Annotated in this window: 55 protein-coding genes and 1 pseudogene (2 of these 56 running past the window's edge); 29 read left to right on the forward strand and 27 right to left on the reverse strand. The window is 57.1% G+C overall.

What is annotated here, in order from left to right; translation table 11 throughout:
- The 8 genes from ureA to IEX40_RS08980 form a co-directional block, all read left to right on the forward strand.
- On the forward strand, positions 1–153 hold the 3' portion of the coding sequence (gene ureA / locus IEX40_RS08945) for an urease subunit gamma (protein ID WP_188747399.1). 150 nt of this gene lie to the left of the window's left edge; the window shows 153 of its 303 coding nt (coding positions 151–303); its start codon lies off the left edge, out of view; its stop codon occupies positions 151–153.
- Positions 154–162: 9 nt separating this feature from the next.
- Positions 163–468: an urease subunit beta gene (locus IEX40_RS08950; protein ID WP_188747400.1), complete on the forward strand. Its 306-nt coding sequence runs from the start codon at positions 163–165 to the stop codon at positions 466–468.
- A 24-nt stretch (positions 469–492) separates the two neighbouring features.
- The gene (gene ureC, locus IEX40_RS08955; protein WP_188747402.1) at positions 493–2,196 is read left to right on the forward strand and encodes an urease subunit alpha; all 1,704 of its coding nucleotides are present in this window, start codon (positions 493–495) and stop codon (positions 2,194–2,196) included.
- Between the two features lie 40 nt (positions 2,197–2,236).
- Positions 2,237–2,707 (forward strand): urease accessory protein UreE, encoded by a 471-nt coding sequence (ureE, locus tag IEX40_RS08960; RefSeq protein ID WP_188747404.1) that lies wholly within the window; start codon positions 2,237–2,239, stop codon positions 2,705–2,707.
- Positions 2,708–2,746: 39 nt separating this feature from the next.
- On the forward strand, positions 2,747–2,989 hold the full coding sequence (locus IEX40_RS08965) for a HupE/UreJ family protein (protein WP_188747406.1): 243 nt from the start codon (positions 2,747–2,749) through the stop codon (positions 2,987–2,989).
- Positions 2,990–2,993: 4 nt separating this feature from the next.
- Positions 2,994–3,659, forward strand: a complete 666-nt coding sequence (locus IEX40_RS08970) for an urease accessory protein UreF (RefSeq protein ID WP_188747408.1) — start codon at positions 2,994–2,996, stop codon at positions 3,657–3,659.
- Between the two features lie 44 nt (positions 3,660–3,703).
- Entirely contained in the window at positions 3,704–4,324 is a 621-nt protein-coding gene (ureG, locus tag IEX40_RS08975) for an urease accessory protein UreG (protein WP_188747410.1), read from the forward strand.
- Positions 4,325–4,621: 297 nt separating this feature from the next.
- Positions 4,622–6,991 (forward strand): putative bifunctional diguanylate cyclase/phosphodiesterase, encoded by a 2,370-nt coding sequence (locus tag IEX40_RS08980; protein ID WP_188747412.1) that lies wholly within the window; start codon positions 4,622–4,624, stop codon positions 6,989–6,991.
- 177 nt (positions 6,992–7,168) lie between these two features.
- Here IEX40_RS08980 and IEX40_RS08985 read toward each other — a convergent pair whose 3' ends face one another.
- The 8 genes from IEX40_RS08985 to IEX40_RS09020 form a co-directional block, all read right to left on the reverse strand.
- Positions 7,169–7,495, reverse strand: coding sequence for a hypothetical protein (locus tag IEX40_RS08985; protein WP_188747414.1), 327 nt, complete (start codon positions 7,493–7,495; stop codon positions 7,169–7,171).
- A gap of 107 nt (positions 7,496–7,602) precedes the next feature.
- Positions 7,603–8,241 carry a LuxR C-terminal-related transcriptional regulator gene (locus IEX40_RS08990; RefSeq protein WP_188747415.1) on the reverse strand — a complete coding sequence of 213 codons (639 nt, stop codon included), beginning with the start codon at positions 8,239–8,241 and terminating at the stop codon, positions 7,603–7,605.
- Positions 8,234–10,339, reverse strand: a complete 2,106-nt coding sequence (gene amt, locus IEX40_RS08995) for an ammonium transporter (RefSeq protein WP_188747417.1) — start codon at positions 10,337–10,339, stop codon at positions 8,234–8,236. Before amt ends, IEX40_RS08990 begins: the two co-directional genes overlap by 8 nt.
- 278 nt (positions 10,340–10,617) lie before the next feature.
- Entirely contained in the window at positions 10,618–11,712 is a 1,095-nt protein-coding gene (locus IEX40_RS09000) for a BMP family ABC transporter substrate-binding protein (protein WP_188747419.1), read from the reverse strand.
- Positions 11,713–11,779: 67 nt separating this feature from the next.
- Positions 11,780–12,277 (reverse strand): xanthine phosphoribosyltransferase, encoded by a 498-nt coding sequence (gene gpt, locus IEX40_RS09005; protein ID WP_188747421.1) that lies wholly within the window; start codon positions 12,275–12,277, stop codon positions 11,780–11,782.
- Between the two features lie 205 nt (positions 12,278–12,482).
- On the reverse strand, positions 12,483–13,409 hold the full coding sequence (locus IEX40_RS09010) for an ABC transporter permease (RefSeq protein ID WP_188747423.1): 927 nt from the start codon (positions 13,407–13,409) through the stop codon (positions 12,483–12,485).
- Positions 13,409–14,515, reverse strand: coding sequence for an ABC transporter permease (locus IEX40_RS09015; protein ID WP_229680682.1), 1,107 nt, complete (start codon positions 14,513–14,515; stop codon positions 13,409–13,411). Before IEX40_RS09015 ends, IEX40_RS09010 begins: the two co-directional genes overlap by 1 nt.
- A 22-nt stretch (positions 14,516–14,537) precedes the next feature.
- Positions 14,538–16,091, reverse strand: coding sequence for an ABC transporter ATP-binding protein (locus tag IEX40_RS09020; RefSeq protein WP_188747427.1), 1,554 nt, complete (start codon positions 16,089–16,091; stop codon positions 14,538–14,540).
- Positions 16,092–16,446: 355 nt separating this feature from the next.
- Here IEX40_RS09020 and xdhA point away from each other — a divergent pair, with 355 nt between their 5' ends.
- The 6 genes from xdhA to IEX40_RS09050 are packed head-to-tail and all read left to right on the forward strand — an operon-like array spanning position 16,447 to position 24,151.
- Positions 16,447–17,892, forward strand: coding sequence for a xanthine dehydrogenase small subunit (gene xdhA, locus IEX40_RS09025; RefSeq protein ID WP_188747429.1), 1,446 nt, complete (start codon positions 16,447–16,449; stop codon positions 17,890–17,892).
- Entirely contained in the window at positions 17,885–20,254 is a 2,370-nt protein-coding gene (xdhB, locus tag IEX40_RS09030) for a xanthine dehydrogenase molybdopterin binding subunit (protein WP_188747431.1), read from the forward strand. The genes xdhA and xdhB overlap by 8 nt, the downstream gene beginning before the upstream one ends.
- The gene (gene xdhC / locus IEX40_RS09035) at positions 20,251–21,150 is read left to right on the forward strand and encodes a xanthine dehydrogenase accessory protein XdhC (protein WP_188747433.1); all 900 of its coding nucleotides are present in this window, start codon (positions 20,251–20,253) and stop codon (positions 21,148–21,150) included. The genes xdhB and xdhC overlap by 4 nt, the downstream gene beginning before the upstream one ends.
- The gene (gene uraD, locus IEX40_RS09040; protein WP_188747435.1) at positions 21,140–21,649 is read left to right on the forward strand and encodes a 2-oxo-4-hydroxy-4-carboxy-5-ureidoimidazoline decarboxylase; all 510 of its coding nucleotides are present in this window, start codon (positions 21,140–21,142) and stop codon (positions 21,647–21,649) included. The genes xdhC and uraD overlap by 11 nt, the downstream gene beginning before the upstream one ends.
- Positions 21,639–22,943, forward strand: coding sequence for a guanine deaminase (guaD, locus tag IEX40_RS09045; protein ID WP_188747437.1), 1,305 nt, complete (start codon positions 21,639–21,641; stop codon positions 22,941–22,943). Before uraD ends, guaD begins: the two co-directional genes overlap by 11 nt.
- Positions 22,943–24,151, forward strand: a complete 1,209-nt coding sequence (locus IEX40_RS09050; protein ID WP_229680665.1) for a urate hydroxylase PuuD — start codon at positions 22,943–22,945, stop codon at positions 24,149–24,151. Before guaD ends, IEX40_RS09050 begins: the two co-directional genes overlap by 1 nt.
- A gap of 3 nt (positions 24,152–24,154) precedes the next feature.
- Here IEX40_RS09050 and IEX40_RS09055 read toward each other — a convergent pair whose 3' ends face one another.
- From IEX40_RS09055 to IEX40_RS09065, 3 genes are all read right to left on the reverse strand, one after another.
- On the reverse strand, positions 24,155–24,691 hold the full coding sequence (locus tag IEX40_RS09055) for a nucleoside 2-deoxyribosyltransferase (RefSeq protein ID WP_188747439.1): 537 nt from the start codon (positions 24,689–24,691) through the stop codon (positions 24,155–24,157).
- The gene (locus IEX40_RS09060) at positions 24,688–25,338 is read right to left on the reverse strand and encodes a TetR/AcrR family transcriptional regulator (RefSeq protein ID WP_188747441.1); all 651 of its coding nucleotides are present in this window, start codon (positions 25,336–25,338) and stop codon (positions 24,688–24,690) included. Before IEX40_RS09060 ends, IEX40_RS09055 begins: the two co-directional genes overlap by 4 nt.
- 128 nt (positions 25,339–25,466) lie before the next feature.
- Complete coding sequence (locus tag IEX40_RS09065) at positions 25,467–26,855, reverse strand: uracil-xanthine permease family protein (RefSeq protein ID WP_188747443.1); 1,389 nt, start codon at positions 26,853–26,855, stop codon at positions 25,467–25,469.
- A gap of 446 nt (positions 26,856–27,301) precedes the next feature.
- Here IEX40_RS09065 and IEX40_RS09070 point away from each other — a divergent pair, with 446 nt between their 5' ends.
- The 5 genes from IEX40_RS09070 (at position 27,302) to IEX40_RS09090 (ending at position 31,016) form a co-directional block, all read left to right on the forward strand.
- On the forward strand, positions 27,302–27,661 hold the full coding sequence (locus IEX40_RS09070) for a NifB/NifX family molybdenum-iron cluster-binding protein (RefSeq protein WP_188747445.1): 360 nt from the start codon (positions 27,302–27,304) through the stop codon (positions 27,659–27,661).
- Positions 27,655–28,275 (forward strand): glutathione S-transferase family protein, encoded by a 621-nt coding sequence (locus IEX40_RS09075; RefSeq protein ID WP_188747446.1) that lies wholly within the window; start codon positions 27,655–27,657, stop codon positions 28,273–28,275. The genes IEX40_RS09070 and IEX40_RS09075 overlap by 7 nt, the downstream gene beginning before the upstream one ends.
- A 200-nt stretch (positions 28,276–28,475) precedes the next feature.
- Complete coding sequence (locus IEX40_RS09080; RefSeq protein WP_188747448.1) at positions 28,476–28,772, forward strand: DUF6156 family protein; 297 nt, start codon at positions 28,476–28,478, stop codon at positions 28,770–28,772.
- Between the two features lie 88 nt (positions 28,773–28,860).
- Positions 28,861–30,456: a DNA recombination protein RmuC gene (locus IEX40_RS09085; protein WP_188747450.1), complete on the forward strand. Its 1,596-nt coding sequence runs from the start codon at positions 28,861–28,863 to the stop codon at positions 30,454–30,456.
- A 53-nt stretch (positions 30,457–30,509) separates the two neighbouring features.
- Entirely contained in the window at positions 30,510–31,016 is a 507-nt protein-coding gene (locus tag IEX40_RS09090) for a hypothetical protein (protein WP_188747452.1), read from the forward strand.
- An 8-nt stretch (positions 31,017–31,024) separates the two neighbouring features.
- Here IEX40_RS09090 and IEX40_RS09095 read toward each other — a convergent pair whose 3' ends face one another.
- Complete coding sequence (locus IEX40_RS09095; protein WP_188747454.1) at positions 31,025–32,221, reverse strand: GAK system CofD-like protein; 1,197 nt, start codon at positions 32,219–32,221, stop codon at positions 31,025–31,027.
- Between the two features lie 341 nt (positions 32,222–32,562).
- Between IEX40_RS09095 and IEX40_RS09100 the strand changes: the two genes are divergently transcribed.
- Both IEX40_RS09100 and IEX40_RS09105 read left to right on the forward strand, forming a co-directional pair.
- Positions 32,563–33,000: a hypothetical protein gene (locus tag IEX40_RS09100; protein WP_188747456.1), complete on the forward strand. Its 438-nt coding sequence runs from the start codon at positions 32,563–32,565 to the stop codon at positions 32,998–33,000.
- Positions 33,000–34,301, forward strand: coding sequence for a type II toxin-antitoxin system HipA family toxin (locus IEX40_RS09105; RefSeq protein ID WP_188747458.1), 1,302 nt, complete (start codon positions 33,000–33,002; stop codon positions 34,299–34,301). Before IEX40_RS09100 ends, IEX40_RS09105 begins: the two co-directional genes overlap by 1 nt.
- 45 nt (positions 34,302–34,346) lie before the next feature.
- Here the strand turns inward: IEX40_RS09105 and IEX40_RS09110 are convergent, their stop codons facing one another.
- The gene (locus IEX40_RS09110) at positions 34,347–34,580 is read right to left on the reverse strand and encodes a hypothetical protein (RefSeq protein WP_188747460.1); all 234 of its coding nucleotides are present in this window, start codon (positions 34,578–34,580) and stop codon (positions 34,347–34,349) included.
- 378 nt (positions 34,581–34,958) lie between these two features.
- On the opposite strand from IEX40_RS09110, the pseudogene IEX40_RS22275 reads away from it, so the two are divergent.
- Positions 34,959–35,611, forward strand: a pseudogene (locus IEX40_RS22275) (DUF6933 domain-containing protein).
- Positions 35,612–35,835: 224 nt separating this feature from the next.
- Here IEX40_RS22275 and IEX40_RS09120 read toward each other — a convergent pair.
- Together IEX40_RS09120 and IEX40_RS09125 are read right to left on the reverse strand one after the other, a co-directional pair.
- Complete coding sequence (locus tag IEX40_RS09120) at positions 35,836–37,116, reverse strand: tyrosine-type recombinase/integrase (protein ID WP_188747464.1); 1,281 nt, start codon at positions 37,114–37,116, stop codon at positions 35,836–35,838.
- Positions 37,117–37,227: 111 nt separating this feature from the next.
- Positions 37,228–38,754 (reverse strand): thymidine phosphorylase family protein, encoded by a 1,527-nt coding sequence (locus IEX40_RS09125; protein ID WP_188747466.1) that lies wholly within the window; start codon positions 38,752–38,754, stop codon positions 37,228–37,230.
- A 182-nt stretch (positions 38,755–38,936) separates the two neighbouring features.
- On the opposite strand from IEX40_RS09125, the gene IEX40_RS09130 reads away from it, so the two are divergent.
- From IEX40_RS09130 to IEX40_RS09145, 4 genes are read left to right on the forward strand one after another with little or no spacing between them, the layout of a single operon-like run.
- A complete protein-coding gene (locus IEX40_RS09130; protein WP_188747468.1) occupies positions 38,937–39,896 on the forward strand; it encodes an HlyD family secretion protein in 960 nt (319 codons plus the stop codon).
- Positions 39,897–41,636, forward strand: coding sequence for an ATP-binding cassette domain-containing protein (locus IEX40_RS09135; RefSeq protein WP_188747471.1), 1,740 nt, complete (start codon positions 39,897–39,899; stop codon positions 41,634–41,636).
- Positions 41,633–42,730, forward strand: coding sequence for an ABC transporter permease (locus IEX40_RS09140; protein WP_188747473.1), 1,098 nt, complete (start codon positions 41,633–41,635; stop codon positions 42,728–42,730). Before IEX40_RS09135 ends, IEX40_RS09140 begins: the two co-directional genes overlap by 4 nt.
- The gene (locus IEX40_RS09145) at positions 42,730–43,821 is read left to right on the forward strand and encodes an ABC transporter permease (RefSeq protein ID WP_188747475.1); all 1,092 of its coding nucleotides are present in this window, start codon (positions 42,730–42,732) and stop codon (positions 43,819–43,821) included. The genes IEX40_RS09140 and IEX40_RS09145 overlap by 1 nt, the downstream gene beginning before the upstream one ends.
- Positions 43,822–43,897: 76 nt before the next feature.
- Here IEX40_RS09145 and IEX40_RS09150 read toward each other — a convergent pair whose 3' ends face one another.
- From IEX40_RS09150 to IEX40_RS09175, 6 genes are all read right to left on the reverse strand, one after another.
- Positions 43,898–44,206, reverse strand: a complete 309-nt coding sequence (locus tag IEX40_RS09150) for a hypothetical protein (RefSeq protein WP_188747477.1) — start codon at positions 44,204–44,206, stop codon at positions 43,898–43,900.
- Complete coding sequence (locus IEX40_RS09155; protein WP_229680666.1) at positions 44,203–44,691, reverse strand: hypothetical protein; 489 nt, start codon at positions 44,689–44,691, stop codon at positions 44,203–44,205. Before IEX40_RS09155 ends, IEX40_RS09150 begins: the two co-directional genes overlap by 4 nt.
- A 79-nt stretch (positions 44,692–44,770) precedes the next feature.
- Complete coding sequence (locus IEX40_RS09160; protein ID WP_188747479.1) at positions 44,771–45,148, reverse strand: NfeD family protein; 378 nt, start codon at positions 45,146–45,148, stop codon at positions 44,771–44,773.
- An 80-nt stretch (positions 45,149–45,228) separates the two neighbouring features.
- The gene (locus IEX40_RS09165) at positions 45,229–45,582 is read right to left on the reverse strand and encodes a cation transporter (protein WP_188747481.1); all 354 of its coding nucleotides are present in this window, start codon (positions 45,580–45,582) and stop codon (positions 45,229–45,231) included.
- Between the two features lie 26 nt (positions 45,583–45,608).
- Positions 45,609–45,965, reverse strand: coding sequence for a cupredoxin domain-containing protein (locus IEX40_RS09170; RefSeq protein WP_229680667.1), 357 nt, complete (start codon positions 45,963–45,965; stop codon positions 45,609–45,611).
- A 16-nt stretch (positions 45,966–45,981) separates the two neighbouring features.
- Positions 45,982–48,282, reverse strand: a complete 2,301-nt coding sequence (locus tag IEX40_RS09175; RefSeq protein ID WP_188747483.1) for a heavy metal translocating P-type ATPase — start codon at positions 48,280–48,282, stop codon at positions 45,982–45,984.
- Between the two features lie 173 nt (positions 48,283–48,455).
- Between IEX40_RS09175 and IEX40_RS09180 the strand changes: the two genes are divergently transcribed.
- Positions 48,456–48,662 carry a heavy-metal-associated domain-containing protein gene (locus IEX40_RS09180; RefSeq protein WP_188747485.1) on the forward strand — a complete coding sequence of 69 codons (207 nt, stop codon included), beginning with the start codon at positions 48,456–48,458 and terminating at the stop codon, positions 48,660–48,662.
- 142 nt (positions 48,663–48,804) lie between these two features.
- Here IEX40_RS09180 and cueR read toward each other — a convergent pair whose 3' ends face one another.
- The 6 genes from cueR to IEX40_RS09210 all read right to left on the reverse strand — a co-directional run bounded on the left by cueR (position 48,805) and on the right by IEX40_RS09210 (position 54,218).
- On the reverse strand, positions 48,805–49,281 hold the full coding sequence (gene cueR / locus IEX40_RS09185) for a Cu(I)-responsive transcriptional regulator (protein ID WP_188747488.1): 477 nt from the start codon (positions 49,279–49,281) through the stop codon (positions 48,805–48,807).
- 103 nt (positions 49,282–49,384) lie between these two features.
- A complete protein-coding gene (locus IEX40_RS09190; RefSeq protein ID WP_188747490.1) occupies positions 49,385–51,871 on the reverse strand; it encodes a heavy metal translocating P-type ATPase in 2,487 nt (828 codons plus the stop codon).
- A 135-nt stretch (positions 51,872–52,006) separates the two neighbouring features.
- Entirely contained in the window at positions 52,007–52,423 is a 417-nt protein-coding gene (locus IEX40_RS09195) for a c-type cytochrome (protein ID WP_188747492.1), read from the reverse strand.
- A gap of 98 nt (positions 52,424–52,521) precedes the next feature.
- The gene (locus IEX40_RS09200) at positions 52,522–53,130 is read right to left on the reverse strand and encodes a hypothetical protein (protein ID WP_188747494.1); all 609 of its coding nucleotides are present in this window, start codon (positions 53,128–53,130) and stop codon (positions 52,522–52,524) included.
- A gap of 142 nt (positions 53,131–53,272) precedes the next feature.
- Positions 53,273–53,926: a methyltransferase family protein gene (locus tag IEX40_RS09205; protein WP_188747496.1), complete on the reverse strand. Its 654-nt coding sequence runs from the start codon at positions 53,924–53,926 to the stop codon at positions 53,273–53,275.
- Between the two features lie 61 nt (positions 53,927–53,987).
- A complete protein-coding gene (locus IEX40_RS09210) occupies positions 53,988–54,218 on the reverse strand; it encodes a DUF2933 domain-containing protein (protein ID WP_373286479.1) in 231 nt (76 codons plus the stop codon).
- Between the two features lie 182 nt (positions 54,219–54,400).
- Between IEX40_RS09210 and IEX40_RS09215 the strand changes: the two genes are divergently transcribed.
- Positions 54,401–55,084, forward strand: coding sequence for a heavy metal response regulator transcription factor (locus IEX40_RS09215; RefSeq protein ID WP_188747498.1), 684 nt, complete (start codon positions 54,401–54,403; stop codon positions 55,082–55,084).
- Positions 55,081–56,203 carry the 5' portion of a heavy metal sensor histidine kinase gene (locus IEX40_RS09220; RefSeq protein WP_188747499.1) on the forward strand. 254 nt of this gene lie beyond the right edge of the window, so 1,123 of the gene's 1,377 nt are visible here — the first part of the coding sequence; it begins with the start codon at positions 55,081–55,083; its stop codon lies beyond the right edge, outside the window. Before IEX40_RS09215 ends, IEX40_RS09220 begins: the two co-directional genes overlap by 4 nt.

Consider the following 56,203-nt stretch of genomic DNA (forward strand, 5'->3'; position numbering starts at 1 on the left):
CGTAGCGTGGCCGAATTGATGGACTACGGACGCACGCTGCTCAGTAGCGAGGAGGTGATGGACGGCGTTGCCGAGATGGTGACTGAAGTACAGGTCGAGGCCACATTTCCTGACGGAACCAAGCTGGTGACTGTGCATGAGCCGATTGTCTGAGGAGGCACGATGAAACCCGGAGAGATTTTAACCGAGCCTGGCGAGATCGAACTGAATGCCGGCCGTGAAACCCTGACGATAGAAGTTGCCAATACCGGGGACCGTCCGGTGCAGATCGGCTCTCATTACCATTTTTTCGAAGTGAACGACGCGCTGCAGTTTGATCGCGATAAAACACGCGGATTCCGGCTTAACATCGCCGCCGGTACGGCCGTGCGCTTTGAGCCCGGTCAGAGTCGTACCGTCGAGTTGGTCGCTTACGCTGGCGCTCGAGAGGTATACGGTTTTCAGGGTCGAGTCATGGGCGCACTCTAAGCTCGCCGATTAAAGGAGTTCAATATGGCTACTATTTCCAGACGCGCCTATGCTGAGATGTTCGGCCCAACCACTGGAGACAGGGTACGGTTGGCGGATACCGAACTGCTGCTTGAGGTGGAGAAGGATTTCACCACGTATGGCGAGGAGGTGAAGTTCGGCGGCGGCAAGGTGATCCGCGACGGTATGGGGCAGGGACAAAGGCCCAGCTCCCGCACCATGGACCTGGTCATAACCAATGCCCTGATCATCGACCATTGGGGGATCGTCAAAGCCGACATCGGCATCAAGAGCGGGCGGATCGCCGCGATCGGCAAGGCTGGTAATCCCGATATACAGCCCAACGTGGATATTGCCATTGGGGCCGGCACGGAAGTGATTGCAGGAGAGGGGCAGATCCTTACCGCCGGCGGTATCGATTCGCATATCCACTTCATCTGCCCGCAGCAGATCGACGAAGCGCTTTGCTCCGGTATCACCACGATGCTGGGGGGCGGTACCGGACCGGCAACCGGCACCAATGCCACGACCTGTACTCCGGGTCCATGGAATATACATCGCATGCTGGAGGCGGCCGATTCACTGCCGATGAACCTTGGCTTTCTCGGCAAGGGTAACGCCAGCAAGCCGGAGGCGCTGCGCGAACAGATAGAGGCGGGTGCCATCGGCCTGAAGCTGCATGAGGACTGGGGTACGACACCCGCGGCTATCGACTGCTGTCTGACGGTCGCTGACGAGATGGATGTGCAGGTTGCGATCCATACCGACACGCTCAACGAATCGGGTTTCGTCGAAACCACGCTAGCGGCGATCGACGGCCGAGTGATCCACACCTACCACACCGAAGGCGCTGGTGGTGGGCATGCACCCGATATCATCAAGGCCTGTGGTGAGTCCAATATTCTGCCGTCATCGACCAATCCGACCCGGCCCTACACGGTCAACACCGTCGATGAGCATCTGGACATGCTGATGGTTTGCCACCACCTGGACCCCTCCATTGCCGAAGATGTGGCCTTTGCCGAGTCCCGTATACGCCGGGAAACGATCGCCGCGGAGGATATTCTGCACGACCTGGGCGCGTTTTCTATGATCTCATCCGACTCCCAGGCGATGGGGCGGGTGGGTGAGGTGATTACCCGAACCTGGCAGACCGCGCACAAAATGAAGGTGCAGCGTGGTGCGCTCACAGGCGACTCCGAGCGCAACGACAACAACCGGATCAAGCGCTATATCGCCAAGTACACCATCAACCCGGCGTTGACCCACGGTATCGCCCACGAGGTGGGTTCAGTGGAGGTGGGCAAGTTGGCGGACCTCGTGCTCTGGCGTCCCGCGTTCTTCGGTACCAAGCCGAGTATGGTGATCAAGGGCGGCATGATAGCGGTGGCGCCGATGGGGGATCCCAACGCCTCGATCCCGACTCCCCAGCCGGTGCACTATCGGCCGATGTTCGGCAGCCTTGGGCGGGCGGTTCAGAGCACGTCGATGCTGTTCATGTCCCAGGCTGCACTGGCTGCCGGCATTCCGAGTCAGCTGGGGCTGGAAAGCCTTATTGGCGAGGTGCGCGACTGCCGCTCCGTGACCAAGGGCAAGATGGTACTGAACAGTTACCAGCCTAAGATCGAGGTCGACTCGCAGACCTATGAGGTGCGCGCCGATGGTGAACTGTTGGTGTGCGAGCCAGCGACAGAGTTGCCGATGACTCAGCGTTACTACCTATTCTGAGCGTCACACTTACGTCGATAGAAAAGGACTGTAAATCAATATGATAAGAATTATATCAAAAGTGGAGTCTGATCGTGAGGCTACCGCCAGCCTGTGCCTTCCGATCGATTCGCGCATCCGCAGCCGACTGCGCGTCGAACTGGAGGATGGACGTGAGGCGGGACTGTTCCTGCCCCGCGGCCTGATCCTGCGCGGCGGCGACCGGTTGCTCAGCGAGTGCGGTGAAGTGGTCGAAGTGGTCGCGGCCCCCGAGTCGGTCTCGACCATCCGCAGTGCAGACACCTTACTGTTGATGCGCTGCGCCTATCACCTGGGTAACCGTCATGTCCCGTTGCAGGTTGAAGCCGGCCTGCTGCGCTATCAGCACGACCATGTTCTGGACGATATGGTACGGGGGCTAGGTGCCGAGGTAGTCTGCGAGCGGGCACCATTCGAACCTGAGGCGGGCGCGTATTCCAGTGAGGGCCATGGTCACCACCATCACGATCATCATGCTTCGCATTCCCATTGAGTTAAGCTGCCGGAAATTGAACACAAGGAATAAACTTTTATGCGCATGTTTAAAGAGCTATCTGTTGCCACAGCAGTACTGATGCCCTCGCTGAGCTTTGCTCATGAGGGGGAACACCCCGGATCTTTTCTTGCTGGTTTCGGGCATGTGTTAACCGAACCGGATCATCTGGTAACAGTCACGGTGCTGTCTGCCGTGATCGGGGGCGCCGTCACCTTGCGTCGTACTGTTTCCAGAAAGAAAAAGGCGATCGGCAAGCAAGCTACGCGTATTCAGGAGTGAGGCGGTGCTAGCGGAACTGCGGCTGTATCAACTGATCAGCCCCGCATTGCCTGTTGGCGCATTTACCTATTCCCAAGGGCTGGAGTGGGCCATCGAATGTGGATGGGTGTCCGATAAAAAGAGCCTCAATGAATGGTTGTCTTCGGTACTCGAGCACAGTGTGGCGAGCCTTGAGGCCCCGGTACTGTTCAGGCTGTCCGATGCGCTGGAAAACGGTGATAACCAGCGCTTCAACGATTGGTGTCGCTACCTCATCGCCAGCCGCGAGAGCAGTGAACTCAGAGCCGAGGAGCGTCAACGCGCTCAGGCGCTGATGCGGTTGCTGCCGGCACTGGAGGTGCCGTTGCCGGAAACGATTCGACCAGGTACCGAAACTACCCAGCTGGCCGGAATGGCGCAGGCTGCCAGGCACTGGGGTATCGACAGTCGCAGCCTGTGTCGAGGTTATCTGTGGAGCTGGCTGGAAAATGCCGTTATGGCCGGCGTGAAGCTTGTGCCCCTGGGGCAGACTGATGGGCAACAGTTACTGATGCGGCTCTCGGAAACCCTGCCGGCGCTACTGGATCAGGCGGCAAAGATTGAAGATCGCGATGTGGGCAGCTCCACGCCGGCACTGGCGATAGCGAGCAGTCTGCACGAAACCCAATACTCCAGGTTGTTTCGTTCTTGAAACGGCAACCCAAAACGAATCGACAGACAGAGTAGAGTGAACCTATGAGTGACTATAAAGCGCCTTTACGTATTGGTGTCGGTGGCCCAGTGGGCTCGGGAAAAACCGCATTGCTGGAAGTGTTGTGCAAAGCGATGAGGGACAGTTACAGCATCGCCGTGGTGACGAATGACATCTATACCCAGGAGGATGCGAAGATCCTGACTCGGGCCCAGGCACTCCCGGAAGATAGGATCGTGGGCGTCGAGACGGGTGGTTGCCCACATACCGCGATTCGTGAGGACGCCTCGATGAACCTGGCGGCGGTAGAGGATCTTGCGCGTCGTCATGGAGACCTGGACGTGGTGTTCGTCGAGAGCGGCGGTGACAATCTCAGTGCCACGTTCAGTCCGGAGCTGGCCGATCTGTGCATCTATGTCATCGATGTGGCAGAAGGGGAAAAAATTCCACGCAAAGGCGGACCGGGCATCACCAAGTCCGACCTGCTGGTCATCAACAAAATCGACCTTGCACCCTACGTTGGTGCCGACCTGGCGGTGATGGAAACAGACACCCGCAGAATGCGTGGCGAGCGCCCCTACGTATTCACAAATCTCAAGGAAGGCAAGGGGTTGCAGGAGATAATCAGCTTCATCGTGCGTCAGGGAATGCTCGATGCGGCCTAGGCCGCGAGTCTAATATGACTTCGACAAAGGAACAGTTGTAATTATTTTACAGGGAAAGCATTATGGTCCTCCTGCCAGTGTATGGGACAACTCGGCGATGAATTTCGCGGGTGGCTGGCGGGGTGACCACGGATTACAAAAATATAAAAACAGGATCCGATTTTATGCTGCTCAAAGCTCCGCTTTCAGCTGGAGTTCTGCCGTCGATACAGGACCGTTGCGGTTATTACCACCGCCACTTTGCGACATCAGAGAGTGTTGCGAGCCGGAGCCTGCCAGTTACTGGAGGGGCCGGCAATGGCAGTTAATCCCCCTCGTTTACATCGCTATCTCTCAGCTCATAGCAAGCTCTCGTTATTGCTGATCGGCTGCATCATCCTCGCCCTGGGCGCGAGCTTTTTGTACACCAATTACACAGCGCGTGATGCGTTTCGTTACGAGCTCGACGATAGATTTAGCTCGCTCCAAACCTATGCAGACGTATTGTTCGATCCGGTCGTTCGGGAAGACGGACGCCAAGTGCTTGGCTTGCTTGAACTGATCAGGAACGATCCCGATGTTCTGAGAGTGGAGGTTCTCGATGCCGAAGTACACTCCGTCGCCAGTAGTGAATCTGAAGAGTATGGCCGGGTGCAGGTCGAAAGCCGCATCGTGGTACCTATCAAAACGCAAGATTTTGATACGGAAGCCGGCTGGTTGGTGGTGGAAGTCGGCGCGGAGAGCTTCTACCAGCAGCAGCATGAGCGAATCAGAGATAGCCTGCTAACCCTGTTCCTGATAATCGCAACAATTGTCCTGTCGTTGCTCATATTTCAGATGCGGGTAGTCAACCGTCCTCTGCAGAACCTGTTGAACTCCATACGCCGATCCCGCGAGAGCGGCGAGTTCGTGCGGGTGAGTGATCGGCTGCCCAACGATGAGTTCGGTATCATTATCAAGGCTTACAATGAACTTCTCGAAGAGGTCGATAGAAAACATCGGTCTTTGAAAGAGAGCGAGTCCCGCTATCGCCATCTCTATAACCAGACTCCGGCCCTGCTGTTCAGCCTTTCGCCTACCGGGGTGATCGACAGTGCCAGCGAGCACTTTCTCAGCCATTTGGGCTACGCGAGCGACAATATTGTCGGCCAGCCATTGAGAGCCCTGGTGTGTGAGGCCAGCGAAAGACCGCGTATCGATCATCTGTTGGTGGAGATATCCACGCGACAGACCGCCCAGGCATACCTGAAAATCCTCAATGCGGATGGTGAAATTCACTCCATGCGTATCGATGCGACACCGCGCCCGGATGGTCTGGGCGCCCTTGGGGTGATGACCGATATCACCAGTCTGGATGAAGCACTGAGTACCATAGAGCGCCAGGCTAACTTCGATGCGTTGACCGGGCTGCCCAACCGCCATTTCTTCAAACTGTTGCTGGATGAACAGCTGTCAGTCGAGGAGATTCGTGAGGAGGGGCTGGCACTACTGTTCGTCGATCTGGACAGGTTCAAGTACGTTAACGACACCCACGGACATCATACCGGGGACAAACTGCTCACCGCCGCCGGCAAACGCATTCAAGCCTCACTGCCAGGTGGCGATTTCGTAGCCAGGCTCGGTGGCGATGAGTTTGCGGTCCTGGTTCATGGAAACACCGATGAAGAGTCGCTGATTCAACTGGCACTACAGCTGATCAAGGAGCTGGAGGGCTCGTTCCTGATCGATCAGTGCACCATGCATATATCGGCATCGGTTGGTATCGCGATCAATCGCGGAGAGTGCAGCACGCCCGATACCTTGCTCAAGAGCGCCGATCTCGCTATGTACCGCGCCAAGTCGGAAGGTCGGGGACGGGCGTGTATTTTCGTTCCTGAAGATGAGCAACGCACCCTGCACCGGGTAAATATCGAATCGATGATACGTGAGTCGTTACTCGAGGGGCATTTTGAACTGCACTATCAGCCCGTAGTGTCGATGGGGCATCAAATGATTGTAGGAGCCGAGGCGTTGGTGCGGTTACGGCATCCAGAACGCGGACTTATGGCCCCGGGTGAGTTTATCGATATCGCCGAGGAAACCGGACTGATTGTACAGCTCGGTGAGTGGGTGCTCGAGGAGGGACTTCGTCAGCTCAGTATCTGGCACCGGGAGCATGCCAGCGCGATCTATCTGTCGATCAATGTGTCTGGCAAGCAGTTACAGGATTACCGTTTTGTCCGTACTCTGGAAAACCTGCTCAGCCGTTACCGGATCAGGCCGGGATACCTGATACTCGAGATAACCGAATCGATGCTGATGCATCACACTGATCATACCCTGGAGGTGATGAACAGGCTGAAACGTCTCGGTTGCTTGCTGTCTATCGATGATTTCGGCACGGGATACTCCTCTCTCAGTTACTTGCAGAAGTTCCCGTTGGATATCCTGAAGATCGACCGGTCATTCGTAACCGATATTGAAAGTAACAAGACGCACCGTGCTCTGGTCACAGCGATCATCACCATGAGCCGGTCACTGAACCTGAGGGTCATTTGCGAGGGAATCGAGACCGCGCAACAGATGGAGATACTGAAAGGTATGCGCTGTCAGATGGGGCAGGGCTACCATTTTTCGAAACCCCTGCCTGCCCACCAGTTCACAACACAGTATCTGCCCGGTTCATATCAGGCGACCTCGGCTAGCTAAAAAAAAAGCCTACCCAAATTGGGCAGGCAGTAATGCCGTGTTTACCGGAGAAACAGGATATTGAGACACCTGTGTTTCCGGTGAAGCCTGTCAAAGCACGATCATGGTAATGCGAATCACTATCATTAGCAATAGTTCATTTTAGTTAAATCATAGCCATACTGTTGCGCTAATATCTTATTCGATACGGTTGCGTCCGTCAGAGTAGGTACGTATATCGGCACTCATCTTACTAGCCTCCGTTTCTGCCCGAACACGCCGCAACTCGCCTGACCGATCTCCATTCAGCGCTAGCCTGCTTTCCGTATTGAGTTCAGTCGGAATATCGACTGTCATACGGTTTCCCCGGCGTGTCTGTTCCGTCGAAATAGCGTCATCCGTCAGTGTCTCATCACCAAAGCGGTTCTCGGTGGGAAGAAGGATAGCTACACAAAGAACAGCAGCAGCCGCTGCCAGGATTCCCTCAATCGCGTACCAACGGCCATGCAGGATCATAGTACTCATGATTGTGCCCCTCAGTGTATTTATTGTGTCTGCATCGGGTTTAAGCGTAGAAGTCGGATCCGGGGGCAACCATCCCTAAAATAGGGGGTAGGGGATTAGGGGGACCGTCAGTCGGAAAGCCCGTGATCTATCGCGATACGTGTGGCTTCGACCCGTGAAGTTACCTTGAGCTTGCGGTAGATCGATTTGATGTGGTCGTTGGTGGTGTTTATCGAGATGTCGAGCGCGCGCGCGATCGCCTTGCGCGATGCGCCTTTAGCAATAAGTGTCAGAACCTCCTTCTCCCGCTCCGTCAGATGCGCTTCAAGTGGCTTTTTGCGACTACCGTTGGTGTTGAAGTAGTTGATTACACGGCTGGCCATCCGAGGCGATAGCGGTAACTGGCCCTCAAGTAGACCTTGTAGATGGCCAGCCAGCTCTACCGGAGACTCCGTTTTCAGCAGGTATCCCTTAGCGCCGTTGCGCAGTGAATCCAGCAGACTTTCGTCGTCATCTGCAATCGTGGCAATGATGCAGATTGTCGAGTCATGCTCCCGGGTAATGAGCTCCAGTATCTCGATGCCGCAACCATCGGGCAGATTGAGGTCCAGTATTGCCAGCCCGTAGGTCGACTGTTTAAGTAGCTGCCGCGCTTCGCCCAAAGACGCGGCACAGTCTACTGTTACCGAGCCGAACGCCCGTTGCAGAGCTATCTGCAGCAGCACGCGGGACTCTTCGTAATCTTCGAGTAGGAGTATTCTATCCATTCTCCGCCTCGGGCAGGTCCTGCTGTGCTTGTGATGGTGGTGCACACTTCAGCCGCAAGGTAAAACAGCAGCCTACCTCCGGTTCTGAATGTACGTCTATCTCGCCCCCTCCGGCTCGAATCAACTTGCGCACATGGTAGAGACCCAGACCATATCCTGAGCGTCTGGTATTGGCCGAATGCAGTCGCGAGTGCTTTTCGAACAGTTTAGTCAGTTGCTCTTTGGGGATACCGATGCCCCTATCCTCCACCTCTACCAGGTCGTAATCGCCCTCCTGCCGACTTCGGATCGTGACCTGCGGCTGCTCATCTTCCGGTGTGTATTTGATCGCATTGCTGACCAGGTTGACCAAGACCTGCTGAAGAGCAAAGCTGTTGAACCACAGCGTTCGCTTGCTGCACTGGATATCAAACTGAGGTTTGCGCTCTGCAATCAACGCATCTAACTGAATTTTGGTGTTGTAGATCAACTCTTGCAGATCGATCGATTCCGCCTGGTCTATTTCGTTACTGGCTCTGGCGAAATTCAGCAGCTCGCGAATAATCTGTAACGCATCTTCAGATGATCGCCGTATCCGCGCTACGTACTGCTGCCGCGCCTGGTGGTTTTCACCATCCGCCTCGATCATTGCGGCATAGGAGTGGATCACAGAAAGCGGGTTCTTCAGGTCGTGTGCGACCAGGTGATCGTAGGCGCGCAGCTCCTCATTGGCAGCCTCGAGCAAAGTATTGGACTCCCGCAGCCGTTCCTCCTTGATCCTAAGCGTGTCCATGACATGGTTGTAGGCCATGCCGATAATGCCCGTTTCGGTGAACTGGTCGGTGGGCGCATCGCTCGACATATTGCCGGTATCGGACTGGTACTTCATAAACGCGATTAGCTCGTACAGCTCGGAACTCGCGCCATGCTCACTGATATTGAGACCGACACTCTCATCTTCACGCGGCACACGGAAGGGGAATACACGGTTTATCGCGCTGATGAACAGGTAGGATGTTCCGAACGCCCAAACGGCAATAAACAGGATGCCCATCAGTTGAGCCTGAATCTGCTCCAGCCGGGACAGGTCGCTGGCTATGATCTCCAGATCGCCAAACAGCCCCACAGCCAACGTACCCCAGATCCCGGCAGCGAGGTGAACCGGCACTGCTCCGACCACATCGTCGATTTTAAAACGCAGCAGCAGCCGCGAGGCCAGTAGGGCGCTTAATGCAGAACCCGCTCCGATCAGCACAGCTTCGAGGGACGACACGCAGTTTGCCGAAGCAGTGATTCCCACCAAACCACCGAGGGCGCCATTGAACAGATCCTCTGCTGAAGGCGATCCACTGCGCTGGCTTATGATCAACAGGGTGATAACCAGCGAGGCGGAACCGGCGATCAGGGTATTGCTGAGAATAATTCCGATATCCGAACTGAAGTTATAGGCACTGCCACCGTTGAAGCCCATCCAGCCGAACCAGAGAATCAACACGCCTAGAGATGAAAGCGTCAGATTGCTGCCCTGGATCTGGCGCACCTGACCATCCCGGCCGAAGCGCCCGATTCGGGGGCCAACGATGATCACCAATGCCAGTGCTACCCAGCCGCCGGTGGAATGCACGATCGAAGAGCCTGCAAAATCATAGAACCCCAGGTCCACGAGAAAGCCTTCACCGTTGTGAATCAACAATCCGCCCCAGCCGGCGTTGACGGCGACGGGGTAGATCAGACCGGCGATTATCGTCACCAATACCGGGTACATGATAAATCGCAGGCGTTCGGCAGCCGCACCCGACACAATGGTGCAGCAGGTGCTACAGAACACGGCCTGAAACACGAAGAACGCGTTGAGATGGTTGTCCGTCGATTGAAACAGGTAGAAGTTACCCGAGACTGCGAAAGGGGCGGTAAAAGGGGCTCCAAAGGCGATAGAGAAACCGACCAGCCAAAACAAAAAGATGGAGGTGGCGTTATCGCAGATATTCTTCAGTGCAACGTTAATGTTGTTCTTTGATCGCGTCAGACCGGTTTCCAGGCAGAGGAAGCCAGCTTGCATGATCCAGACGAGACAGGCACAAAGCAGTACCCAGAATACATCGATGTCGTCGATCGCCATCTTGAATCGTTCCCTGAACACCCCTGTTGTGGTCATCCCCCTAGAATGCAGGTGGCTGTACCCAGAGCATCAGTGTAGACCCTTTTTAACCCTGTAATGTGAGTGGTTAAGATTAAGATGAGCTGTAGTACTCAAACACTGTTGCATTATGCATTTCTGTCGATAGGTGGCGACGTACTGGCGATCTGGCACTGGGGATGCGGCGGCAAGGAACGAAAGAGGGCTGCGGATTGCAGCCCTCTTTTTCGGTGGTTCAGGCAGTGCGGTGGTCGCCGGTATTATTTCGGCAGTTCACCGTTAACGCCTTCAACGTACCAGTTCATCTTTTCCAGCTCTTCCCAGCTCAGTACCTCACCCTCGGCCACCTTGAGCTCGCCGGCCTGGTTATTGATCGGTCCTGCGAAGGGATGAACGCTGCCATCCTTGATACCGGCAATCAGCTCCTCTGCCTTGGCCACGACGTCGGCCGGGATCGCTTCGTTGAATGAGGGGATCACGATCGCGCCTTCCGCCATCCCTTCCACCATCGGAGCGCTCTCCCAGCTTCCGTCCATCACCTTCTGGGTTTCAGCGATATAGTGAGGGGCCCAGTCATCGATAACCGACAGCAGGTGCGCATTAGGACCAAAGCCCGACATATCGGATGCCTGGCCAACAGCGAACTTGCCGCGCCGTTCCGCGGCCTGCATTGCGGCCGGGCTGTCGGTATGCTGCAGGATGACATCCACGCCCTGGTCCATCATCGCGTTGGCGGCATCGGCCTCTTTGCCCGGATCGAACCAGCTGTTGACCCAGATAATCTTCAGTTCGGCCTCCGGGTTGTATTTGTTCAGCGCCAGCTGTACGGCGTTGATATCGCGGATAACCTCCGGAATCGGGAAGGAGGCGATATAGCCGATCTTGTTGCTCTTGGTCATCTGAGAGGCTACGTAGCCGGCCACGTAGCGCCCTTCGTAGGTTTTACCGATGTAGGTCGCCAGATTCTTGCTTAACTTGTAGCCGGTGGCGTGCTCAAACTTCACTTTGGGATACTGCTTGGCCACTTTCACCGTCGGGTTCATGAAGCCGAAAGAGGTGGTGAAGATCAGCTCATGTCCGCTCTGGGCCAGGTTGCGAATCACCCGTTCGGCATCGGCGCCTTCGGGAACGTTCTCGACGTACGTGGTTTTCACCTTATCGCCGAAATGCTCCTCTACCGCCAGACGCCCCTGGTCGTGCTGATAGGACCAGCCGTGATCACCGATCGGGCCGACATAGACAAAGCCGATCTTGAGCGGCTCTTCTGCCGCTACCTGTCCGCTGAGCAGTGCTGTACCCAGTCCTATGCCTGCGGCGATGCCGGTCAGCAGTTTATTGAATTGACGACGTTTCATGCAGCGATCTCCTTTGCGTTGAGCTATCTACCGCCGAGCGGCTTTGGGATATGTTAAGAAACAGTGTCTATTTTTCGCGATCAGCCAGTGGAGTGACGAAGGTATACGCCATGTCCCAAGGGAAGCGGATCCAGGTGTCCTGACTCACCTCGGTGATAAAAGTGTCCACCAGCGGTTTGCCGGCGGGCTTGGCGTAGAGTGTGGCGAAGTGCGCTTTGGGCAACATCTCACGAACGTACTTGGCGGTTTTACCCGTATCCACCAGATCATCGACCAGCAGCATACCCTCACCGTCGCCCTCAACCGACTTGAGAACATTCAGCTCGCCCTGGCTGGCTTCAGTGCCGGCGTCGTCGCTTTTGCCGTAGCTGGTTACACAGACCGTGTCGATCAAACGGATATCCATTTCGCGAGCAAGGATCGCAGCAGGCACCAGCCCGCCGCGTGTAATGGCAATGATCCCTTTCCACGGCCCCTTGTCGAGCAGACGCAGTGACAGGGCGCGGGCGTTGCGATGAAGCTCCTCCCAGGACACCGGGAAATCCATGTGGTAGGGATGGGTCATCTTGTTTCTCCTTGAAGCTGAAAACGACAAATACTAACCAAGTGGTCAAATAATGCTACTGAGATTGCTGCTACCCCCTGTGCCGCCAGACGGCCGGAGTTGTCCCGATCCTTGGCGTTAGGTACTGCTATCCAGAGACGTTGTGCCTTGCTCATAGGTGACTAACCTTTTCCTCAGCCGCTCTTTATCTGAATGGTGCTATATCTCAACTGCTGGCATGGAAGGGTTTGCCCAGCGAGATCGGAGCCAGCAGCCGCGCCCTGATCTGGTTACGCGACAACAACACCAATACCAGGATGGTCGCAGCGTAGGGCAGTATCGCCAGAAGATTGGAAGAGATAGAGAATCCCAGCCCCTGGAATACCAAGTGCAGAATACTGGCCAGGCCGAACAGCCAGGCACCGAGCAGTACACGCTCCACCTTCCAACTGGCAAACACCACCAGTGCCAGTGCGATCCAGCCGCGCCCGGCGCTCATGTTTTCCACCCAGAGGGGAGTGTAGGCGATCGACAGGTAGCCACCTGCGAGGCCCGCCATGGCGCCGCCGAACATTACCGCCAGGTAGCGGGTGCGCATCACCGGCAGACCTATGGCATTGGCCGCGTGAGGGTTTTCACCCACCGCTTTTACCACCAGTCCCGGGCGTGAGGAGCGGAAGAACCAGTACACGGCGATAAACAGCGCGAACGACAGGTAGACCACCGGATCCTGGGCAAACAGCATTTTGCCGATCAAGGGGATCTCACTGAGCAGGGGCAGGGCGATCGGGTCCAACCCGTCGATCGGCTTGCCGACGAACTCGCTGCCGATAAACGCAGATAGCCCGGTACCGAAGATGGTCAGGGCTAGGCCCGTAGCAACCTGGTTGGCGCTAAAGCCCAGGGCGATCAGACCGAACAGCAGAGACATCGCCACACCGGCGAGGATCGCCAGCAGGAAACCGAGCATCAGGCTACCGCTGAGCAGCGCGGCGACGAATCCCACCACGGCACCCATCAGCAGCATCCCCTCCTGCCCCAGGTTGAGCACACCGCTCTTTTCGCAGACCAGTTCGCCGAGCGCCACTAGCAGCAGAGGCGTGCCGGTTCGTACCATCGCGTAGAGAATGTTGGAAAGCAGATCGATATCCATCAGCGAGCAGCCTCCTCTTGGATGGCGATGGTGTCGGCTACCGGTTTCGCCAGTGCCGGAATTCGGATACGGAAGTTGATCAGGACATCGCAGGCGAGTAGGTAGAACAGCAGCATGCCTTGAAACAGGCCGGTCAGCGCAATCGGCAGACCGAGATTGATCTGTGCCATCTCGCCGCCCATGTAGATCAGCGCCATCAGCAATCCGGCCAGCAGGATGCCGAACGGCTGCAGCCGACCGAGAAAGGCTACGATGATCGCCGCATAACCGTAGCCTGGCGAGATCTGCGGCACCAATTGACCGAGCGGGCCGGTAACCTCACCGACGCCGGCCAGACCAGCCAGGGCACCGCTGATCAGTAGCGCTATCCAGGTCAGGCGTTTTTCACGAAAGCCGGCCAGCCGGGCCGCTCTGGCATCCAAACCCAATACCTTGATCTGAAAGCCTAAAAAGGAGCGACTCAGCAGTACCCATATCGCGACCAATGCAAGCAGCGCGAACAGCATGCCGTAATGGACACGGGTGCCCTCGACCAGTGTCGGTAGCAGAGCCGAATCGGAGAACATGGCCGATTCCGGGAAGTTGAACCCCTCCGGGTCTTTTAAGGGACCGTGCACCGCCCAGATCAGCAGGTTCAACGCGATATAGTTGAGCATGATCGTGGTCAGGATCTCGTTGGCGTTGAAGTGGGTCTTAAGCCAGGCCGCCAGCGCCGCCCAGAGCGCGCCGCCGAGCATGCCACTGAGCAAAACTATCGGCAGCACCCAGAATCCTTCGGCGTCGATCAACTGCAGTGCACAGGCACTACCGATCAGACCGCCCATCAGCAGCTGTCCCTCAGCGCCGATGTTCCACACTTTGGCTTTGAATACCACCGACAGCCCGATGGCACAGAGCAGGATCGGCGCTGCCTTGACGAACAGCTCAGAGATACCATACAGATCCGCTACTGGCAGGATCAGCAGGGTATGCAGCGCCTCGATCGGGTCCTGGCCGAGCAGCGCGAACAGAATGGCACCGCTGATAAGTGTCAGCACGCCGGCGAGAATCGGCGACAGCCAGGCCATCAGCTTGGAGTGTTGGCCACGGGGTTCCAGTTTGATCATCATCTATCCTCTTGGCCGCTGCTCATGCACTGATGGTTTCAGCTGTTGCCTGGGGCTCGCTGAAATCGCCGGCCATCCAGCGTCCGACCTCATTGATACTGGTTTGCGGTGTGGCTTTGATCGGCGACAGGCGGCCATGGCACAGGGCACCGATACGGTCCGAGATCTGAAACAGCTCATCGATATCCTCGGACACCACGAGAATGGCGGCGCCCTGGTCGCGGAGCTCGATCAGCGCCTTGTGAATCGCCGTTGCAGCACCGATATCCACACCCCAGGTCGGGTGGGCCGCGATCAACAGCTTGGGCTGTTGCATGATTTCCCGTCCAATAATGAATTTTTGCAGGTTGCCACCGGAGAGGCTGGCGGCATGGGTTTCCGTGCCCGGTGTCTTGACGCGGTAGCGTTCGATAATCTGCTCGGCAAAATCACGGGTCTTGCCGTGAGCGATCAGCCCGCGTTTGACCAGACCCGTCAAAAATCCGGTAAGCAAGGCATTATCTTTAAGGCTCATATCCGGCACCGCGCCACGACCAAGCCGCTCCTCGGGCACGAATGCCATGCCTGCAGCACGGCGCTCGCGTGGCGACAGGTGCCCCACTGCGCCGTGCGGAAAGTGGATCGCATCATGGTTATCGACCTCGTCTTCACCGCTGAGCGCCCCGAGCAGCTCCTCCTGCCCGTTACCGGCTACACCGGCGATGCCGAGGATCTCACCAGCCTGGACATCAAAACTGATCGCTTGCAGGTCGACACCGAACGGATCGTCGCTGAGCCGGGTCAGCCCTCTGACCTGGAGGAAGGGCTCCTGCCCCTGCACCTTGGGATAGTCGGTGCTGATCGGTGTATCATCGCCGACCATCATGCGAGCCAGGCTTTCGGAGCTCTCCTCGGTTGGTACACACTCGCCGGAGACCCTGCCTGCGCGCAGAATGGTGGCGCGGTGGCAGAGTGCCCGTACTTCGTTGAGCTTGTGGCTGATAAAGAGGATGGAACAACCCTCTTCGGCCAGCTGGCGCAGGGTCACGAAGAGTGTCTCCACCTCCTGCGGCGTCAGCACGGAGGTGGGTTCGTCGAGTATCAGCAGCTTGATCGGTTGCACCAGACAGCGCACGATCTCGACCCGTTGACGCTCGCCAACAGATAGTGTGTGTACCTCGCGATCGGGGTTCAGTGCCATGCCATACTTCTGCGATACCGCGCTGATCCGCTCGGCCAGAGAGGGCAGATCACCGGCATCCTCACCCAGGGCCAGCGCGATGTTTTCGGTTACGGTCAATGTCTCGAACAGGGAGAAATGCTGAAACACCATGCCGATACCCAGTTTGCGTGCATGAGCCGGGTCACGGACATCGATCGGCAGACCATCCCAGAGCAGTTCGCCCTGGTCGGGTTTGACCAGACCGTAAATCACCTTCATCAAGGTGCTTTTACCGGCTCCGTTCTCACCCAGCAGGGCATGAATTTCAGCCGCTTCGATGCTGAGATCTATGGCATCGTTGGCGACGCAGCCTGGATAGGTCTTGGTAATCCCGCGCAGCGTCAGACGGGGAGGGGTAATATGTGGTTCAGCCATGGACTCCGCTCTTCTGATTCAACGTACACGCCCCTTGCCTTCATGTGATGACGGATTGCGCGCTCTCTCGTATGCAAAAAGCTGACCATGTGGTCATGTTTATTTTTGTCGGACTCTTTATCCCGCTAAACGGTAAGCAGTGGCAGGCTTGATGCAAAGGCTCGCGATACCTGACTAGCCGGACAATTTTTACGATGCGAATTATACCGGCCTTTAACGCGAATGACTCCACTTCTGACGCAAACCGGCGGGGCGCGTTAGACTCAACTATAAACTAGTATATAAACAGGCATTTAGTGCGCGCTCATCAGCAGATACCTGAGCATTTTTTTCAATCGGGAAGAGACCAGTCCAGATGATCCGCTTTCTATTCAATGAGCAGGAAGTTGTCCTTGATGAGTGTTCCCCGGAACTGACGATTCTTGAGTATCTGCGCACGGTATTGGTGCGCAGGGGCACCAAAGAGGGGTGCGCGTCAGGTGATTGTGGCGCCTGTACCGTGGTTGTGGCGGAACCCGAAGGGGAGCGACTGCGCTATTCGACGCTGAACAGCTGCATCACCTTTGTTGGTACTCTGCATGGCAAACAGCTGCTGACGGTGGAGCATCTGGAGAGTAGTGGCCGGCTGCATCCGGTGCAGCAGGCGATGGTCGACCTGCACGGCTCCCAATGTGGTTTCTGTACACCCGGTTTCATCATGTCGATGTTCGCCCTGTATAAGTCCACCGCCTCGCCTGCGTACGGCGATATCGAGCGGGCATTGGCCGGCAACCTGTGCCGCTGTACCGGCTATCGCCCGATTATTGATGCCGCACTGAGCCTGTCTGGCCAGGGCGGCGAGGACGTTTTCTCGTCGCTTGAATCCGCCACCAGTGCAAGGCTGCGCAAGATCCGCAACGACAATCCGAACGGGTCTCTGCAGCTTGGCGATCGCCGTTTCTTTCTACCCGCGACCTGTGATGAGCTGGTCGCGCTGCTACAGGCTTACCCCGAGGCACAGCTGGTTGCCGGTGGTACCGATCTGGCGTTGAGCGTTACCCAGCAACTTAAGCAGCCAGCAGTGTTGATCTATACCGGAGCTGTGGCCGAGCTCAATACGATTCATGAGACGGAGCACTGCCTGCAGATCGGCGGAGCCGTCAGTTACAGCCGGCTTGAACCTCAGCTTAAACGACACTATCCAGAGTTCGGTCTGCTGCTCGACCGCCTCGGCTCCCTGCAGATCCGTAATCAGGGTACGTTAGCCGGTAACGTCGCCAATGCCTCGCCGATTGGCGATACACCCCCGGTACTGCTGGCCCTGGGGGCAAAGCTGCACGTGCGTAGTGGTAACCGATGCCAGGCGATCGAGATCGATGACTTCTTTACCGGCTACCGGCAGACCGCGCTGCCAACGAGCGCGTTCATCGAACAGATCGAGATCCCACTGCAGCAAGATCGTCTGCTGAAAGTGTTCAAGGTCTCCAAACGCCTGGATGACGATATCTCGGCGGTTTGTGCAGCATTCAACCTGAGGTTGGAGCAGGGGGTGGTGACCGACGCGCGCCTGGGTTTCGGCGGTATGGCCGCGGTACCTGCCCGAGCGCTTAATGCGGAGCGGGCGCTGATCGGGCAGCCGTTTACCGAGAATGGCGTAAGGGCCGCGCAGCAGGCGCTGGCGCAGGACTTTTCCCCTATCGATGATGTACGCGCAACCGCCGAGTATCGGCTTATCGTTGCCCGTAACCTGCTATTAAGAGCGGTACTGGAGCAGGACCAGCGCTTTACTGGCCAGCCCCTGGAGGTGGTTCAGTATGCATGATTCCGCACCCCTGACCGACAGCACGACGAACACCACCGGCGCGACAGGCCTGCCGCGCGCGCACGAAAGTGCGACCAAGCATGTCTCCGGACAGGCCACTTATGTGGACGATATTGTCGAGCCACGCGATACCCTGTATGCAGCGGTTGGCGTCTCCAGCATCTCGCGTGGCCATATTCGTTCGCTTGATCTCAGCGGCGTATGGGCCAGCGAGGGAGTGGTCGACCTGCTGGAGCTTTCCGATATCCCCGGACACACCGATATCGGTCCGGTATTCCCCGGCGACCCGCTGTTAACGGCAGACGAAATTCGTTTCGTGGGGCAGCCGATATTTGTTGTCGCCGCAACGACTGAACTCCAGGCGCGTCGCGCGGTGCAGCGTGCCGTGATCGAATACGAAGCCCGTGAACCTTTGCTCGATGTGACACGGGCACTGCAAGAGCAGGCGTTCGTGCGGCCCTCTCATAGAATGCAGCGGGGTGACGCGCCTGCCGCGGTTGACGACGCGCCGCTAAGGCTGGACGCCGAGCAGCATCTGGGCGGCCAGGAGCATTTCTACCTCGAGGGCCAGGCGGCGTTAGCGGTACCGGCCGAGGATGGCGGTATGCTGGTGTACAGCTCCACCCAGCACCCCAGCGAGGTGCAGAAGTTGGTGGCCGAGGTGCTTAACGTGCCGGTCAACCGTATAACGGTCGATATGCGCCGTATGGGCGGAGGCTTCGGCGGCAAGGAGACCCAGGCAGCACCTTGGGCCTGTCTGGCCGCGTTACTGGCCAGTAGCACGGGAAAAGCGGTCAAACTGCGGTTGCCGCGTTGCGATGACATGCCGATGACCGGCAAACGCCACCCGTTCTACAACCGGTATCGGATCGGCTTTGACCTGCAGGGACGTCTGCTCGGTGCACAGATCACGGTCACCGGCAACTGCGGGCATTCACCCGATCTGTCGGATGCGATTGTCGATCGTGCCATGTTTCACGCCGATAACGCCTACTATATTCCGGCGGTCCGCATCGATGGTCACCGCTGCATGACCCATACCGTATCCCACACCGCATTTCGTGGCTTCGGTGGACCGCAGGGGATGATGATCATCGAGCGCGCCATGGACGATATCGCCAGAACGGTGGGCCGGGACCCGCTGGATGTGCGCAAGCTTAACCTGTACGGCGGACCCGGGCGGGATCTGACGCCCTATCATCAACAGGTCGAGCACAACCTGCTGCCGGAGCTGATCGAGCAGCTGGAGGTAAGCAGTGACTACCGTCAACGGCGCAACGAGATACGCGAGTGGAACCGGTCCAACCCGGTACTTAAGCGGGGGTTGGCGTTGACGCCGGTGAAGTTCGGCATCTCCTTCACCGTGCAGCACCTGAATCAGGCCGGGGCTTTACTGCATATCTATACCGATGGCAGCATCCAGCTGAATCACGGCGGCACGGAGATGGGGCAGGGACTGCATACCAAGGTGTTACAGATTGTGGCAGAGACGCTGTCGGTGGCGCCGGAGCGGATCCAGATCACGGCGACCCGTACCGATAAGGTACCCAATACCTCACCGACCGCTGCATCCAGCGGTACCGATCTAAACGGACAGGCGGCACGTAATGCGGCATTGGAGCTGAAACAGCGGATCGCACTCTGCGTCGCAGAACAGAAGGGCGCCGAAATCGGCGCTGTACGTTTTGACAACAACCGGGTGCACTGGAGCGACAGTGACTCGATCAGCTTCACCGAGGCCGCTGAGCTTGCCTATCTGAACCGGGTATCGCTGTCGGCCACCGGCTACTACCGTACGCCGAAGATCTGGTATGACCGTGAACAGGCTAAAGGCCGGCCATTCTTCTATTTCGCCAACGGCGCTGCCGTTTCCGAGGTGGTGATCGATACGCTGACCGGAGAGTACCGGGTACTGGCCGTCGACATCCTGCACGATGTGGGGCGTAGCCTGAACCCGGCAGTGGATATAGGCCAGATCGAGGGCGGCTTCATCCAGGGTATGGGTTGGCTGACCACCGAGGAGCTGAAATGGAATGCGCAGGGGCAGCTGGTCAGCAACAGTCCGGCCAACTACAAGATTCCGGCGATCAGCGATACGCCCCCCCGGTTCAAGGTCGAACTGTTCAAGCGCGACAATGCGGAGGAGACCATCTATAACTCCAAGGCGGTGGGTGAGCCCCCGTTCATGCTGGCGATATCGGTCTGGTCGGCACTGCGTGATGCCATATCGAGCCTGGCCGATTACCGTATCAGTCCGGACCTGGACACGCCCGCAACCCCGGAACGGGTGTTGCGCGCAGTTATGGCCACCCGTGACGCAAGCAGCGGAGGCCTGAAGCAAGCCGATGGAGGAGAGCCATGATCAGTTGGGGCGAAGCGCTGGCAGAGCTGCAGCGCAAGGGTGAAGCCTATGTCATGGTCACGCTGATCGGCACTCGCGGCTCTACACCAAGGGAGAGTGGCAGCAAGATGATCGTCACCGCGGAACACAGCTTCGACACCATCGGTGGCGGCAATCTGGAGTTTCAGGTGATCGGCCATGCCCGCGAACTGCTCTGCACCGATAGCGACAGTCAAAGCCTCGAGCAATACCCTCTGGGTGCAAGCCTGGGCCAATGCTGCGGCGGTCAGGTTTCGGTACTGTTCGAGCACTTCGCCGCTCGCGGAAACTCGCTGCTGGTGTTCGGCGCGGGACATGTGGCGAAGGCACTGGTGCCGATTCTGGCCGAGCTGCCGCTGAGGATCCGCTGGGTCGATAGCCGTGAACAGGAGTTCCCGTCACCGCCGCCGGAGCGCGTTACCATCAGCATCAACGATGATCCAGTCGAAGAGATAGAGCAGGCCGCTCCGGGGCACTGGATACTGGTGCTGACCCACAACCACCAGCTCGACTTTGAGCTGACCGAGGCGGCGCTGAATCGGGGCGATGTCGGCTATCTGGGCGTGATCGGTTCAGAAACCAAGGCACGCCGTTTCCGCCAGCGACTGGCCCATCGCGGCTTTTCCGAAGCGCAGATCGAGCAGATGATCTGCCCCGTGGGAATGCCGGAGATAGGCGGCAAAAGACCGATGGAGGTTGCGGTTTCGATCGCGGCGCAACTGATCTCTCACTACCAGTCGCGCATCGCGGCGACACCCAAGCGCTCCGGCGTCGAGTGGCGACAACTGCAGTCCCTATTGGCTCTGGATGCTGACTCGGCTGATCCAAACAACACTCAATCAGATTCGATATCAACCAGGAATCGGAATGACACTTGAACAGCTTAATCAGCTTGGCCCCGAGGCCTGTATTGATACCCTGCGCCGGTGCTGCGTCAGCACCCGCTGGCTTGAAGGGATGGAGGCTGCGAGGCCCTTTGCGACAGGTGATGCGCTCTATGACAGCGCCGCGCGTATCTGGTCGGAACTGTCGATGCCCGATTATCTTGAGGCGTTCGAAGGGCACCCCAAGAGTGGTGACCTTGCATCCTTGCAGGCCTGGTATGCCGATAGCAAAACGCAGGCCGCCGCTGAACAGTCAGCTGCCGTCGAGGCCAGTGAACAGGTGCTGAGCGCGTTGGCCGAAGCCAACCGGGAATATGAGGCCCGTTTCGGCTTCAACTTTATCCTCTGTTCCAGCGGAAAACCCGCACAGGAGATGTTAACTCTGCTCAACCAGCGCCTGGACAATGATCTGATCAGCGAACTGGCGATCGCTGCCGCCGAGCAGGCCAAAATTACGCGTCTGCGACTGGAGCAGTTGCTCGATGAGCAGTGATAAAGCGATCCGTGGCCAGCTACTCTACTTCGTCGATGATCCAGCAACGGCCGGGGAGGCCGCCTGGGTCTACCATGCAGACGGCATCATCTGGATCGAGAGCGGGCGAATCAGGCTCGCTGACGATGCACAGCAGGTGCTGCCGCATCTGCCAAGGGGAACCGAGATTGACGTGCTCGAGCATCACCTTTTGGTGCCGGGCTTTATCGATACCCATATCCACTACCCGCAGACGGAGATGGTGGCCGCCTACGGCGAGCGCCTGCTCGAGTGGCTGGAGACCTACACCTTTCCGGTCGAGAGCAAGTTCAGCGACCCGGACTATGCCGCTGAAATCGCCACCATCTTCCTCGACGAACTGCTGCGTAACGGCACGACGACGGCGCTGGTATTCGGCACGGTACACCCCGAATCGGTCGATGCCTTCTTCAGCGAAGCGCAGCGGCGCAAGTTGCGTATGATCGCCGGCAAGGTGATGATGGACCGCAACGCACCCGAGTATATCTGTGACGAGGCGGAGCAGAGCTACCGGGACAGCAAGGCGCTGATCCAGCGCTGGCACGGGATCGACCGCCTGCAGTACGCGGTGACACCCCGTTTTGCCCCGACCAGCAGCGACCGGCAACTGGCGCTGGCGGGTCGCCTGCTGCGCGAACACCCCGGCCTCTACCTGCATACCCACCTGGCGGAAAACCCGGAGGAGTGCGCCTGGGTGGCTGAACTGTTTCCGCATTCGAAACACTACCTGGATGTGTATGATCGGGCCGGACTGCTGACCCGGCGCAGCGTATTTGCGCACGGGATTCATCTCTGCGATGACAGTTGCAAACGGCTCAGCGACACCGGGGCGGCCATCGCGCACTGCCCAACCTCGAACCTGTTTCTGGGCTCCGGCCTGTTCGAACTGGACCGGCTGACGGAGCGGGGGGTCAATATCGGCATGGGTACCGATGTCGGTGGCGGCACCAGCTTTTCGATGCTGCAGACGCTGGCCGATGCGTACAAGATTCAGCAATTGCGGGGGCGTAAGCTCGATCCGTTTCGCGCGCTCTACCTGGCCACGCTCGGTGGTGCCAGGGCGCTGGACCTGGAAGATAAGATCGGTAGTTTCCGCAGCGGATGCGAAGCGGACCTGGTCGCGCTGGATCTTCACGCGACCCCGTTCTTGAAGTTCCGCACCGCTCGCTGCCGCAGCCTGTTTGAGATGCTGTTCGTGCTTAACACCCTGGGCGACGACCGAGCGATCGCCAGAACCTGGATACTGGGTGAGGTCGCCCACAGTAGGGAGGTATAGTGATCGATGCGCAACTGACCGCCTATCTGTCTGACTGGCTGAGCCTGCTGCTGCGGTTCCTGCACGTGGTCACCGCCATCGCCTGGATAGGCGCGTCGTTCTATTTCGTCTGGCTGGATAACGCCCTTGAGGAACCGCCGAAGTGGAAAAAGGATAAAGGGATCAAGGGCGATCTCTGGTCGATTCACGGCGGTGGGTTCTATGAGATCGCCAAATACACCCTGGCACCTGAGGCGATGCCCAAACACCTGCACTGGTTCAAGTGGGAAGCCTACTCCACCTGGATCACCGGCGCACTGCTGCTGACGCTGCTCTATTACGTCGGTGCCAACAGTTATCTGATCGACCCCAGTAAGGCGGATCTAACCCCGTGGCAGGCGATCGCTATCGGCGTCGGTTCTCTGCTCGGCGGCTTTCTGATCTACGAAGCGGCGGTACGCTCGCCACTGATCAATCACGGCCTGACCTTCGGCCTGGTCATGCTGGTGCTGGTTACGTTGTTCGCCTGGGGCCTGAATCAGCTCTTTGGTGCCCGTGCTGCCTACATCCATGTCGGGGCGCTGATCGGTAGCTGCATGGCGGGTAATGTGCTGCTTGGCATCATGCCGGCACAACGGGGACTGGTAGAGGCGGTCAAACGCGGCGTCGAGCCGGATCCCAAGCCGGCGCTGATCGCCAAGCTGCGCTCAACCCATAACAACTATGCGACCCTGCCGGTGCTGTTCATCATGCTCAGCAACCACTACCCCATGACCTATGGCCACGAGTATGGCTGGCTGATCCTCGGTGCGCTGGCTCTGATCGGCGGCTGGGCGCGCCACTTCTTCAACCTGCGTCACCGTGGCATTGTTAAGCCCTGGATCCTGGTTTCCGCGCTGCTGGCGTTTTGTGTACTGTTGATTCTGGTGCGACCGGCTCCGGTAGCGATATCGAATTCAGGCGAGGCATTGACGAATACCGAGGCCGTTGCGCTGGTACAGAAGCGCTGCGCTACCTGCCACAGCGCGACACCAACGGATAAGGTGTTTACCGCAGCGCCATCCGGCATCATCTTTGACAGAGAGGATCAGGTCAGGGGGTTAATCGACCGCATCGAGGCGCGTGCGGTACTGACGCACGACATGCCATTCATGAACAAAACCGGCATGACGGACGAGGAGAGGGCCAAACTGGGCGGTTGGATCGCCCGTCAGCGCCAGCAGCATTAATAATCAGCGGCTAGCGATCCGCTCGATCAACGCTCTGAATACACGCAGATGATCCTCCATGGCGCGCGGATCGCCGTTCTGGCGTAGCAGCTCACCACCGCTCTCTGCGATCGAACCGATCAGCATCAGATTGTCAGCCATGCCGAACGCTTCCACATGTTGCTGTTCGCCATCCCAGCCCGGCTCCACCTGCTCGACGCGCTCGCCGTAGTCACGGCTATCCAGTGTATAACCCCAGACAGGCTTGCCCTGAGCGCGCATGTAGCCCATCTCGAACGCAGTGCCGCCGTCCAGCCCAGGGCCGCGGAAAGGGGTCATATTGGCCACGATCAGGTCGCAGCGGTTCATCAGATCGATGTCCGCGCGGTAGATCGCGAGGCCCGACTGATAGGGGCTCAGGCCGGTAAGATCCACGTTGCTGTCCAGCGGGAACAGCCCATCAAAGCCATACTCGGCACAGATCGCCGCCTTGGCCTGACCCAACTCCTTGGCATCACGGCGGAACACATCGGGCCCGGCCAGATAGATCTTCAGGCTCATTTAGTGATACCGCATCCTTTGAGGATGATATGGGTGAGGGTGTCGGTGGCGTTCTGGTAATCGGCGTCGTCGAGTTCCTCCTTGCCCAGTGCCGCTTTTATCTGTACCGCGAAATCGGCGTAATGCTGAGTGGAAGACCAGAGCAGGAAGATAAGGTGCTCGGGGGTTACGGCCGCATCGATCTTGCCTTGCTCGGCCCAGGCGCGGAACACCTCGGTACGCCCCTTGAACCAAAGGTTGTAGTCCTCGCGGAAGTACTCCTTCATGTTCGGTGCGCCGTTTACCAGCTCGGAGGCGAAAATTCGTGAGGCTAGCGGATTCTCCGCTGAAAAGCGTATTTTACGGGCGATATAGTGTGACAGAACCTCGTACGGATCGTCGTCGGGGGTGATGGCGTTCAGCGTGCTGTCCCACAGCGCAATAATGTCGCTGATCACCGCCATGTACAGGCCGAGCTTGTTTTTGAAGTAGTAGTGGATGTTGGCTTTGGGGAGTTGGGCGCGCTGTGCAATATCGTTCATACTCGCACCCTTGAATCCTGCGGCGGCGAACTCGATTTCAGCGGCTCGCAGGATAATCGACTCGTTCTTTTGACGAATACGCCCGGCCGGCCGGCTGGTTGTTTCGGTATCGATTTTAAACAGCATCTAATACTCGCTCCGGAAAACCCATCTTGCACACAGTATAGGAACACATTCTCACGTGTGTTCTCCCACGGACAGTGGGGCATTATACGCAAAATGGCCACGCGAACATGGCCATTTTGGTTATGAGCTTATGCCTCTTTACTTTGTGGCTCCGCGGTCTCCGGTTTACCCTGGTCTTGCCGTTTGCTCGGCTCAGGCAGGAATAGGGTCAGCAGTATCGCGGCAAGACCGCCGCTGGTAATGGCAGAGCCAAAGAGATTCTGTACCAGGGTCGGCATCTTCGCCAGCGGCTCCGGTGCCAGAATGACGCCGAGGCCGATGCCAAAGGAGACTGCCATGATCAGCATCTTGCGCCGGTCCAGCTGCTCCGTAGCCAGAATCTTGATCCCGGCAGCGGCCACGGTGCCGAACATGACCAATGTCGCCCCACCCAAAACAGGTTTGGGTATCTGCTGCAGCACGGCACCGATAACCGGGAATAATCCCAGTATTACCAGCATGGCACCGATGTAGTAGCCCACGTAGCGGCTGGCGACGCCGGTCAACTGAATGACTCCGTTGTTCTGACTGAACGTGGTGTTCGGAAAGGTATTGAAGATCGCCGCAAGCGCTGAATTCAAACCATCGCCCAATACACCGCCCCGAATTCGGCTGATGTAGACCGGCCCTTTGACCGGCTGCTTGGACACGATGGAGTTGGCAGTGAGATCGCCGGTCGACTCTATCGCGGTGATCAAGTAGATCAGAGCGATCGGCAGGAATGCCGCCCAATCAAAATCGAACCCGTACTTGAACGGGATAGGAATGCTGATGAGCGGTGCACTGATACTGGCGAAGCTGACCTTGCCAAGCGCGATCGCAGCGATAAATCCAACGCCTAGCCCAATGATGATGGACGACAACCGCAGCCAGGGGTTGTTGGAGCGATTGAGAACAATGATCGTCAACAATACGCCAAGCCCCAGCGCCAGGTTAGCGCCGCTGCCAAAGTCCGGCGCATTGAAGCCGCCGGCCAAGTCGGTCATACCGACCTTGATCAGGCTGATCCCGATGATGGTGATGACAATGCCGGTTACCAGCGGTGTGATCACGCGTTGCAGCCGATGGATGAACTGGCTGAGAAACACCTCGATGAACGCCCCGAAAAAGCAGACGCCGAAGATCAACGACAGCATCTCGTCCGGGCCGCCCCCTTTAGCCTTGGCGATGAAGCCGGCTGCCAGTACCGAGCTGAGAAACGCGAAGCTGGTACCCTGCACGCAGATCAAACCCGCACCAACACCGAAGGGTCGGCGCGCCTGGATAAAGGTGCCGACACCCGATACCACCAGGGACATGCTGATCAGGTAGGGCACTTCGGAACCAAGCCCAAGTACTCCGCCGATGATAAGCGTGGGCGTGATTATGCCAACAAAACTGGCCAGCACGTGCTGGAGAGCAGCGAAGGTCGCCTCCACGGGGCCGGGCCTGGCATCAAGAGGGTAGAGAAGCTCGGAGTCTGTGGTATCAGACGGCATAGGCGATTCTCCTTGAGATCAAAAGCCTTCGTGGTATCCGGTTATTAACTTCATTCATATCAATCAACTTTAGTCTGCGGTTTATATCGAATCACTTGGAATGGACCAAAACCGTCTGAGCGGTTAAGTCGCGCTGAACGAAAGCAAAAACCTGACCAATTAGTCATGTATCGATTCGGTCTTTTAAAATCATCTTTAATATCAATGCAAAAAGGCAGATATATAATCTGATTTATAGGAATAGGAATGACCCGGCTGGCGGCAAAATAGGAGGTGTTTGCTTTATATTTGTGCCTTCAGATCCTTGCCTTCCACTACAAACCAGATGGTGTATCTTTTGTACGTAATATGTATCGACGACAATTTATCTTGCTCACACCGATTCAGTGCCGGTCCGTTAATTGCAACAGCCATCATCATTATCAGTGGTCTTTTGGGGAGGGGGTATGACGCTGAAGGTGGCGGTTGCATCAAAAACAGGAGTGGCGATCGATGAGCATTTCGGTCACGCCAAAGTGTTCAGAATCTATAACCTGTCGTCCGCAGGGGCTCTGCTGGTCGAGTCACGGGACGTTGAGCACTATTGCCTTGGTGGTCACGGCGATCGTTCGGCGCTGCAAAAGATACTCAACACCATTGAGGATTGCGCCGCTGTATTCGTTGCCCGGGTAGGCGATGGGCCCGCGGAAAAGTTGAAAGCCAGGGGTGTTGAAGCGGTTAGCGACCACCCATGGGAAGAGATCGAGCCGGCACTCGCCAGCTGGTATACGAAAAAGATGACAGCAGGAGTAATCGCGCCATGCTGACCTTCTATATGACACCCGGATCCTGCACTACCGGCATCCATATACTGCTTGAAGAGGTCGAGGCGCTGTTTATGGTTGAGCTGGTTAATCTAATGGCGGGAGATCAGAACAGCGAAGACTATCGGCAGATGAACCCCAAGGGCTCGATCCCGATGATCCGCCTTGAGAGCGGGCAGGTATTAACGGAGTTTGAGGCAATCGCCTGCTGGCTGGCCTGGCAACACCCAAAGGCCAGACTTCTCCCGACCGAACCAATCGCAGCGGCCAAGGTGATTGAGCTGATGTGCTATGCCGTCAGTAACCTGCACATGCAGGCGTTTGCGCGCCTCTTTACGCCCGAGAAGTTCGCGATAGAGGGGCATGGCCTTGATGCGATTAAAGCGGAAGGCTTGCGGCGCGTGCAGGAAGGCTTCGCGGTAGTGGAGCAGCAGCTTGCCGAGGCGGGGTATGCCTGCGGCGAGCTGTCCATCGCCGATGCTGCGCTGTTTTACGTTGAGTTCTGGGCGGATCGCAGCGATATCGAACTGCCTCCAAAGCTGCGCGCCCATTACAACCTCATGTTGGGCCGCAGGGCGGTACGTCAGGTGTTGATGGAGGAGGGGTATAGAGTTTAGGCGCGGCCGTTGCAATAACCCCATAGCCCCTGAGGCCGATAGCTGGATGAGGTGTCGATATACCGTTGGTGTATGCATCATACTCGGCGTTGGTTGTCAGTTTCCTTACATGACATGTTGAGCTTCTGGTCATTCAATCTCGTCCGAGGGTGGCGTTTCTTACATTTCAACTAGAATCGACTCATCGGAGAAAGAGAGCCATGAGCAGGTCCGATCAATATGACTGCTACTTCCTTACCTACACCGGCATCACTCTGCCGTTGCAACTGGTTAGCCCCCTCGAGAAAAGCGAGACAGAAAATCGGAATACCTATTTTGCAGCCAATCTGGATGACCAGGGGCGTGTGGTGCGCGTGCGCAAAATGGTTTACGGCGAGATTGAGCTGGAGCATCGCTACGGTTACCGGGATGAAGGATCGCTTGAGTGGGCAGAGATAGTCGACGACGAAGAGGAGGTTCAGCGGCTGGAGTTCAATGCAGACGGTCAGCGCGCCTGATTCCAGCTACTGGCTCTCAAAGGTGTCACTCCCCGGTTATCTGCACTATGATTTGCGCCTTGTTGTGCCAAATCATGGATGCTGATTGATGTCGAGTGACTCCCTTATTCTGCTGGCTATCGCCGTACCGGTAACCTTTCTGCTGGCCTGGGTGCTGGCGAGCTTGCGCGGCCAGCGCCTTGTTCATACCGAATCCGCCCGCGCCGATGCTGCCACCACTGAAGCGGTCCGGCTTCAGCAGGAGCTGGAAAACGCTCGCTCCGGATCGGAAAGAACCCGCGACGAGCTTTCCGGCCTGCGCATTGAGAAAGAACGCCTGGATGCCCGCCTTGAACATATTGAGGCCCAGGGCGCCGAGATGCGCCTGCAGTATACCCAGCAGCGTGAGCGGATCGAGCATCTCGGCAGCGAGCTGCAGCAGAGCCGGTCAGAGCTGGCCGCTGCCATAGAGCGGCGTGATCAGCTCAACGAGCGCCTGATCGAGCGGCAGCAGCGGCTTCAGCACGTGGAGCAACTGCTGGATACCTTGCGCACTGAGCATGGCGAACTGGAGTCAGCGCACACCGAGCTGCGAACAACCCTGGCGCAGAAGCAGGAGCATTTCGAGGCCCAGCTCAAACAACTGGAGCAGAGTCGGGAGCTGCTGAAGAAAGAGTTCGAGGTGCTGGCCAGTGAGATTCTCGAGCGTAAAGGCAAGGCGTTTACCGAGTTGAATCAGACCAGCCTGAGTGCGCTACTGAATCCAATTCATAGTGAAATGAAGGGGTTCAAGGAGAAAGTTGAACGTATACATGAGCAAGAGACTGCACAACGGATCCAGCTCAAAACCGAGCTGGAGAATCTGCAGAAGCTCAATCGCGATATTACCGATCAGGCGCACAAGCTCACCACCGCACTGCAGGGGCAGAAGAAAATGCAGGGCAACTGGGGTGAGCTGATGCTGGAAAACGTGCTGGAAAAATCTGGTCTGAGGGCAGGTGAGGATTATCAGCGCGAGGTCAGCATCAATACCGAGGAGGGCCGCCAGCGCCCGGATGCGGTGATCTACCTGCCGCAGAACAAGCACCTGATCGTCGATGCGAAAACTTCTCTGATGGCCTACACCCGGTATGTCAACTCAGAAGACGACGGCGAGCGTATTGCGGCCCTGGCGGAGCACACCCAGGCAGTGCGAGACCGCATCAACGAGCTGGCCGACCGTGACTACTACCGCCTTCCGGGCCTTAACTCGCCCGAGATCGTGATCATGTTTATCCCGATTGAATCCGCCTACGTCGAAGCGTTGAAATATGACGACACCCTCTACCAGCGGGCCATCGAGCGGCACGTACTGGTGGCAACGCCGACAACGCTGCTCACCAGCCTGAACATTGTGCGCCAGCTCTGGCGCTTCGAGGACCAGAGCAAGCACACGGCAGAGCTGGCCGATCGCGCGGACAAGTTCTATCGCAAGCTCAATGCCTTCCTCACCAGCATGCTGGATGTGGGCAAGAAGCTCGATCTGGCCCGAGGCAGTTACGATAAGGCGCTGGGCCAGCTGGCGGACGGTCGTGGCAACCTGATCAAGCAGGCTGCGGAGTTCAAGGATCTCGGCGTTGCCGTGCAGAAGGAGCTGCCACCGGAGCTGGTCGAGCGTGCGCAACTGGAGCTGGACCGCAATTCGGCCACGGTTGAGCAGGAGTAAGGCTGGACAGGATCACTCGGAACCCGCTTGATGCAAGGACCTATACTGTAAACATGGTAAACATAGGCGCATTTACGTTTCAGTTCGACCAGGTGGAGGATCGTATCCGCCTGGTCGGCAACCTGGATAATGGCCAGCCCCGCATCGACTTCTGGCTTACACGCCGTTTGGCAAAGCTACTGCTCGATGGCGGCAATGAGCTGGTGCAGAAAACCTCTCGGCGGGTCAGCGAGAGCCCCTCGGAGTTCAAAGACGCTACCGCCCAGTTCGAGCATGAGCAGGCCAAGGCGGTGCTGGAGGCCAGCAATCAGCCCGTCCCCACCAGCGCGGAAACGGTACCCAGGTTGCTACACCGGGTCGACTTCAGTTTTAAAGGTGGGCGTTACCGGTTGCGACTGTTCGCACACGACAACCCGGATGAGGTCGCTGCCGTCAGTGTGCTGACCTATCCTGAGCTGCATCAGATCCTTCACCTGATCCATACCGGCTGCGAGATTCTGAAATGGGATATCGCTGAGCCGTTTTCAGCGTTCGCGGGTAACGTGAGCAGGCTGCAGTAGCACGCCGATCAGCGGCAGAGGGAGAGCAGGGCAGCGACCAAGCGTTCGTTATCGTAGTAACCATCAGCCGAACTGCGAATCAGCTCGAGATCGATGACCTGAATACCCAAGGAATCGAGCAATCCGTACGGAATCCCCCCGGGATACTGCCCGGACCTGCTGTCTACGATAACGAAGTTGAGCAGGTCACTTACCCTCAAGTTGTCCGGATCGTCGCGCTTCAGATAGCGCACCAGTTTTTCAATGCTATCGGCCAGCGTCATGCCCAGCTGCTCGGGATCGGCGCCCTGATTCGGAATGAAGATCTTGGGGCCGTCGTTCTGTGCTATCGAACGGCCAACACCCGTGGGTAACAAATTGGCGATCAGACTGGAGTAAAAACTGCCCTGCGGATAGCAGATCAGATCCGCCCCTTCGATCAGTTGGCGATTGCGGCCGCGCACCTGGGCGGTTGCATCGACCGGCTCACTGAGCGACTCGCAGAGGCTTAGGGTGCGGATCGAAGACTGAAGCCGCGGTACCTCCTTGCCGGTGAGCCGATGCTGTCCCACGACCAGGCTGCCATCCTCCAGTTCGGCCTTCAAATGCAGATCGTCATCGACGATTGCGCGCACCGTCCCCTGTACATTGACCAGCTTGGAAAACAGAAACAGGATCGGTTCCAGGTCGCGATGGTTGTTGATATACCCACCGGCCAGGATCAGGTTGCCGATACTGGCACCGGAAAGATCGAAATCGTCCGGCATCGCATCCAAAAAGTAACCCAGGTTGTTGCAGATCAGGCGTCGCATGGGGTTGAGGATGGCCGCGACCAGCGGGTCTTTACCCGCCGCCATACCGTGAAGCCGATCAAGCAGAATCTCCTGGGGCTGCTCTTTTGGCAGACGATAGGTGAACAGCTCAAATATCTCGGGATGACCAAGCACGGTTTCGTCAGCCAGCGCCATCAATCGACTGCGCAGATCGCCAATCGCCGGCATTCCAAATGCAGCGCGCAGCTTGGCGGAGCTGCCACCCGAATCGAACGGGGTGACCAGATGAATCGAATTATGGGTGTAGTTTTTCAGCGTGCGTGACAGGCCGGTAAGCGCCGAACCGCCGCTGAAGAAGAGCACACGCGGGCCGAGCTCCGGTATCTTGCGGCAGCGACTGACGACAAGAGGGTCCGGAATGCTGAGACTACGGGTTACGCGCACTTTCACCATTGAGCCTATCCTTCACTGTTCTCGCCTTTTTCGGTTCAGGCGCTACGACGATAATACAGCAGACACCGATTGCTACTAACCCACTCAAGCCCCCCCCCAAATGAGAGCGGCAGTGCATCTGGGAGCGATTAAAAACCACATCACCAAAAGGCCGCACCCTGAGTTGGTGCGCCTTAACTTTATGCCTTAACGAATAGGTAATATAGTACCCATATATTAATTTATGCACAGATAGAGGTAATATATCACCTATTTAACATAGCCTGCAGCTTGATAGTAAATAGGTAACATACTACCCTAATTAACATCTAACGTGACTTTTTGGGTAGGAAGTTACTCATATGACACAAATTACAGCCGCCATGTCGGATGCCGCTGTCTCGGAAGCGCTGTTCCAGCGCCTGGAGGCACGCCGCAAGGCCCGGAAGATCAGCCAGAAACAGTTTGCCGAAGAGTACCTGGCGGTCAATGTCAAAACATACCGGACGCTGCGCGAGGGACGCTGCACAATGACCGTATTCCTGTCCGCAATACGTCAGCTTGGCCTGATCGACAACCTGAATCTGCTGGTGCCGGAACAGAGTGTCAGACCCACCGATATCCTCAAACCCAAGAGGCAGTCGCGCGGCAAACTGAATACCCCTGTTAACGCCACAGCAGCAGCTGATACGGCCAAGGTGCTTGGACACGGAGGTGTGAAAACCAAAGCCGGATCGGTGAGAGAAAGGCTGGCGCAGCGCAAAAAGCTGAAATCGCAACATGACATGGAGGAACAGTAATGGTCGCCAAAGCCTGTCAGGTCGAGTTCGACGGCATTCCGGTAGGGACACTGGCGTATACCGGAGACCCCACCTTTGCCAGCTTCGAATATGACCCCGCCTGGATCGCCGAAGGCTTCTCCATATCCCCTTTACACATGCCCCTGACAGCGGAGGTCTTTCATTTCCCGGCGATCCCGTTCGAGACCTTCAAGGGACTGCCCGCGGCCTTTTCGGACTCGCTTCCGGACGATTTCGGTAACGCACTGATCGACGCCTGGCTTGCCCGCGCCGGTCAGGACAAGGCCAACTTCAACGCAGTCGATCGGCTGCTCTATACCGGCACTCGCGGAATGGGCGCACTGGAGTACCAGAACGAGATCAACCCGTTCAATAACCCCGAGGGTGATCTGCATCTGGTCGAGCTGATCGAGCTGGCACAGAAAGTCCTGAACGACAGGGAGGAGGTCGAGATCCGCTCAGAGGATCAAAACGCCATGCAGCAACTCCTGCTGGTGGGCACTTCGGCCGGGGGTGCTCGACCCAAGGCGATTATCGCGGTCAACAAGGATCGCACCCGCATCCTGTCAGGACAGATCGAGGCGCCCGAAGGCTTTGAGCACTACCTGCTCAAGTTTGACGGCATTTCGGAACCGCACAAGGATCGACAAACCTTCGGCGACCCCAAAGGCTACGGACTGATGGAGTACACCTATTACAGGATGGCGACCGAATGCGGCATCGAGATGATGCCCTGCGAGCTGTTCAGGGAGAATGGCCGAGCGCACTTCATGACCAAGCGCTTCGATCGCGAAGAGAACCAGAAATACCACACACTAACCCTGTGCGGGATGGTTCATGCTGACTTCAAGAAGCCGGCCCACTACAGCTATGAAGAGCTGCTGATGGTGGCACGTCAACTGAATCTGACTACCAAAGAGCAGATCCAGATCTTCAAGCGCATGGTGTTCAACGTTATCGCCCGCAACCAGGATGACCACACCAAGAACACCACCTTCATCGTCGATGACAACCTGGAGTGGCGCCTGGCCCCGGCGTACGACATCGCCTTTTCCTACCGGCCCGACTCGCCCTGGGTCGGCCAGCACCAGATGACAATCAACGGCAAAAGTGACGGCTTTCTGCGAGACGATCTACTCAAGGTAGCCAGCCTGATCCCCGGCATGACCGAGCACAAAGCCAACGGCCAGATCGACGAGATCAAAACCGTTGTCATGAGCTGGCGGGAGAGGGCGGATGATACCGGCGTCTTCCCGGAGCTGCGTGATCATATACAGGATCATTTGCGGTTATATATCTGAACAACCGCTGGCCGAAACCCTGTATTCCGGGGGCATGGGACCTGGTCAAAGCCCCTGTTCGTGAATGAAAGCGTTCAGGCTATCGTAATCCCAGGGTTCGCCATCGGGCCTCAGGTGACCATGCTCATTGAGCTTGTCCACCATCACCTTCAGATTGTCACCCTTCTTGCGTAACCCGCGGACGAAATGCAGCGCCTCGTCGATCTTGCCCGCCAGTACCGGGTCCTGCGCCGCGTCCTCTCCCTTGCGTTTCACCACAACCTTGATCGACTTGCTCATGTTGTTGTTCCTGTGTCGAGCCCGTGAAGGTTTCATCATGGCGCGCAACGGACCGTGTAAGCAACCACCTATTCAAGCAGCAGGATCTAAAGCCCAAAAACGGGCAGGGCGAATACGGCCTGGGCCCCGGCGATGAGACAGGCTCAGCCAAGGCGGGGGACAGGAGAGAGGAGTTTTTCTCTACACCAGGTCAGGCTTTCCTGGGTGATTTCCCGAAAGCGGTCGATGATGCTGTAATGGGGAAGCTCGGAAGCACACCAGAATCAGACGATACAGATTCTAAGCAACCCGCAAGTGGCTCAAGGATTTTCACGGGTGGTGGTTGATCTACTTCTAGACCGGGAATGTTGATATATATTAATAGGTTATATTGCACTCATGAGAATCCACGCTACCAAAAAGCTGGCTGAAAAACTGAAAAAAGCAGGCTTTGATATCTCGGATTCAAGCGACGAAAATCCCTCCGCGCTGGGTGAATGGCAGCCCAATATCACCGTAATCCAGCGCCGCCAGTGCATCGTGTTTATCCACGACCAGACGCGATTCTCACTGGCACTTATCGGCGTGACCCAGAAAGAGCTCAAGGAGCTGACGTTCTGGTTAAGCGATATGCTGGGAACACCATGCTCAAGCTCGGTTTTCCTGCAGAGCTGATGGAGCGAGCGATTACCGCGGTCGGCGAGATGACATTCGATACCCAGTGCGACCGGTCCGTACAGGGAACGATGAGAGTCGCCATTGAGGATCTTGAATCCTACATCTGGGACGGTAGCAACATCATGGATATAGCGCCTTATTCTTTGTCAGCGAAACTATGCGATCGGCCGTGTAGCGTTAAAGGTATGAAGAAAGCTGAATTCCTATGGCCAGCCAGAGAGATGCGAAAGCTACTGGAGCAACTGCCTGACTCTAACGAGGCAGTTCACTTACCGAAGGTCAGAAACTGTGTCCAATCACTGAATCGCTCGTACGCTGCAAAGAGCGACACTCAGCCCGCAAAACTCAAATCTTCGAAGCTCTCCGCACGATAGAGAAGCGGCAGGCATTCAGAATGACCGCAACTTGAGCTACATGTATCAGTAACAGGGTGTATCCATTGTCTTTGTAAATATCTTATTTAACATAATATACATTATACGCATTTCACAAATCAGGTTTAGAGGGACCTGTGGCGTACGCAAGAGCCTACTAACCTGGGCTTAGATCATTTCTTTTTTGGGTCTGGATCGTCGTCTCACGGTGCTCTCGCAAGCATTCACTTGTAGGCATCGGCGAGATGATCCAGCGGTTTGTTCGCGGCGGACTCGTGGCGCTCTACTCGTGTGGTGTGCAGATACTGTGATGTGGTGTCGATGCTGTCGTGGCCGGCGTCGGCCTGCACATGGGACAGCGGTCTATTGTTCAGATTGATGTCGTGCGAGATTCCGGTATGGCGAATGCTATGTGGCGTCATTTGACGCATCTCCTGGGCGTCCTGCTGCAATCCGTCTGCAGCCGCCTCTGCCGATGCCAACTCGAACACACGAACGATCTCTTCGCGCAACTGACGGATGCCCAGGTTCGCATTCAGCAGTCCGGCGTCACGGCCGCGCCCGGCTACTCTATGACGTATGAACAACGGCGTCTCCTCATTTGGCGCTGGTAAAACACTGAGCCCCAGATGGTGTCTGTAGCGCTGTAATGCCTTTAACAACTGGTTGGATACAGCAACTGTACGTTTCTTGCCACCTTTGCTGCGCGGAATATGAAAGCCCCAGACGCCGGTTTTGGTGTCGCGACGAAACTGGCCCATGACGGGCGAAAAACCGGGTCTGGCGGCGGCCTCGGAGATCCTCAGGTAGCAGCTATACATTAGATTTATGAGAAACAGCGTCCGCTCGTGCTGATCCGGATCGTTTTGGGCCAGGCTCTCGGCCGTCGATACCACGTAGGACCACTGCAACTCAGTGAATGACCGGATCGACTCATCGTCCTCGCGCATCGTAAGGCTCTGTGAGCCCGATTTATAGCGACCGAGCTTCATCAGCATCATCGCCGGATTGCGCTCGGTATACTCTTCGTTGATCAGATAGCTGAAGAACGATGACAGGATTGCAAGCTTTGTTTTCAATGCTTTATCGGTTATTTTGTAAGTAAGTTCTACGCCATCGTGTTTTTTGCCTAGAAACGGTCGCCACATATGATTGGGTACCCGCTCGCCCAACTCCTTACTGAAAACAAACTGCGCTACATTGCGGTACGCGACCAGTTCTGCCGGCGGCCGGCAGCAATAGTCGATATAGCGCGGCAGGATTCGTCTGGTTATATCGGATACCGCGATCTGCTCCTCCTCGAAGGTCCAGTACAGGAAAGTCGTCAACTCACTGCGATAGGCTTTGTAGTTGTTCTCACTGAAACGCTGCTCCAATAACCAGTCGACGGCGAGCTCGTAGATCAAGGCAGCATCCGACACTCGATTCAGGGTGACATTGGCAAGATATTGGTTAACGGTTGGGTTACCGTCCTCAAGATGGTCGATTGCATCGAACAGCGGCATGGCCGGTGGTAGGTTCAGCATTTAACTCACACACTTAAATAATGCGCAGTTTAACAAAAACAATGAGTTAAGAGCGAATGCCGATAAATAGCATTATCGGCATTCAGAGCCTCAGGAGCGCCGAAATTGAATCATTCCGGATGCCTGTTCGAGGTAGGTCTGGGCATATTTGAGTTCACCGGATGTTTCGGCACAGAGTTCAATCAATGGATCGCCCCGAACGACCTTATCGCCTACCTTGACCAACAGGCGTACCCCGGCGGCGCGTGCATTCGGCGCTCCTGCCAGTTTGGCAAGACGGGCCAGCTTGCGGTTATCGATCGCTTTTACAACTCCGTCTCTATCAGCCAATACTGAGTAGCGATAGGAGGGAACCGGTAGCTCTCGGAAGCCGCCCTGTGCGGCACAGATCGCTTTGAACTTGTGCCATGCAGCACCACTGCTCAGAAGCTCTCTTGCCCTATTCTCTCCGCTCCCCGGAGCCTCAACCTTTGCCATCTCCAGAATCTGCCCGGCCAGAAACAATGCGCGCGCGCGTAAGTCATCGGGGGCATCATCCAGATTGCCTAGCACTGCAAGCACGTCTTCCGCTTCGAACGCGGGGCCAATTCCCCGGCCGATCGGTTGACTGCCATCGGTAATAACCGGCTTCACAACCAATCCCAGCCGTCCTCCCACCTGTTCGAATACCCGCTGTAGCGCCTGAGCAGCGGATTTTGAGCGAACCTTCGCGGTACGGCCCACCGGGATATCGATCAGGACATGGGTCGATCCCGCAGCGATCTTCTTGGACAGAACTGATGCGACCAGTTGGCCCTGGCTGTCGATATCCATCGCTTTTTCGACTCGGATCAGGATCTCGTCGACTGGACTGAGGCTCACATTACCGCCCCATGCCAAGCATGCCCCCTGCTCCCGGACAACTCTCCGGATACTTTCGAGATCAAGGTCGACCGGTGTGATCACCTCCATGGTATCGGCCGTACCGGCAGGTGATGTGATGGAGCGTGAAGATGTTTTCGGTATGGTCAATCCGGCCGCGGCCACGATGGACACCACGATGGGTGTCGTTCTATTGCCGGGCAGGCCGCCGATGCAGTGCTTGTCGACCACGATATCGGCTTCGGGCCACTCCAGTCGGGTTCCGACATCTACCATCGCCTGCGTCAGGTAGGCGATTTCATCGATATCGAGGTGGTTGGCGCAGGCGGTGAGAAAACTGGCGATATGAACATCGGTATAACGACCGGCTAGCACATCGTTGACGATAGCCTGTAATTGCCTCTGGTTGAGCGGATGCTCGAAGATTTTACTGCGCACATAACTGAGAGAATTTACCCATGCGGGGTGGCTTATTGAGACGCTTCCGCCCTCCTCCAGGCCCAGCCTGTCCCAGGCAATTTTCGACAAACCAATGTGGCCCGCCGGCAGTAAGTCGGCGAGAGATTCGACGACATTGAGTCTAGCAAGAATACTCTGCGCGCCTGCCTGAACCCTGACACGAGTCTGAACACCGAAGCCCTCCGCCCGACAGATATGACAGTCGTCGCGCATATACACCACCGACTCCTGATAGGTATCGATGCCGATGCGGACCGCTTTGAGACTATTGTGATTGTCGCTGGCATGTTTCGGCATATCACCTCCGAGTCTTACTGCGGAAAGGTTAGTACCTGTTTGCGCAATTAGTACCGGACGACTAAATGGTTAACTTGACCGGGTAACAACCGCGTAATGACTATTATGTGTATAACAGGTTAGCAGAGTGCTTAGTGCGCGATTTGGGCTATCAAATAGCGGGCGACAGCAAGGTCTACACAATGAATAAAACCTGGATATGGACGGCAGCGGCCGTTTGTGCTCTTGCCCTTGCATCCTATGTTCTTTACCGCGTGCTCAGTCCCGTGCCGCTGCCTGAGGCCATCCTCTATGGCAGCGGTCATATAGAGGGCACCGAGATCAGAGTCAGCTCAGAGACTATCGGGCGGGTGCTTGAAAATCGCATGCAGGAAGGCCGGCCTGTTACCACCGGCGACCTTTTGCTGCGCCTCGATGACAGCGAGCTTAAGATTCGCCAGGCGCTGGCCGAGGCGGAGCTGACCGCCATCCGCGACGGTATCGATGCACTGCAGGCCGAGTTATCGATCTGGCGCCACCACACCCGCACTGCCACATCGGACTACGAACGTTTTCGCGAACTGAGCCAAAGCGGTACTGCAACGCCCCAGCAACTGGGGCAAGCCGAAGACCGTTTGAAAGAGGCCGAAGGCCAGGTGAAGGTGTTGCAGGCAAAGCTGACGGAAAGCGATGCGCGCCTGCTGGCCGCGCAACAGTCACTGCGACTGGTAAAGCTGGAGCGCGAAAAAACCGAAATTACAGCACCGGCAGACGGCGTTCTGTTGGTCAAGGGTATCGAAACCGGCGAACTGGCGACTCCGCAAACCGCTGTTGCGGTGTTGGTCGACCTCTCGCGACTCAAACTCAAGCTGTACATTGTCGAACAGCAGATCGGCAAGATCAGGCTCGGCAACCAGGCCAGAGTACGGATCAATGCGTTTCCCAGCCGCTACTTCCTGGGCAAAGTCGTACGGATCGATCAGCGAGCCCAATTCACGCCGCGGGATATTCACCTTCCGGAAGAGCGCGCCCGCATGGTATTCGGCGTCGAGCTTGCGCTGGACAACCCCGACGGTCTGCTCAAGCCCGGCATGCCTGCGGATGCTTGGATTCGCTGGTCAGACGACCAGGCCTGGCCGCAAACGCTGGAGGTCCCGCGATAGATGGGGACACAGGATAGTGACAAATGGATTATCGAAGCAGAGGGAGTTGGCCGGTGCTTTGGTCACCATGAGGCGCTATCCCGCATCGATTTGCAGATAGGTCGCGGGGAGATTTTCGGTATCCTTGGCCCCGACGGCGCGGGTAAAACCACACTGATGCAGCTGCTGGCCGCGATTCTGGATCCGACTGCCGGCCGCTGCCGCGTACTCGGATTCGATACCGTACGGGATGCCGCTCAGGTGACCGCCCGAATCGGCTACATGTCCCAGGGTTTTACGCTCTACGATCGGCTGAGTGTGGACGAGAATCTGGCCTTTTCGGCCCGCATACGCAGTGTACCTGACGCGCTGTTCCAGCAGCGTCGCAAGGCGCTGTTGCAGATGGCAGGGCTGGAGAGCGCTTGCCGCCGTGAAGCCCGGGTGCTTTCAGGTGGGATGCGCAAGAAGTTGTCACTGTGTACCAATCTGATTCATGAGCCTTCGCTGTTGCTTCTCGACGAACTCAGCCTCGGCGTCGATCCGGTATCGCGGAGGGACCTGTGGAGGATGCTGAGAACCTTTCGCGCCCAGGGAACGACCATCGTTCTGACTACACCCTACATGGACGAAGCGAGCTACTGTGACCGGCTGGCGTTTTTGCATCAGGGGCAACTGCTGGCGGTTGACAGCCCGGACGCGCTGAAAGAGAGGGCGCGCGGGCAAGTGTATGAAGTAGTGACAGCCCGGCAGGAGGAGGTACAGCAGCTTACTGGCGAGTACCGCGAAATTGTCAGCGGACAATGGCTTGCCGACCGCTTCCGTCTGCAACTGGCGTCAGGTAAAGCGCCATCCGAGCCGCTAAGGCACAAACTCGAAGCCCTGGGCGCCTTTGGACCGGCAGCCCCCGATCTGGAAAATACCTTTGTCCAGCTTACAGCACCGCCGACTGACACAGGTTCTACGCCGGAACAGACTGGCTTCGAGTCCGTTCAAGTCGATGGCACCGATGCCATTACGGCTCGCGGCATCAGCGTGCGCTTCGGTAACTTTTCGGCTTTGAAGAATCTCTCGTTCCGTGTCGCCGCGGGAGAAGTGATCGGTTGGTTGGGACCTAATGGGGCCGGCAAGACGACCCTTATCCGGGTACTCTGCGGCCTTCAGCGTCCGAGTGCCGGCGAGGTGCACATCGCGGGTGTGGCGCTCAGAAGTGCGCCGATGGCAGTGCGCGCCCGTATTGGCTATATGTCACAACACTTCTCCCTCTACCCCGACCTCAGTGTCATCGAAAACCTGGTCTTTTTTGCCGGCTTATACGGCCTTTCCAGGCACAAACGCAGGGATGCCGTCCATTGGGTCAAAACCGTTGTCGGTATAGAGGGGATCGACGGACGTCAGGCCGGTGATCTATCGGGGGCTTTACGCCAGCGACTGGCGCTGGCCTGCGCCATTATGCATCGCCCCGCAGTGCTGTTCCTCGATGAACCGACGTCGGGCGTCGATCCGCTGGCACGTCGGCGCTTCTGGCAACTGATCCAATTGTTGGCACGCGCCGGCATGGCGGTCCTGGTCAGCACCCATTACCTCGAGGAAGCCTATTACTGCCATCGGCTCGGGCTGATGAACAACGGCCGCCTGATTGCGCTGGGTACGCTCGGCGAATTGCGGAGCGCCCTCGAGACTCCGCTGCACACGGCCGATATGGAAACCCTGTTCATGACCTACATGGCTCGGGCGTCGGCGGACGAAGGGGCGATCACATGAACCCTCACCGCATCAGCGCCGTCATCGGCAAGGAGTCGCGCGAGATCCTGCGCGACCCTATCACACTGGGCGTGGCGATTCTGATGCCTCTGGTCATGCTGTTTCTATTTGGCTATGCGATCTCGCTTGATCTGCGCAAGGCGGCCCTGGGCGTACTCGATGAGGACAGAACCCCGGCCAGCCGAGCGCTGATCGAGCACCTGACCAGCAATGAGTCGTTCTACCTGGGCCGGTTCCTCAACTCCGCCCGCGAAATCGAGACAGTGCTCCAGCGCAACCAGGTGGACCTTGTGCTGGTCATACCGTCCGGGTTACAGGAGAGCTTGTTACGCCAGGAACACCCGGACGTACAGATATTGGTGGATGGCACCTACTCCACAACAGCGCTGCTGGCGGCCGGTTATGCCGAAAACTTGGTATCAAGCTATGCCGCGGCACCCCCCGAGGGCCGGCTGCGGCTTGAAACGCGGATCTGGTACAACCCCTCACTGGCGAGCGCCAACTATGTTGTACCCGGCCTCTATGCCGTCATTCTGTTGGCTTTCCCGCCTCTTCTGACCGCACTTGGTGTGGTGCGTGAAAAGGAGACAGGTACGATTCAGTCCATATTCGCCTCTCCCCTGACCTCGAGCGAGTTCATTATCGGAAAGCTGGTGCCCTACAGCCTGATCGCGTTGTTGCAAATGCTGATGGTGGTGGCGGTCGGTTACCTCTGGTTCGGGGTACCCTTCCGGGGTAGTTTCGCCTTTTTGGTGGCCGCGGGTTTGATCTATGTGTTCTGTACCGTCGGAATCGGTCTGCTGGTCTCGACACTAACTCGAACACAGCTCAGTGCCATGCTCCTCGCGCTGATCGTGACACTGATGCCCTCTTTTCTGTTTTCCGGCCTGCTGTTTCCCATCTTTACGATGCCGGCGCTGCTACAGCTTTACTCGGGCATCTTCCCCGGACGTTATTTCGTCGAAATATCACGCGGCATCGTGCTGAAAGGCATAGGTATCGATATCGCCCTGACCCAGGTAACGGTGCTGGCCGTCTACACGCTGGCGGTATTTTTTCTCGCCAGTTGGCGATTGAGAAAGAAGGTGGCCTGATGAGACTTTCCAGCCTGCTGATCAAGGAGTTGATACAGTTCTTCCGTGATCGGGTGATCCTGCTGCTGATCCTATGGCTGTATACGGTCGAGGTGGTGATCTGCGCCTATGCGCTGGGACTGGACCTACGTCATCTGCCGCTGGCGGTGCTCGATCAGGATCGTAACGCCGCTAGCCGGCTGCTGGTCGATTCGCTGACCAGCAGCGAGTCTTTCCGGCTGACAGGGTTCCCCCAGGATATGCAGCAGGCCGAGCAGTGGCTGCAGTCGGGCCGCACCCGAGCGGTGCTGGTGATCCCCCCGGATTACGCTGCGGACCTTGTGCGTGACGAAGAACCAACGCTGCAATTGTTGCTTGATGGCAGCGATGCCAATACCGCCGCCACCGTACGAAACTACATTATGCGGGGGCTGATTTTCTATCAGGCCGGCCTTGGCCTGGACGTCACGCCCAGCGTGCAGCCGGTTATCCGCATCTGGTACAACCCGGACCTAACCTATACGCGCTTCATGGTATTGTCGATGATTGCACTTGCCGCACTGATGGTGGGCGTCATCCACCCTGCCGCAACCATCGTGCGTGAAAAGGAGTTCGGTACCATCGACCAACTTCAGGTCACCCCAGTCCGGATCAGCGAGTTATTCATCGCCAAAACAGTACCGACGCTGCTGATGGGTACGCTGTCGGTCTTTCCGAGCCTGCTGATCGTCTGGTGGTTCGATGTGCCGTTGCGGGGCAGCCTGCTTCTCTTCGTGCTACTGACCGCGCTCTTTCTGCTCAGCGCCATCGGTATCGGCGTGCTGATAGCGGCGGCCTGCCGCACGCTACAGCAGGCACTGTTGCTATCCTTCTTTGGGCTCTTCCCTATGATGTTCCTGTCCGGAACCCTGGCTCCGATCGCAAGCATGCCCAGTGCGCTGCAATACCTGTCGCTGTTGAGTCCATTACGTTACTACATGGACGTGATCCTCGGCATTTTCCTCAAGGGTAACGGGATAGCCGATTTGTGGTTGCAGGCGTTGGCGCTGGCGGGAATAGGACTGGCTCTGTACGCTATCGCCGCGGCAGTTTTTCATCGTCAGCGGACCTGACCCTGGGCTGGTTCAGGTTGTGCGGCGTGTCGGCGGCCCGCTGGCTAGTGTCTGGAAACTGCGTTGATGTTGGGACTTAGATGAAATAACCCGCAATAATCAGTCCGCTGACCACCAGACTGCCCGAAATAACGGCGCTGAGCCCATTGCCGGTCAAACGGGTTCCCAACTGCAGTTGGGCCAGTATCCAGCCGAGCACTGCATAGAGGACCAGTACCAGAACGCCATGGGTGACCCAGTGGTGGCCGGTCGCGGCTATCATCCAGGCAAGCACCGAGTCCTGGTTTTCCTCCTTGATGACAACCAATAGCGCGCTCAGCAGGCTGGTGATAGCGAGCGACAATGCGAATCCGCGGTTGTAGCGGCCGATTCCGGTATCGTTCATGGCGTTTCCCCCATCGATTGGGTCGCGAGCAGGGCCACCTTAGTGCCCATGCTGATAAAGGCGCCAGCGCCCTCCATAGCCAGCCCCAGCACGACGATCCAGGCCGACACCCACAGCACTACCGGTTTCAGGCCAACCCGGCCTGCGGTCAGGCCGAAAACGGCGATGGGCAGATAGGTCGACATCAGCAACAGGCTGAAAAACAGATGCTCTTTCACTTCCATGAAAAAGCTGTGTGCGAACGGCCAGGGACCGGCTTTGATCAACGCCTTATCGGCGCCGTAATAGACAACATACCAATACCCGCCTACCAGGTAACTCAGCCACATCAACAGGGTGCCCGCCAGGCTTAACAGCCTCAGCCTCCCGTAGCTGGTTGCTTGGTTATTGATGGTCTCGGCAAATACCCAGACCGCTGTGAGAATCGCAAGGACACCAAATGAGGGGTGCGCCAACAGTATGAGTTCGGATTGTATCGATTCCATCCTTGTCTTCCTGATTACCGGAGTGGATGCTAAAACCATAGTAAAGGGTTAGTTAAACGCAAACGCACCGCCCTGTATATTAGTGCTTTAACATTATGGTGTTATGCGACACAATCTCAGCTTCGCTGTCAGGCTTGACCTGAAGACGTAGGCCATCAATCCCGGTTACCCGTACCCTTTCCCCTATCTTTAATGAATCCGCGGACTCGGCTTCCCAGGTCTCGTTACCGACCCGGATCTGCCAATGGTCTGCTTCTTTTCTCAACACGGTGCCGACACTTCGCAGCATCGCTTCGCTGCCAGTGACGACAGGCAGACGCATCGCTTTGAATATCAATACGTACATCGCCACTGAAAGCACAAATATCACAGCGTATAGCGGCCCTGCCAGGCTCAAGGGCCAGATCAGAAAGACCGCCAGCCCAAGAAGCGGCATAAACAGAATCAGATGGCACATATCGTTCCTCCTGCTCGTTACCGATCTATCCCTGTTGTTGATCGGTATTGTGCCGCTAAGCTTCTTCGAGGCTGCTGCAACTACTTCCGCGGTACTTTGTTGCAGCAGTGGGGCTCGTAGCCCGCGTTGTCCTTCATGTTTTGATCGACAAAACGGTAATAACCGCGTTTGGTACGATTCCACCAACTGGCAGCGAACTGCGCACCGTGTTTGTTGACGATCGATTCCACCACATCCACGCTGCAGTGCGTGGCATCGTAAGCGAATGACAGGGTTGCTGAGTCTGAAGCGTAGTTCACGCTGTCCATACCAAACAACTGATCAAGCTCGGCGACCAAGGCGCTTATCCCCGGCTGATCGATGCCCGACAGTTTCAGCTTACGTGTCACCAGGTTCGCTTCTTTTACGCCTGGTCTGTGATCAAGATCGCTCATTGCTGCCTCCTTTTTCCTCCAACGTTTTACTCCACGATCAACTCGCCCCGATACATCTGCATCTGGCACGTGAAAGGATAGCGGCCCGGTTGCATCGGTTGCAGTCGTACATCCTTGGTCTTGTTCAGGGGGAGCTCCTGGCTGATGTCGAAATCGCTGAACACCACCACGCTGGCACAGGGTGACGGGTCCTTGCGCAGGAACCTGAGCGTCGCGGGCTGACCTGCCGGAACGCGGATATGCGCGGGATCGTAAACACCGTCGTTGACGTTGATCGTAATCTCCCCTGAATCAATTTGTGTGCTTTCGCCTTTGTGGAGCCAGAACCACCAGACGATCAGTGCGATCAGCAGCAGACCCAGCAGGTTGATAAGCAACATCATGGTGCTCTCCTCCTGATCAGTGTTCTTGAGGTTTAAATAAACGCAGGCGGTTGGCGTTGGTTACCACCGTCAGCGATGAGAACGCCATCGCCGCACCCGCTATCACCGGACTCAACAGTACCCCGATAAAGGGGTATAGAAGGCCCGCTGCAATAGGCACGCCAGCGGCGTTGTAGATGAACGCGCCAAACAGGTTCTGGCGGATGTTGCGTAACGTGGCGCGACTGACCGCGATGGCATCCGCGAGCCCATGCAGAGAACCACGCATCAGCGTGACATCGGCACTCTCGATCGCAACGTCGGTACCAGTACCGATGGCGAAGCCTACATCGGCCAGTGCCAGCGCCGGCGCATCGTTGATGCCGTCACCGGTCATACCTACAATCTCGCCCTGCTTCTGCAGTTCTGCAACCTTGTCGGATTTATCCTCCGGCAGCACCTCCGCGAACACCTCCTTGATTCCTACCTGCTCGGCAACCGCCTTCGCCGTGTCGCGGTTATCGCCGGTCAGCATCACCACGCGTATGCCGTCTTTCTGTAGCCGCCGGATTGCGTCGACAGAATCCTGCTTGATCGGGTCGGCGACAGCAATCAGCGCTAGCAACTGGTTATCCGCAGCCAGATACATCGGTGTCTGCGCCCGGGCGGCCATCGCCTGAGCCGGCTCCAGATGGGCGTCGATCGCTATCTGGCGGTCGCGCATCAACTTCTCATTGCCGAACAGAATTGCCCTGCCCTCCACATTCCCTTCGACGCCGTGACCGGCGATGGCGTTGAAGCTGTCAGTACTACCCAGGTTTAATCCCCTGTCCTTGGCCGACTCGACGATCGATTGTGCCAGTGGGTGCTCCGACCCCTGCTCAAGGGTTGCAGCCAGTCTCAGCACCTCCGCTTCATCGGCCCCGCCAATCGTTTTAATTTCGGTGACCTTCGGAGCACCCTCGGTGATGGTGCCGGTCTTGTCCAGGATCATCGCGGTGATCTTGGAGGCGGTCTGCAGTGCTTGACCATTTCTAATCAACACGCCGGCCTCGGCAGCCTTACCGACACCGACCATTACTGACATCGGTGTGGCCAGCCCCAATGCACAGGGGCATGCGATAATCAGCACAGTGGTGGCGGACACCACCGCGAAGGCGATGACCGGTTCGGGGCCAAAGTTGAGCCAGGCCAGGGCACTGAGTACGGCGATGATCATGATCGCCGGTACGAAATACCCCGAAATCACGTCAGCCAACCTCCCGATTGGCGGTTTGGAGTTTTGTGCCTGTTTGACCATCGAGATGATTCTGGCCAGCGCGGTATCCTTGCCCACTCGCGTCGCCTTGAATAGCAGGGTGCCGGATTTGTTAAGGGTGCCGCCCACGACCTCGTCTTCGGTGGTTTTCTCCACCGGCATCGGCTCACCGGTCAGCATCGATTCATCCACCGAGGAGTGACCCTCCTCGACGATACCATCGACCGGAATCTTCTCACCGGGGCGTACTCGGACCCGATCGCCCTGTAGAACCTGTTCTATCGGGATATCGACCTCCTGGTCATCACGCAACACACGCGCGGTCTTGGCCTGCAGTCCGATCAGCCGCTTGATCGCTTCCGAGGTACGCCCACGAGCCCGGATCTCCAGTGCCAGCCCGAGGTCGATCAGACCGATAATCATCGCGGTTGCTTCGAAATAAACGTGACGTGCCATATCCGGCACCGCCTGGGGAAAGAACACCACCACCATCGAATACGCCCAGGCAGTACCGGTGCCCAGCGCAATCAGGGTATCCATGTTCGCACTGTGGTTGATGAACGATTTCCAGGCACCGACGTAGAAATGGCGACCGGAAAACAACATCACCGCCAGCGTCGCCAGGCCCACCAGCAACCAGGCGATCCTTTCACCGGTGGTGGTTACCGTCATCTCACCGATGAAAAGACCGTAGAGCATCAGCGGTACGCCCAGTCCCAGCGCGATGGTCATCTCGCGGATAAGGCGTTTGTAGTACGCCAGGTCGGCTTGCTCCTTTTCGCTCAGCAGATCCTCTGTGGACTCTGCCTGCACCGGTTTTGCTCCATAACCCGCAGCTTCCACCGCCTCGATCAGGGTCTGGTCGGACACGTTACCGCTGACGCTGACCGTGCGCTGGGCGAAATTCATAGATGCCTGTTCCACTCCCGGCACCCTTTTCAGCGCTGATTCGATCTTGCCCACACAGCTGGCACATCCGGCCCCATCAATCAGCAGCTCGTGCATATTACCTGTGTCGCCTGCTGCAGGCTTGTTGCCTTGATCATGACAATGCTCGGTGTGATGTTTCGCTTCATGCATGACGAATGCTCCACTCTGGGAAAGCCTTTTTCCTGACTAACAGTATGGATGATCCGCCTCCACATGAGACTTACCGTGGGATTACATTTTTGTAATCTTGGCGATCAAAATATTGACCTTACCAGTGTTGGAAGGTCTATCTTCGTTATGTCCAATTTACCAAGGAGTTAAAAATGCACCACCAGCTCAAAGTTACCGGTATGTCGTGCGGCCACTGCGTTTCCACGATCGAAAAAGCGGTCAAAGGGCTCGACCCACAGGCTGAAGTATCAGCCGATCTTGCAAAAGGCGAAGTGACTGTCAGCAGTAATCTCGAAGTCGCATCCATCAGCGATGTCATTCGAGAAGCCGGTTACGAAAACCAGCAGGTTAGCGCCTGATACTCGCTTAGAGGCGTTCACATCGCTTCTGTTACGCATCAAAAAAGGCTGCATCGGAGAGATCCCCGGGCAGCCTTTTTCTTGGTTCCTGCGACAGACTTCGCTCTGGTCGTCACCTTGCTTGTCCGATCGATATCGGCGATTACCGCGACTGCCGCGGTTTGCGTCCGGTCTCTAGACCGGTCTTGCCGAAGCGTGGTCGGACGCCAACTCGAGAATCCTCAGCCCCTCCCTCCTCTGAAAGTTCACTGATTATCGGACAGTCCGGCCGGGAATCACCCTGACAGTGTCCAGCCAGATGCGCGAGCGTCTCGCTCATCTCCTGCAGTTCGCGCGCCTTGCGCTGCAGTTCGGCAACGTGTTCGAGTGCAATGCGTTTGACGTCTGCGCTAGCCCGGTCGCGGTCCTGCCAAAGTGCGAGCAGCTCCGCCATCTGCTCTACCGAAAACCCCAGATCGCGTGCACGACGGATGAAACGCAGGCGGTGTACGTCTTTATCGGAGTATTCGCGGTAGCCGGCATCCGTTCTAGATACCTCGGGGATCAGGCCGATCGATTCATAGTAGCGGATCATCTTCGCCGAAACGCCTGACGCCGCGGCCACCTTTCCGATGTTCATCGCTCTACCTCTACCTGTACAAATGGAAGGAATCTCTCGAAATCTCTCAGCTTCTATACCTATAAGACCAAAGCGAGCCTGCCGATAGCAGGCTCGCATGCCCTCATTCAGCCTGGACGGGGGCTCTGAACCTACGCAGCCTTAGTGCGTTACCCAGTACGAAGACCGAAGAGAGGGCCATCGCCCCTGCCGCCAGGATAGGTGAAAGCAGGATGCTAAACGCCGGATAGAGCACACCCGCCGCCAGAGGGATCAGGGCCGTGTTGTAAGCAAATGCCCAGAACAGGTTCTGTTTGATATTACGGATGGTCCCCTGTGAAAGCGCAATGGCATTTGGGATCCCCTTCAGGCTTCCAGACATCAGCACCACGTCCGCCGCTTCGATGGCAATGTCGGTGCCGGTGCCGATGGCGATACCCACATCCGCTTCCGCCAGTGCCGGAGCGTCATTGATGCCATCACCCACAAAGGCCAGCTTGCCGTGGCTGGACTTGAGCGCTTTCACCGCTTCGACCTTGCCTTCCGGCAGGACCTCGGCCACGACCTCATCGATGCCCAACTGTCTGGCGATCGCTTCGGCCGTGCGCCGATTGTCGCCGGTGATCATCGCGACTTTAAGCCCCAACTCATGTAATAGCGCGATCGCCTCCGGTGTGGAGCTCTTGATCGGATCGGATACGGCGATAATCGCTGCCAGCTTGCCGCCGATCGCCGCATAGAGCGGTGATTTACCCTCATCCGCAAGACGCGCAGCGGTCTCGGCGAAGGGCGCCACATCCAACCCGAGCCTGTTCATGTAGCGGTCGGCGCCGATCTCGATCGACACGCCTTCAGCCTCTGCCTTGACACCAAAACCGGTCACGGACTCGAAGCCGGAGACCTTGGGCAGCGTTAATGCCTCGGCTTCCGCCGCTTCAGCGATGGCGCGGGCGATAGGATGTTCCGACCGTGCCTCCACGGCCGCGATACGTACCAGTACATCGTTGCGGTCAAACCCCTCGGCAATCTCCAGATCGGTCAGCGCCGGTTTGCCCTCGGTCAGAGTACCGGTCTTGTCGACCGCGACGACTCTGGCGTCCTTCAGCAACTGCAGGGCTTCCCCCTTGCGGAACAGCACGCCCATCTCCGCGCCGCGACCCGTGCCCACCATGATGGAAGTAGGCGTCGCCAGTCCCATGGCGCAGGGACAGGCGATGATCAGCACCGCGACTGCATTGACCAGCGCGAGGCTCAGCGCTGGCGAAGGTCCAAAGAAAAACCAGACCAGAAACGTGAGCAGCGCCGCGCCCATTACAGCGGGTACAAACCACATCGTGACCCTGTCCACCAGCCCCTGAATCGGCAGTTTCGAGCCTTGCGCCTCCTCGACCATGCGAATGATCTGCGCCAGGACTGTCTTGCCGCCCACCGCCGTGGCTTTAAGTTCAAGCGCCCCTTTCTGGTTGACGGTGCCGCCCACCACCGGGCTACCGGTCGTCTTGGCTACCGGCACCGGCTCACCGGTGATCATCGATTCATCGACATAGCTCTCGCCTTCGATCACTTCGCCGTCAACAGGAATGCGTTCACCAGGTCTAACCTCCAGGATTTCGCCCGGCTGTACCTCACCAATGGCGATCTCCACCGATCTGCCGTCACGCTTCACGCGCGCCGTCTTGGCCTGCAGACCAATCAGCCGCTTGATTGCCTGGGAAGTGCGCCCTTTCGCACGCGCTTCAAAAAAGCGTCCGAGCAGGATCAGGGTAACGATGACCGCTGCAGCCTCGTAGTAGACGTTTGCAGTGCCTGACGGCAGCAAACCGGAGAAGAAGGTCGCAATGACCGAATACCCCCAAGCGGCCGATGTACCGAGCACCACCAGCGAGTTCATATCCGGAGCACGACGCAGTAGCGCGGGCACGCCCTTCTTGAAAAAGCGCAGCCCCGGCCCGAACAACACCAGCGTTGCCAGCGCGAACTGGATATACCAACTCATCTGCTGGCCAATCGTGTTCATCACGAAGTGATGAATGCCGGGGATTAGGTGAGACCCCATCTCGATCAGAAACACGGGAAGGGAGAGGATCGCGGCAATGCTCAGGTCCCGCTTGAGCTCGGCCTGCTCGGCATCCTTCTTCTCGGCAGTCTCATCGGCTTCCGACCCGGTCCAATCCAGTGGGCTGGCCGTATAGCCGGCATCCGCCACTGCGGCGATGAGGGCTTCCGCGCCGGCATTGCCGCGTACACTTGCCCGTTCGGTGGCGAGATTGACATTGGCCTCGATGACGCCAGGGATGGCTCGCAAGGCGCGCTCCACCCGACCGACACAGGACGCGCAGCTCATACCCTCGATGGAGAGTTCAGTGGTCGTTGCAGGCACCGAGTAGCCCGCTTTTTCCACGGCCTCGATCAGTAATTCACGATCGAGCGGCGCAGCGCTGCGTATGTCCGCACGCTCGGTTGCCAGATTCACCGCGACCTCAGCAACGTTATCTACCCTCTTGAGTGCCGCTTCCACTCGGCCGACACAAGAGGCGCAACTCATGCCTTCAATGGGTAGGCTTATCGTCGTCACGGACGACGGATTTTGTTTGACCTGAGTATTCACCATCTGCCTCCTTACCAGCATCTCATGATGATACTCCCGGAATATAAACCTTCCCACAATGGCAAGGTCAAGAAAGAATTGTTCCGCCTCATTTACCCTGACGAGTGGTCCGGAGCGCAGCTGTTCCTAAATGAGTTATCAACGGTGCTGCTGGTAAACAATGCCGTTGGCTTCCTGCATTTCGCGGATAAATTTCACGATAGCGGTGGACTCCATGAAGCCGACGCTCGTTTGTTTCGGCATATCGCCGTAGGGCCAGTGATGCTCGCGTACGCCATTTCGCATCGCATTGTAGATCGCTTGGTCACTATGGTGGCCCGGATTATAGATCTTGTGAACCAACGGAGGCCCCTTCATCGTGCCCGCACCGTTATCACCGTGACATTTGGCGCAGGTTTCATTGAACGCGCGCTGGCCGGTCGCGGCCATCTTGCTGAGAGTCGGCTCCGTGACATCGACATGTCCCTCGCGATGGTCCGCCAGCGCAACATTCGCCGAAAGCATCACAAACACCAGCAGGCTGGAGCGGAATTGTAGTAGTTTACTCACTGGCATTTGATATTCCTCTTGTCCATATGGCCTTCTTTACTGGGAGAGGCGACCTTCCCATACGCCCCTGCCCCGTTAAAACGCCCCCCGTCCTAACAAGCCTGCTACTTATCCAAGCGCTGCTCCAGCAGTTGCTGCATCAGATCAAGACGCTTATCCATCTGGCGATAGGCCTCCATCATGCCAACACAGCCCATCTGACCGCCCATCATGCCCATGCCGGCGCTCTGCTGCATTCCACCCATCATGCCCATCGTTTCCTGCAACTGTTGACGGTGATCTTTCATCAGTTTCATCCGTTTTTGCGGATCGTCGGTGTCCATGATCCGGTCCATACCCGCCTGCATCTCTTGCATGCGCTGCATCATCGGCATCATAGCGCCCTGACCGCTCATCATCTCCATGCCACCCATCATGCCCATGCCGCCGCCCTGCGGCATTCCCCCCATCATGCCACGGATATCCGTCATCGCCTTGCGGTGCTCCTCCATCAAATCGCGCCGTTGTGCCGCGTCCTCGGTGGTCGCCAACTGATCGGCAAGTGTTTGCATCCGATCCAGCCGCTCCTGCATGGACGACTGCATTGTTGTACCTGTCGTTGCCGCTGGCGCGCCGGCTTGGGCACTCGCATTCGGATGATGTTCCTGTTCGGCCCAACCAAGAGGGCTGGCAATTGACAGCGCCAGCGTCAGAATTAGCGTCGGTGTTTTCATAGTGTTTACTCCAGATCAATGGATCGTCGTTTTATGTTAGAAACCGTACCTGGCGACCTCTCCGCACTGTACGGAGGTGCCTGCTGCCAAGTTTCTATGCCTGTCCAGCCTGGCCAGAGCTATATCGAACCGATCACTAGCATCAATGATCGGGAACCACAGTGCGCTGAAAAACCTTCGGTATGAAAGCCGGCGTTCTCTTCCGGTACTGTAAGTACTCAGCACCAAAGGTTGCCAAGACGGCTTGCTCCTCCCGCTTTGCCAGTCGAATGTAGGCCACAACCAGTACCGGGAACATGATCAGGGTCAGTAAGGTCGGCCACTGCACCAGAAATCCGAACATGATCAGAATGAATGCCGAGTACTGAGGATGGCGCATCCGGGCATAGAGGCCAGACGTAGCAAGGCGGTTCTGCTGCTGCGCCCGATGCAGCACATGCCAGGCCGAAGCCAGCATAAAAAAGCCCGCGATTATCAATAGGTTGCTGATTATATGAAAAATGTCTAAATGCGGATCGCCTTCCAGCCCCAGAAGCGTATGCCAGAGATGACCACTTTCATGAGAGAACAGATCCAGCTCAGGGAATCTGCTCTGTAGCCAGCCGGACAGCAGATAGATGGTTAACGGAAAACCGTACATTTCGGTAAAGAGAGCGACCACGAAAGCAGCGAACCCACCCAGCCCACGCCAATCGAGTCCTGTTCTCGGTTTGGTAAAGCTGAACGCGAAAAAGATAAACACGGCCGAGTTGATAAACACCAGCACCCATAGGCCATAGGCATCATGCTCTTGCATAGGAACCTGGCTCCAGCTTTGCGTTGATTAAACTCCGCAATCAAATGTTACCGGACATATCTCACTTATCATCACGGTGCTTTGTATCGCCACCCTGGCTCGACCCATGGCCATGTCCGTGGTGCATAAACAGATGCATTAATGGACAGAGCAGAAGCATCAGGTAGGGCAACCAGGCCACCAGATGCGCCCGGTGCTCCATCACCAGAAAATAGCCCAGGATGGCGACCGCCCCTAGCGCGACCATACCTCGGCCACTCATCCAGAATGATTCAGGCTTGCCCTCGGTCATGGCGTGCTCCCCTCTTGTTACAGGCAAGGGTAATGGAATCGGTTACACCCCATCCCTTTTTCTCACTTACAGTATGGATGACAAAGCCCGACAGAAAACTTACCTGAGAATTACATTTTCGTAATCCGACGCTCATGCGGCTGATTTGCTGGCACACTGTATTCTGTCGGAGGTGTGTAGTGATGAAGATACTGCTCGTAGAAGATGAACTGAAAACCGGCGCCTACCTCAAGCAGGGGTTGACGGAGTCCGGCTATGTGTTGGATCTCGCCAATACAGGTACCGATGGCCTGCATCTGGCCATTACCGGGGAGTACGACCTGATCATTCTCGATATCATGCTACCGGGAATGACGGGTTGGCAGATTCTGCAAGGCCTGCGCAATAGCCACAACACCACCGCGGTGATCTTCCTTACCGCCCGTGACCAGGTTGATGACCGGGTTCGGGGACTGGAGATGGGGGCGAACGACTATCTGGTCAAACCCTTTGCGTTTTCCGAGCTACTGGCACGGATCCGTAACCAGCTGCGCCGTAATACCCCTTCCGTTGAGCCGACCACACTGCTGCTGGCCGATCTTGAGGTTGACATGATCAGGCGTCGGGTAATCCGCAGCGGACAGCGGATCAACCTGACCGCCAAAGAGTACACCTTACTGGAGTTCATGTTGCGCCGGCGTGGTGAGGTGCTGTCCCGGTCGCTGATCGCATCGCAGGTCTGGGATATGAACTTCGACAGCGATACCAATATTATAGAGGTGGCCATAAGGCGACTGCGCAGCAAAATAGATGACCCCTTCCCGACCAAACTGATACACACGCTCAGGGGGATGGGCTATGTGATGGATGAATCTACCCGACTATGATCTCGCTAACCACCCGATTGACTCTGTTGTTCATACTTGTATCTGTCGCCATTTTCACTGCGCTGGGTTTTTTGATTCAGCATTCGATCGGGCACCATTTCGAAATCCAGGACTATTCCGAGCTGGACGACAAACTGCGCGTCACGGCAAACATTGTCACAAACCTGCAAAGTCGCAATGCGCTGCCGGCGGTTGAGTCGGTCATCAAAAACTCCGTTGTTGACCATGACAGTATTGTCATCAAGATCGCCTCCTCTGCTGGAGACAGCCTGTTTTCCGCAAGCGCCATCGCGTTGCCCTATGACACCGATACATTGCTGCAAGCGCCGGGTAAGCCTCAACGCCTGGAGTGGCACGAGGGGGACGTTGAGTACCGGGGGGTTGCTATGGCACTACCCCGTAGCCAGCCCGACGGACAGCAGCTGATCATATCCGCCGCCATGGAAACGACTCGGCATACCACGTTCATGCACCAGTTTGCGCAAAAGCTATTGGGACTGATGCTTGTCGCGACAATGCTCAGCGCCCTACTGGGATGGTGGGTCTCGCGGCAGGGGCTGTCGCCCCTACGAGCCATGGAGAGCAAAGCGAAATCCGTCACCGCTAAACGCCTCGATCAACGTCTGCCGGTTGAATCAGTCCCGGTCGAGTTGGCGGCGCTGGCTATCGAGTTGAACTCGATGCTGGACCGTCTGGAGGAGTCGTTCAATCGTCTCACCCACTTCTCGTCCGATATCGCCCACGAACTGCGCACGCCGATCAGCAATCTGATGACGCAAACACAGGTATCCCTGTCCCATCAACGTTCTGTCGACGAGTATCGGGATGTCCTGGCCTCCAACCTGGAGGAGCTGGATCGGCTGTCACGGATGATCTCCGACATGCTATTCCTGGCTAAAGCGGAACATAACCTCGATCTCCCTTCCAGAGAGCATTTCATGCTGGAGTTCGAAATCGTCAAGTTGTTCGATTTTTACGAAGCACTTGCCGAGGAGCGCAATCTGTCAATGAGGATGCAAGGCGGTGGCGAGCTTAAAGGCGATCGCATCATGGTCGATAGAGCGATCAGTAACTTGCTGTCCAATGCTATACGCCACACCCCCGATGGTGGGTGCATCG

Origin of the sequence: Marinobacterium zhoushanense (assembly GCF_014641945.1) — a bacterium.
Taxonomy (GTDB): Bacteria; Pseudomonadota; Gammaproteobacteria; order Pseudomonadales; family Balneatricaceae; genus Marinobacterium_D; species Marinobacterium_D zhoushanense.

What these genes read in the sequence shown, in the direction of transcription:
- IEX40_RS09020 (WP_188747427.1), bottom strand. Translation starts at nt 16,091, where the DNA reads ATGGCTGAACCACATATTACCCCTCCCCGTCTGACGCTGCGCGGGATT.
- IEX40_RS09200 (WP_188747494.1), bottom strand. Translation starts at nt 53,130, where the DNA reads ATGAAAACACCGACGCTAATTCTGACGCTGGCGCTGTCAATTGCCAGC.
- xdhB (WP_188747431.1), top strand. Translation starts at nt 17,885, where the DNA reads ATGCATGATTCCGCACCCCTGACCGACAGCACGACGAACACCACCGGC.
- IEX40_RS09210 (WP_373286479.1), bottom strand. Translation starts at nt 54,218, where the DNA reads ATGACCGAGGGCAAGCCTGAATCATTCTGGATGAGTGGCCGAGGTATG.
- xdhA (WP_188747429.1), top strand. Translation starts at nt 16,447, where the DNA reads ATGATCCGCTTTCTATTCAATGAGCAGGAAGTTGTCCTTGATGAGTGT.
- uraD (WP_188747435.1), top strand. Translation starts at nt 21,140, where the DNA reads ATGACACTTGAACAGCTTAATCAGCTTGGCCCCGAGGCCTGTATTGAT.
- IEX40_RS09130 (WP_188747468.1), top strand. Translation starts at nt 38,937, where the DNA reads ATGAATAAAACCTGGATATGGACGGCAGCGGCCGTTTGTGCTCTTGCC.
- IEX40_RS09165 (WP_188747481.1), bottom strand. Translation starts at nt 45,582, where the DNA reads ATGAGCGATCTTGATCACAGACCAGGCGTAAAAGAAGCGAACCTGGTG.
- IEX40_RS09070 (WP_188747445.1), top strand. Translation starts at nt 27,302, where the DNA reads ATGACGCTGAAGGTGGCGGTTGCATCAAAAACAGGAGTGGCGATCGAT.
- IEX40_RS08985 (WP_188747414.1), bottom strand. Translation starts at nt 7,495, where the DNA reads ATGAGTACTATGATCCTGCATGGCCGTTGGTACGCGATTGAGGGAATC.
- IEX40_RS09010 (WP_188747423.1), bottom strand. Translation starts at nt 13,409, where the DNA reads ATGGATATCGATCTGCTTTCCAACATTCTCTACGCGATGGTACGAACC.
- IEX40_RS09095 (WP_188747454.1), bottom strand. Translation starts at nt 32,221, where the DNA reads ATGGTGAAAGTGCGCGTAACCCGTAGTCTCAGCATTCCGGACCCTCTT.
- ureG (WP_188747410.1), top strand. Translation starts at nt 3,704, where the DNA reads ATGAGTGACTATAAAGCGCCTTTACGTATTGGTGTCGGTGGCCCAGTG.
- IEX40_RS09105 (WP_188747458.1), top strand. Translation starts at nt 33,000, where the DNA reads ATGGTCGCCAAAGCCTGTCAGGTCGAGTTCGACGGCATTCCGGTAGGG.
- IEX40_RS09075 (WP_188747446.1), top strand. Translation starts at nt 27,655, where the DNA reads ATGCTGACCTTCTATATGACACCCGGATCCTGCACTACCGGCATCCAT.
- IEX40_RS09060 (WP_188747441.1), bottom strand. Translation starts at nt 25,338, where the DNA reads ATGCTGTTTAAAATCGATACCGAAACAACCAGCCGGCCGGCCGGGCGT.
- IEX40_RS09205 (WP_188747496.1), bottom strand. Translation starts at nt 53,926, where the DNA reads ATGCAAGAGCATGATGCCTATGGCCTATGGGTGCTGGTGTTTATCAAC.
- IEX40_RS09000 (WP_188747419.1), bottom strand. Translation starts at nt 11,712, where the DNA reads ATGAAACGTCGTCAATTCAATAAACTGCTGACCGGCATCGCCGCAGGC.
- ureC (WP_188747402.1), top strand. Translation starts at nt 493, where the DNA reads ATGGCTACTATTTCCAGACGCGCCTATGCTGAGATGTTCGGCCCAACC.
- IEX40_RS09135 (WP_188747471.1), top strand. Translation starts at nt 39,897, where the DNA reads ATGGGGACACAGGATAGTGACAAATGGATTATCGAAGCAGAGGGAGTT.
- IEX40_RS08950 (WP_188747400.1), top strand. Translation starts at nt 163, where the DNA reads ATGAAACCCGGAGAGATTTTAACCGAGCCTGGCGAGATCGAACTGAAT.
- guaD (WP_188747437.1), top strand. Translation starts at nt 21,639, where the DNA reads ATGAGCAGTGATAAAGCGATCCGTGGCCAGCTACTCTACTTCGTCGAT.
- IEX40_RS09160 (WP_188747479.1), bottom strand. Translation starts at nt 45,148, where the DNA reads ATGTGCCATCTGATTCTGTTTATGCCGCTTCTTGGGCTGGCGGTCTTT.
- IEX40_RS09140 (WP_188747473.1), top strand. Translation starts at nt 41,633, where the DNA reads ATGAACCCTCACCGCATCAGCGCCGTCATCGGCAAGGAGTCGCGCGAG.
- IEX40_RS09190 (WP_188747490.1), bottom strand. Translation starts at nt 51,871, where the DNA reads ATGGTGAATACTCAGGTCAAACAAAATCCGTCGTCCGTGACGACGATA.
- IEX40_RS08980 (WP_188747412.1), top strand. Translation starts at nt 4,622, where the DNA reads ATGGCAGTTAATCCCCCTCGTTTACATCGCTATCTCTCAGCTCATAGC.
- IEX40_RS09215 (WP_188747498.1), top strand. Translation starts at nt 54,401, where the DNA reads ATGAAGATACTGCTCGTAGAAGATGAACTGAAAACCGGCGCCTACCTC.
- IEX40_RS09015 (WP_229680682.1), bottom strand. Translation starts at nt 14,515, where the DNA reads ATGATCAAACTGGAACCCCGTGGCCAACACTCCAAGCTGATGGCCTGG.
- gpt (WP_188747421.1), bottom strand. Translation starts at nt 12,277, where the DNA reads ATGACCCATCCCTACCACATGGATTTCCCGGTGTCCTGGGAGGAGCTT.
- IEX40_RS09180 (WP_188747485.1), top strand. Translation starts at nt 48,456, where the DNA reads ATGCACCACCAGCTCAAAGTTACCGGTATGTCGTGCGGCCACTGCGTT.
- IEX40_RS08990 (WP_188747415.1), bottom strand. Translation starts at nt 8,241, where the DNA reads ATGGATAGAATACTCCTACTCGAAGATTACGAAGAGTCCCGCGTGCTG.
- IEX40_RS09080 (WP_188747448.1), top strand. Translation starts at nt 28,476, where the DNA reads ATGAGCAGGTCCGATCAATATGACTGCTACTTCCTTACCTACACCGGC.
- IEX40_RS09065 (WP_188747443.1), bottom strand. Translation starts at nt 26,855, where the DNA reads ATGCCGTCTGATACCACAGACTCCGAGCTTCTCTACCCTCTTGATGCC.
- IEX40_RS09175 (WP_188747483.1), bottom strand. Translation starts at nt 48,282, where the DNA reads ATGCATGAAGCGAAACATCACACCGAGCATTGTCATGATCAAGGCAAC.
- xdhC (WP_188747433.1), top strand. Translation starts at nt 20,251, where the DNA reads ATGATCAGTTGGGGCGAAGCGCTGGCAGAGCTGCAGCGCAAGGGTGAA.
- ureE (WP_188747404.1), top strand. Translation starts at nt 2,237, where the DNA reads ATGATAAGAATTATATCAAAAGTGGAGTCTGATCGTGAGGCTACCGCC.
- IEX40_RS09120 (WP_188747464.1), bottom strand. Translation starts at nt 37,116, where the DNA reads ATGCCGCTGTTCGATGCAATCGACCATCTTGAGGACGGTAACCCAACC.
- cueR (WP_188747488.1), bottom strand. Translation starts at nt 49,281, where the DNA reads ATGAACATCGGAAAGGTGGCCGCGGCGTCAGGCGTTTCGGCGAAGATG.
- amt (WP_188747417.1), bottom strand. Translation starts at nt 10,339, where the DNA reads ATGGCGATCGACGACATCGATGTATTCTGGGTACTGCTTTGTGCCTGT.
- IEX40_RS09145 (WP_188747475.1), top strand. Translation starts at nt 42,730, where the DNA reads ATGAGACTTTCCAGCCTGCTGATCAAGGAGTTGATACAGTTCTTCCGT.
- IEX40_RS09100 (WP_188747456.1), top strand. Translation starts at nt 32,563, where the DNA reads ATGACACAAATTACAGCCGCCATGTCGGATGCCGCTGTCTCGGAAGCG.
- IEX40_RS09170 (WP_229680667.1), bottom strand. Translation starts at nt 45,965, where the DNA reads ATGATGTTGCTTATCAACCTGCTGGGTCTGCTGCTGATCGCACTGATC.
- IEX40_RS09195 (WP_188747492.1), bottom strand. Translation starts at nt 52,423, where the DNA reads ATGCCAGTGAGTAAACTACTACAATTCCGCTCCAGCCTGCTGGTGTTT.
- IEX40_RS09155 (WP_229680666.1), bottom strand. Translation starts at nt 44,691, where the DNA reads ATGGAATCGATACAATCCGAACTCATACTGTTGGCGCACCCCTCATTT.
- IEX40_RS09090 (WP_188747452.1), top strand. Translation starts at nt 30,510, where the DNA reads ATGGTAAACATAGGCGCATTTACGTTTCAGTTCGACCAGGTGGAGGAT.
- IEX40_RS09110 (WP_188747460.1), bottom strand. Translation starts at nt 34,580, where the DNA reads ATGAGCAAGTCGATCAAGGTTGTGGTGAAACGCAAGGGAGAGGACGCG.
- IEX40_RS09055 (WP_188747439.1), bottom strand. Translation starts at nt 24,691, where the DNA reads ATGAGCCTGAAGATCTATCTGGCCGGGCCCGATGTGTTCCGCCGTGAT.
- IEX40_RS09125 (WP_188747466.1), bottom strand. Translation starts at nt 38,754, where the DNA reads ATGCCGAAACATGCCAGCGACAATCACAATAGTCTCAAAGCGGTCCGC.
- IEX40_RS09085 (WP_188747450.1), top strand. Translation starts at nt 28,861, where the DNA reads ATGTCGAGTGACTCCCTTATTCTGCTGGCTATCGCCGTACCGGTAACC.
- IEX40_RS08965 (WP_188747406.1), top strand. Translation starts at nt 2,747, where the DNA reads ATGCGCATGTTTAAAGAGCTATCTGTTGCCACAGCAGTACTGATGCCC.
- IEX40_RS09150 (WP_188747477.1), bottom strand. Translation starts at nt 44,206, where the DNA reads ATGAACGATACCGGAATCGGCCGCTACAACCGCGGATTCGCATTGTCG.